The following is a 57,549-nucleotide window of genomic DNA, read 5'->3' as shown; positions in this document are numbered from 1 at the left end:
CAGGACCGGGGCGGATGCCGATCAGGCCGACCAGTGCCTGCCGGACCAGCAGCAGTGCCCGGACGGCGGCGGGCGGGCGGAGGAACGCCCCGGCCCAGGTGTCCGGGTCGTCGGGCATGGCCGGGTGGCGCCGCATCTGCCAGGCGTCGGCGAAGTCGACGCGGTCCAGGGCGGCCTGGGCGAGCTCCGCCTCGGGCGGCGGGGCGGGCACCGCACGCGGACGGTCCCAGAGCACCCGGTTGAGCAGCCGCACCCAGGGGGACCAGCGGGCCGGGCGGCCGACGGTGTCCCCGGCGGCCCGCTGGAGGTTGTCCAGCGCCTCCTCCACCACCGCGTCGTGCATCCAGCGCACCGCCACCGGCCAGGTCAGGAGGTCCCGGCCGGGCGTGCCGATGAGCATGTCGTGGCGCACCCGGCAGCGGTCAGGGCCCACCGGTTCGACGCTGAACTCGTGAAAGCCGCTGCGGGGCGGCGCGAAGCGGAACCGGACCCGTACGCCCGGCTCGTACTCGGCCACGGTGTAGCGGATGGGGCCGTGACCGCCGTCGGCGCCGGCGCCGAGCGGGCGGTCGAACCGCATGGCGGGCCAGGCGGGGGCGGGCCAGACGGGGTCGTCCTCGGAGGCCAGCCGGTCGAGCAGGGCGCCGACCCGTCCGGCGGGGGCGTTGACAAGGCGTTCATGAACGTTGCGGACTTCTCGCACCGGTTCCTCCCCGAGTACGCGCGGGGGCGGCGTCAGCACGACCGGCGCCCATACGCTGCCGTACGGTTTTCCATACGGTAGCGTACGGTCATGGCTGACCGGAAGCGCGCCCGTGCCTCGCGGCTGTCGGCCCGGGACTGGGCGGACGCCGCCCTCGCCGCGATCCGGGACGGCGGTCTCGCCGCGGTCGCCGTGGAGCCGCTGGCCGCCCGGCTGGGCACCACCAAGGGGAGCTTCTACTGGCACTTCTCCGGCCGCGACGCCCTGGTGACGGCGGCGCTGGAGCGCTGGGAGGAGCGGGAGACCGAGGCGGTGATCGCCGAGATCGGGCAGGCCGGCACGCCCGAGGAGCGGCTGCGGCGGCTGTTCCGGATCACCACGGCCGCGGCCGCGCGGGAGCCCGATCCCCTTGAGCTGGCCCTGCTCGCCGACGCGGGTCACCCGGCGGTCGCCGCCGCGTTCCGCAGGGTCACGCACCGGCGGATCGCCTACCTCGTCGACCTGTTCGCCGAGCACGGCTGCCCGCCGGCCGAGGCACGGCAGCGGGCGCTCCTGGCATACACCGGCTACCTGGGCCACGCCCAGCTCGCGCGTTCCGTCCCCGGCACGCTGCCCGAGGGGGAGGAGGCCCGGAGCTACCTGGAGTCGGTCCTCCAGGCGCTGCTGCGCGGCGGGCGGCAGGCGCGGTGAGCCGCCGGGGCCGCGGGGGCCCGGCGGCTCAGTCGCCGGAGCCGGCGGTGCCGTAGGCGTCGGCCAGCGCGCGCAGGGCGCGGGCGTCGGCCAGGGCCCGGCGGCTGTCCACGCCGGGCTGGATGGCCATCACCGCCAGGGTGGTCCCGTCGTGCAGGTCGAGCGAGACCCAGGGGTCGCCGGGGCGCAGGCTGACCTTGATGATCTGCGCCCACGCCAGGCGCCGCCGGGTGGTCAGGTTGACCACGGTCAGCCCGTCCCGGTCGGCGACCGCCCGGGGACGGGCGAGCAGGCCCAGCACCGCCCACACCAGCAGCCCGCTGGCCACGAAGGCGATCCGGTCGCCGGTGCCCCAGGGGGCGCCGCCGGTGGCCGGGAGCAGCACGGCGACCACGGTGAGTACGGTGAACACGCAGGCCCCCAGCGCCATCAGCACGATGCGGGTGCGGATCGGGCGGAAGGTGACCGGGAGCCGCGGGAGCCCGCCGGGCTCGGCACGGCCGTCGGACGCTGGCACGGATTCCTCCTGGCCGGGTGGGAAGGGCACGGCCACGGGTCAGATCCGGCAGGCGTGGATGGTCGTGGTGAGGATGGCCCGCGCGCCCAGGTCGTAGAGATCGTCCATGATCCGCTGGGCGTCCTCGGCGGGCACCATGGAGCGGACGGCCACCCAGCCGCGGTCGTGCAGCGGGGAGACGGTGGGCGACTCCAGTCCCGGGGTGAGCGCCACCGCGCGCTCCACCGCCTCGGCGCGGATGTCGTAGTCCATCATCACGTAGCGGCGGGCCACCAGCACGCCCTGCATGCGGCGCAGGAACTGGCGCACCTTGGGATCGTCCTGGGGGGCGCCGTGGCGGCGGATGACCACCGCCTCGGAGCGCAGGACGGGCTCGCCGATGATCTCCAGCCCGGCCTGGCGCAGGGTGGTGCCGGTCTCCACCACATCGGCGATCACATCGGCCACGCCGAGCTGGATGGCGGTCTCCACGGCGCCGTCCAGGCTGACCACGGAGGCGTTGACGCCGTGGTCGGCCAGGTGCTTGCCGACCACCCCGGCGAAGGAGGTGGCCACGGTGAGACCGCTGAACTCGGTGACCTCCCGCACCCCGCCCGGCCGGGTGGCGTAGCGCAGGGTGGAGGCTCCGAAGCCGAGCTGCATGATCTCCTCGGCCTCGGAGCCGGAGTCCAGCAGCAGGTCCCGGCCGGTGATGCCGATGTCCAGCTTGCCGGAGCCGACGTAGACCGCGATGTCCCGGGGGCGGAGGAAGAAGAACTCCACCTGGTTGTCGCCGTCCATCAGCACCAGCTCGCGGCGGTCCTTGCGCTGCCGGTAGCCGGCCTCTTGGAGCATCGCCGACGCCGGCTCGGCGAGAGCGCCTTTGTTGGGGACAGCGATGCGCAGCATGGGGGGAGGTTCCTTACTTCCGGGGGACTGCCGACGGGTGGACGAGCGGGGCGGCGGGAAGGACGACGCGGTGCGGCCGGCCCGCGGGCCGGCCGCCGGGCCCGCTCACAGGTGGGCGTAGACGTCTTCCAGTGTGATGCCGCGCGCCACCATCATCACCTGAAGGTGGTAGAGGAGCTGGGAGATCTCCTCGGCGGTGCGGCCGGCATCCTCGTGTTCGGCCGCCATCCAGACCTCGGCGGCCTCCTCCACGACCTTCTTGCCGATGGTATGGACGCCGGCGGCGACCAGTTCCGCGGTGCGGGAGGTGGCGGGGTCGCCGGTGGCGGCCTTCTGCTGGAGCTCGGCGTAGAGCTCGTCGAATGTCTTGAGCGCCATGGTGTGCCAAGCCTACGGGTTCCGGCCGGGGGTCCGCGCTCAGTCCCGGGGTTCGGACAGTCCGCGCAGCACCGCGGCGGTGGCCACGGCGGCGGTGGCGGCCTCGTGCCCCTTGTCCTCCACGGAGCCGGGCAGCCCGGCACGGTCCAGCGCCTGCTGCTCGGTGTCGCAGGTGAGCACGCCGAAGCCGACCGGGACGCCGCTGTCCGTGGCGACCCGGGTCAGGCCTTCGGTGACGCCCTGGCACACGTAGTCGAAGTGCGGGGTGCCGCCGCGGATCACGACGCCCAGCGCCACCACGGCGTCGTAGCCGAGCCCGGCCAGCCGGCGGGCGGCCACCGGCAGTTCGAAGCTGCCGGGCACCCGGACCAGCAGCGGGTCCTCGATGCCGCACTCGGCCAGCGCGCGCCGGGCGCCGTCGATGAGCCCGTCCGTCACCGTGGTGTGCCACCGGGCGGCGACGATCGCCACCCGCAGGTCCTTGGCATCGGTGATGGTCAGTTCGGGTGCGCCCTTGCCGCTCACGGTGTTCTCTCCTCGCGGGTGCTGGTCGGTGTGCAGGGGTGGGTACGGAGGCCGGTACGGGATGGTCCGGGGTGGTACGGGCGGTCTGCGGACGGCTGTGCAGGGCTCACCGGCCGCAGGCGGAGACGGGCTCGGCGTCCAGCCACGGCAGGTCATGGCCCATCCGGTCCCGCTTGGTGCGCAGGTAGCGCAGATTGTGCTCGCCGGCCGGGGCGGGCATGGCCTCGCGGCGCAGCACGCGCAGCCCGTGCCGGCGCAGGGCCTCGCTCTTGTCGGGGTTGTTGGTGAGCAGCCGGACGGAGCGCACGCCCAGGTCGGCCAGGATGCGGGCGGCGGCCGCGTAGTCGCGGGCGTCCGCGGGCAGGCCGAGTTCCAGGTTGGCGTCCAGGGTGTCCCGGCCGAGTTCCTGGAGCTGGTAGGCGCGGAGCTTGGGCAGCAGCCCGATGCCGCGGCCCTCGTGGCCGCGCAGGTAGAGCAGCACCCCGCGGCCCTCGGCGCCGATCCGGTCCATGGCGGTGCGCAGCTGGGGGCCGCAGTCGCAGCGCAGCGAGCCGAGCACGTCGCCGGTGAGGCATTCGGAGTGCACCCGGACCAGGAGGTCCTCGCCGTCCCGGATGTCCCCGGCGACCAGGGCGATGTGCTCGACCCCGTCGGCGGCCCGGTAGCCGTGGGCACGGAACGTGCCGTGCGCGGTGGGCAGGGCGGTCTCGGCCTCACGCCGCACCACGGGGTCGGCCGGGGCGGCCGGGGCCGGGGCGGCGGGGGCGGCCGGGGCGGGTGTCTCCCGGGCGGTGCGGTAGGCGATCAGGTCCTCGATGGAGATGACGGCCAGCCCGTGCCGGCGGGCGAACGGGACGAGTTCGGGCAGCCGCAGCATGGTGCCGTCCGGTCCGGCGATCTCCACGATGGCGGCGGCGGGGCGGAGTCCGGCCAGCCGGGCCAGGTCGACCCCGGCCTCCGTGTGGCCGTCGCGGGTCAGCACCCCGCCCTTCCGGGCGCGCAGCGGGAAGACGTGTCCGGGCCGGGAGAAGTCGCCGGGCCCGGCCGCCGGTTCGGCGAGCAGCCGGATGGTGGCGGCCCGGTCGGCGGCGGAGATGCCGGTGGAGACGCCGTGCCGGGCGGTGGCGTCCACCGAGACGGTGAAGGCGGTGCGCATGGACTCGGTGTTGTCGTCCACCATCTGCGGCAGCCGCAGCCGGTCCAGGTCGGCCGCCTCCATGGGGACGCAGATCAGGCCGCGGCACTCGGACATCATGAACGCCACGGTCTCGGCGGTGATCTTCTCGGCGGCGACGATCAGGTCGCCCTCGTTCTCGCGGTCGGCGTCGTCGACCACCACCACCGGGCGTCCGGCGGCGATGTCGGCCACGGCGCGCTCCACGGGGTCCAGCGCGAGGTCCGGCTCCGGGCCGGGGGCGGCGGTGCCGGGCGAGGCGAGGGAGGCGGGCGTGACGGTCATGCCGAGGTTCCTTCCAGGACGGGGCGCGGCGCGCGGGAGCGCAGCCACCAGTCGCGCAGTCCCCACAGGACGAGGACGAAGTAGACGAGATAGACCAGGGCCGAGAAGGTCAGGCCGCTGTGCAGCGCGAGCGGCACGCCGACCAGGTCGACCAGCAGCCAGGCGAGCCAGAACTCCACCAGGCCGCGGGCCTGGGCGATCATGGCGACCAGGGTGCCGACGAAGATGTAGGCGTCCGGCCAGGGATTCCAGGACAGCTGGGGCCAGGCGGTGAACAGGCCGCCGACGGCGAGGGTGCCGCCGGCCGCGCCGGTGAGCAGCAGCAGCCGTTCCCGGGCGGTGGCGAAGCGCACGGCGATGTGGCCGTCGCCGGCGGAGCGGCTGCCGTGCCGCCACTGCCGCCAGCCCCACACGGCCACAGTGATCACCAGCAGTTGCTTGCCGACACCGCCCGAGAGCTGGGCGGAGGCGTAGGCCGCGACCAGGACCAGGCCGGAGGCGAGCTGGGCGGGCCAGGTCCACAGCGAGCGGCGCCAGCCGAGCGCGAGCGCGGCCAGGCCCAGCAGGTTGCCCGCCATGTCCGACCAGATGACGGGCTGGCCCAGCACCGTGAACGCGGTGGCGTTGAGCCCGTCGAAGGCGTCGGGGAGGTTCACCGGGCCGGTCCCCCGGCGGGCTGGGCGGGCCGCCCGGCCGCCTCCCGTCCCCCCGCCCGGGTGCCGGTGGCGTCCGTGCCGGAGGCGTCCGGACGGGAGGCGGCGCCGTGGGCGAGGAGCCGCTCGGTGTACTTGGCGAGCACGTCGGTCTCCAGGTTGACCGGCTCGCCCGGGCCCTTCAGACCCAGCGTGGTCAGGGCCAGGGTGGCGGGGATCAGGCTGACGGTGAAGGAGTCGTCCGCGGCCTCGACCACGGTGAGGCTGACCCCGTCCACGGTGATCGAGCCCTTCTCCACCACATAGCGGGCCAGGCGGGCGGGGAGCGAGACGCGGACCACCTCCCAGCGTTCGCCGGGGGTGCGTTCGAGGATGGTGCCGGTGCCGTCGACATGGCCCTGGACCAGGTGGCCGCCGAGCCGTCCGCCGAGTGCCATGGGGCGTTCCAGGTTGACCCGGGAGCCGGGGACCAGGGCCCCCAGGCTGGTGCGGTGCAGGGTCTCGGCCATCACATCGGCGGTGAAGGTGCCGCCGGCGGTCTCCACCACGGTGAGGCAGACCCCGTTGACCGCGATGGAGTCGCCGTGCCGGGCGTCCCCGGTGACCAGCGGCCCGTGCAGGGTGAGCCGGCAGGAGTCGCCGAGCTGCTCGACGGCGGTGACCCGGCCCAGTTCTTCGACGATTCCGGTGAACACTCAGCTCTCCTCGGGTGCGGCGGGTGCGGCGGAGGCCGCTCGGGGGCGGGGGACGGCGGTGATGCGCAGGTCGGGCCCGGTGCGGGTGACATCGGTGAGGTGAAGCCGCAGGGCCTGGGCGATGGTGGTGACGCCCGCGTCGCCGAGCGCCTGCGGTCCGGCGCCGAGCAGTGCCGGGGCCAGATAGCCGGTGACCCGGTCGATCAGCCCGGCGGCGGCGAAGGCCCCGGCGAGCACCGGGCCGCCCTCCAGCAGGACGGAGCGGATCTCCCGGCGGTGCAGTTCGGCCAGCAGTGCCGGCAGGGACAGGCCGCGCCCGGCGGCGGCGCGCGGCAGCCGGACGACCTCGGCGCGGGTGCCGGAAACGGCCGCGGCCAGCGGTGCGGTGCGTTCCGCGGGCAGGTCGTCGGCGACCGCGACCAGGGTGGGCGCGGTGCCGTCCAGCACCCGGGCGCCGGGCTTGACCACGGCGGCCTCGGTGTCCAGGGCGACGCGCAGCGGCTGGACGGCGCCGGGGACGCCGCGCACCGCGAGGTGCGGGTCGTCGGCGCGCAGCGTGCCGGAGCCGACCAGCACGGCGTCGCTCCCGGCGCGCAGCCGGTGCACGTCGGCACGGGACTCGGCGGAGGTGATCCAGCGGCTGGTGCCGTCGGCGGCGGAGGTGCGGCCGTCCAGGGTGGCGGCGTACTTCCAGTGCACCAGGGGGCGGCCGAGCCGTGCGGCGGTGAGCCAGGCGGCGTTGCCGGCCTCGGCCTCGGCGCGCAGCAGACCCCCGGAGACCTCGGCCCCGGCGGCGGCCAGGGCCGCGGCGCCGCCGCGGGCGGCGGCGGTGGGATCGGGCACGGCGTAGACGACGCGGGCGATGCCGGCGGCCAGCAGGGCCCGGGTGCAGGGGCCGGTGCGCCCGGTGTGGTTGCACGGTTCCAGGGTGACCACCGCGGTGCCGCCGCGGGCGGCCTGCCCCGCCTCGGCCAGAGCGTGCACCTCGGCGTGCGGGCCGCCGGCCCGCCGGTGCCAGCCCTCGCCGGCCACCTCGCCGTCCGGGCCGAGGATCACGCAGCCGACCACGGGGTTGGGGCGGGTGCGGCCGAGGCCGCGGGCGGCCAGCGCGATGGCGCGGCGCATGGCCGCGGTCTCCCGCTCGCGCGGTGCCTGGGGAGCCACTCCGGGTCCTCCTGCCTCCTCGGGCAAGGACTCCGGGGCTCATGAACGTACGGAAAAACGGCACCGGGTGAGCCCGTGGCCGGGCGGCCTGCCCGTGGGGACGGGCGGGCTCCGCCGGGGCCGGCGGCACACCGGTACCGCTCCGCCGCGCACTGCCTCCCATCCGGACTTTAACCGTCGGTCCAGGAGTTTCACCTGGTCAACCGGCCGCTGGCAGCGGCCGGGTCGCGGACTTTAACCGCCGGTTCGGACTTTCACCGACCCCGGAGTGCGCTTGCGTCACTGGTACGCGTCCCAGTCTGCCACGGGCACGGGCCGCGCACTCCCGGCGGTGCTGTGCGATCACTCACACCCTGTGCACCACCCGGGCACGCCCCCGGGCCGGTCGGCCGCCGGAGAACAGCGGACATGGCCGGAGAATTGGTCCAGACCTATTGACGCTCTGGTCTAGTCCACTTAATGTCGGGTCCACTTCAAACTCCCCAGGGGCGGCGGTCCGTTGACCGCCGCCGGTACCAACCCCCAGGCGGCTCCGCCTTCTTCCCCCACAGGAGGACGCTCATGCTGTCCCGTGCCCGAAGACGCCTCGCCGCGGGCGTGCTTGCCGCCGCTGCCGGCGGCCTGCTGCTGGCCGGCGGCCTGACCGCACCGCCCGCAGCCCAGGCCGAGGACCACGCGGCCTGCCGCCCCGACGGTCTGTGGACCACCCCCGGCGTGGACGTCCCCTACTGCTCGGTCTACGACACCGCCGGCCGGGAGCGGCTCGGCGCAGATCACCAGCGCCGGGTGATCGGCTACTTCACCGGCTGGCGCACCGGGGCCGGCGGCCAGGACGCGTATCTGGCCTCCGACATCCCCTGGGACAAGGTCACCCACATCAACTACGCCTTCGCCCACGTGGGCGGCGACAACCGGATCTCGGTGGGGGCCGACTCCCCCGCGAACCCGGCCACCGGGATGACCTGGCCCGGCGTACCGGGCGCCGAGATGGACCCGGACTTCGGCTACCGGGGCCACTTCAACCTGCTCAGCAAGTTCAAGAAGCAGTACCCGGACGTCAGGACGCTGGTGTCGGTCGGCGGCTGGGCCGAGACCGGCGGCTACTTCGACGAGAACGGCGACCGGGTGGCCTCCGGCGGCTTCTACACCATGGCCACCCACGCCGACGGTTCGGTCAACCGGGCGGGCATCGACACCTTCGCCGACTCGGCGGTGGCCTTCCTCCGCCAGTACGGCTTCGACGGCCTCGACATCGACTACGAGTACGCCACCTCGATGAAGGACGCGGGCAATCCGCTGGACTGGCACCTCTCCAATCCGCGCCGCGCGGGCCTGATGAAGGGCTACACGGTGCTGATGAAGACGCTGCGCGAGAAGCTGGACCGGGCCGGCGCCGAGGACGGCCGGCACTACCTGCTGACCGTGGCCGCGCCGTCCTCCGGCTACCTGCTGCGCGGCATGGAGACGCACCAGGTGTCGCAGTACCTGGACTACGTCAACATCATGTCCTACGACCTGCACGGCGCCTGGAACGAGTACGTCGGCCCGAACGCCGCACTGTTCGACGACGGCAAGGACGCGGAACTGGCCGCCGCCGGGGTGTACACCACCTCCCAGTACGGCGGCATCGGCTACCTCAACGCCGACTGGGCCTACCACTACTACCGCACCTCGCTGCCGCCCGGCCGGATCAACATCGGTCTGCCCTACTACACCCGCGGCTGGCAGAACGTCACCGGCGGCACGGACGGGCTGTGGGGCCGGGCGGCCACCACGGACTGCCCCGCGGGCTCCGGCCTCACCCGGTGCGGGGACGGCGCCACCGGCATCGACAATCTCTGGCACGACCTGGACACCGCGGGCGAGGAGTCGCCGGCCGGTTCCAACCCGATGTGGCACGCCAAGAACCTGGAGGCGGGCATCACCGGGGACTACGTCACGCAGTACGGCTTCCCCGCCGACCTGCCGCTGACCGGCGACTACGTGCGCAGGTACGACTCCACCCTGGCCGCGCCCTGGCTGTGGAACGCGGAGAAGAAGGTCTTCCTCTCCACCGAGGACGAGCAGTCGGTGCAGGCCAAGGCCGACTGGATCGTGGACCAGGGCATCGGCGGCGCGATGATCTGGGAACTGGCCGGCGACTACGGCTGGAACGCCGCCAAGGGCCAGTACGAGCAGGGCGACACCCTGACCACCACCCTCTACGACACCTTCCGTACCGCCTCGCCCTACGGCGCCACCCGGGCCACGGTCCCGATGCCCGGGCAGACGCTGGACATCGACGTGGCGTTCACCGACTTCGCGCTGGGCGACAACAACTACCCGATCAACCCCAAGCTGCGGATCACCAACAACTCGGACGTCACCCTGCCCGGCGGCACCGAGTTCCGCTTCGACTACGGCACCTCGGCACCCGGCAACGCCCGGGACCAGTCGGGCTTCGGCTCGGCGATCGTGCGCAGTGACCACACCCGGAGCAACAACGTCGGCGGGCTGGACGGCCCCTACCACCGGGTCTCGCTCAAGCTGCCGGGCTGGCAGTCGCTGGCACCGGGCCAGACGGTCGCCCTGGACTTCGTCTACTACCTGCCGACCGCCACGCCCTCCAACTGGACGGTGACGGTGAACGGCACGGAGTACGGCATCCCGGGCGATCTGGCCCGCGGTACCACGCCGGGCGACCCCGGCGGCAGCTCCGGAGGCACCGACACCGGAGGCACCGACACCGGGGGTACGGACACCGGGGGTACGGACACCGGGGGTACGGACACCGGCGGCACCTCGGGAACCGGCGGGCCGGGCGAGTGCTCCGCACCGGCCTGGGACGCCACCACCGTCTACACCGCCGGTGACCTGGTGAGCCACCAGGGCCGGAACTGGCACGCCAAGTGGTGGACGCGGGGCGAGGAGCCCGGCACCACCGGACAGTGGGGCGTGTGGGAGGACCGGGGCCCCTGCTGAGGCCCGCCGCATCCCGCTGATCTCTCGCCCCCACCGGCGCGGCGGGAGCCGTTCCCCGGCTCACTGCTGGGAGAACAGCTCCCGCCGCGCCGCGTCCAGGGCGGTCAGCAGCGCTCCGCCGAGCACCGGGGAGCCCGCCACCGTGCTCGCCCGCACCTCGGTGGGCAGCGGGGACAGTCCGGCCAGCCGGTGCCGCACCCGCCCGGCGAGCACCTCGCCGCCCGCCCGGCCCACCTCCCCGCCCAGCACCACGCAGCCGGGGTCCAGCACCGAGACGGCGCCCGCCGCACCCAGCGCGATCCGCCGGGCGTACTCGTCGAGGAAGGCCCTTGCCGCCGGGCTGCCGGGCTCCGCCCCGCCGGCTGCGGCCGCCACGGCCGCAGCCCGGCGCATCACCGCCTCCGCCGCCGCCACCCCGTCCCCCGGTGCGTCCAGCCCGTGCTCCCGGGCCAGGGCGCACACCCCGGCACTGCCGGCGAACACATGGAAGCCGCCGCCGCAGTCCGTGGCGGCGGGCATCCCGCCGGTGCCCGGCACGGGCAGGAAGCCGATCTCCCCGGCACCGCCCGAGGCGCCGCGGCGCAGCCGTCCGTCCAGCACCACCGCGGCCCCGCTGCCGGCACCCAGCCAGAACAGCACGAAGGTGTCCCGGTCGGTCACCGCGCCCCGCCGGTGCTCGGCGATCCCGGCCAGATTGACCTCGTTCTCCACCTGAACCCGGCCGCTCATCCGGCGGCGCAGCGCCTCGTGCAGCGCCCGGTGCCAGCCGGGCAGGTCGCCGAATTTGCGCAGCGCGCCGGTGGCCGGGTCCACCAGGCCGGGCGCGCCCATCACCACCGTGTGCAGCTCCGTGACGCCGGCCCGGCGCACGGTCTCGTCGAAGGTGCGCAGCACCGCGTCGACCGTGGCGCGGTCCGCCGCGTCCACTGCATCCGCCGCCCCGCCGTCCGCGGAGGCCCGGGCCGGGTCCGGGTGGCCGCCCGGTCCGGGGCCGCCGACCGCGAGTTCGGTGCGGGCGAGCTGCCGGCCGGCCAGATCGGCGAACGCCAGCGCGACGCCGTCGGTGCGCACGTCGAGGGCGGCGACCTGGGCCCGCGCCCCGACCAGGCCGTAGAGCCGGGCGTTGGGTCCGCGCCGGGCGGCGCCGCTCTCCCCCACCACGTCCACCAGGCCGCCGCGGCGCAGCCGGCCGAGCAGATCGGAGACGCTGGGCCGGGACAGCCCGGTGGCCTCCTTCAGCTGAGTCGCTGTCAGCGGGCCGCGTTCCACCAGGAGTTCCAGGGCGATCCGGTCGTTGATCGCCCGCGCGGTGCGGGGGGTGGCGGTTCGCGGGGTGGTCATGGCACGCGATCCTCGCAGATGGTCGGGGCGGTCCGGACCCGGATCCGGTTCCGCACTTTCTATCAGGCAACCTTCCTGATACTTTACTCGCATGCCGTCACCGCAACCCTCCGCGGACGTCCGCCGGGCACGCCGCGCCGTGTCCGCCGTCTTCGCCGTACACGGCGCCGTGGCCGGAAGCTTCGTCACCCGCATCCCGTGGATCAAGGAGCACCTGGACGTCAGCACCGGCCAGCTCGGGCTGGCACTGGCCTGCCCGGCCCTGGGCGCCTCCGTCGCCATGCCGCTGGCCAGCCGGATCATGCACCAGTACGGCGCCCGTGCGGCCGTGCGCGCCCTGCTCACCCTGTGGTGCGCGGCACTCGCCCTGCCCGCCGCCGCACCGGGCATCCTGGGGCTGGCCGGCCTGCTCTTCGTCTTCGGCGCCACCGCCGGCATGGCCGATGTGGTGATGAACGCCCAGGGCGTGGAGGTGGAGCGGCGCTACGCCAAGTCGATCATGTCCGGGCTGCACGGGCTGTGGAGCACGGGCGCGCTGCTGGGCTCCGCGGCCGGGGTGGCCGCGGTGCACTGGCAGCTGGACGCCCGGGTGCATCTGGCGCTCACCGCCGCGCTGCTGGCCCTGCTCTCCCAGCCCTCCGTCCGGGGCCTGCTCGACGTGCGGCCGGAACCGGACCAGGAGGCACCGCCGCGGTTCGCCCTGCCGCCCCGCTCCGCACTGCTGATCGGCGCGGTCGGCATGTGCGCGATCCTCGCCGAGGGCGCCAGCATGGACTGGTCCGGCATCTACCTGCGGGACGTGACCGGTGGTTCGGAGACCCTGGCCGCGGCCAGCTACACGGCCTTCGCCTGCACCATGGCGGCGGCCCGGCTGGCGGGCGACACGGTGGTCCGCCGGATCGGGCCGGTGCACACGGTACGGGCCAGCGGGCTGCTGGCCCTGGCGGGCGGAATCCTGGTGGTCATCGCACCGGTGCCGGCCACCGGGATCGCCGGGTTCGCGCTGCTCGGCGTGGGCATCGCGGTGGTGGTGCCGCTGGCCTTCACCGCCGCCGGGCACAGCGGCCCGGAGCCCAGCCAGGCCATCGCGGGCGTGGCGACCATCACGTACACCACCGGACTTGCCGCGCCCACCCTGGTCGGCGTGGTCGGCGAACTCTCCTCCCTGCGGGTGTCGTTCGCCATCGTGGCCGCGGCCATGGCCGCCATGGTGGCCGCCGCGGGGGTGCTCGGCACCCGCCGGACCACCGCGGTGGCCTCCGGCAGCGGCTCCGGCGAAGCCGTCCACGCCAGGACTCCCCCGGTTCCGCCCCAGTCGTCCCGGCCCGGTGAGGGCGGGACGCGCTGAAGCGGCCGGCGCGCTCCCGCCCGGGACACCGGGCCGGGGGCGGAGCCGGGGGTGCCCCCGACCGGGGGCGTGCGGGCCGGGACGGCACCTGCCCCGGGGGCGCCGCGGGTGCCGTCCCCCTCCGCCCGCACCGAACGGTGCCGCCACCGCCGCGTGCCGCCACCGCCGCGTGCCGCCTCCGTCCGGGCTTGCCCGGGAGGCTCCGGCCTTGCCCGGGAGGCCACGGGCTTCCCCGGGCGCGCCCGAGGGCCCGGCCCGTGCGGGCGAGCGCCCGTTCCCCCGCCCGGCGCGGTGACCGGCCGCCGCCGGGGCCGGGTCACGGCGCGCGCGTGACACCGGGCCCGGTACCTGGCCTCGGGCGATCATGACGTGCTACCAAGCTGCACATGGCAGCCATCGCGCACCCCCCGTCCCCCGCCCCCTCCTCGCCGGCCGCGCCACGGGCGGACCGCTACGACGCGGTGATCATCGGAGGCGGTCACAACGGCCTGGTCGCCGCGGGCTATCTGGCACGGGCCGGGCGGCGGGTACTGGTCCTGGAGCGGCTGGACCGCACCGGCGGGGCGGCCGTCTCCGCCCAGGCGTTCCCCGGGGTGCCGGCCCGGCTGTCCCGCTACTCCTATCTGGTGAGCCTGCTGCCGCAGAAAATCGTGCGGGACCTCGGACTGCGGGTGACGCTGCGCAGGCGCCAGGTCTCCTCCTACACCCCGGCGCTGCGGGACGGCCGGGCCACCGGGCTGCTGGTGGGCGGCGGGCTCTCCCGCACCCGGGAGGCGTTCGCCCGGCTCACCGGCTCCGACCGGGAGTTCGACGCCTGGCAGGGCTTCTACGCCATGACCGGCCGGGTGGCGGCCCGGGTCTTCCCCTCGCTGACCGAACCGCTGCCCGCCCGGGCCGAGCTGCGCCGGCGGATCGACGACGAGAGCGCCTGGCAGGCGCTGTTCGAGCGCCCGCTGGGCGAGACGGTCGAGCGGACCTTCGCGGACGACCTGGTGCGCGGCGTGGTGCTGACCGACGGGCTGATCGGCACCTTCGCCCCGGCGCACGACCCGTCGCTGCGGCAGAACCGCTGCTTCCTCTACCACGTGATCGGCGGCGGCACCGGCGACTGGGACGTGCCGGTGGGCGGCATGGGGGCGGTGACCGACGCCCTGGCCGGGGCCGCCCGGTCGGCGGGCGCGGAACTGGTCACCGGCCACGAGGCCGTCGCGGTGGCCACCGACGGCCGGGCCGCCGAGGTGACCTACCGGACGGCGCACGGCGAGGGCGTGGTGGCGGCCGGCCAGGTGCTGGTGGGGGCCTCCCGCGCGGAGCTGGCCCGGCTGCTGGACGGCGCCCTGCCGCCGGAGACGCCGCCCGAGGGCGCCCAGCTCAAGGTGAACATGGTGCTGCGGCGGCTGCCCCGGCTGCGCGACGCCTCGGTCGATCCGCGCGAGGCCTTCGCCGGGACCTTCCACATCGCCGAGGGCTACCGCGAGCTGGAGACCGCCTACCGCCGGGCGGTGGCCGGGGAACTCCCGGACCCGGCGCCCTCGGAGATCTACTGCCATTCGCTGACCGATCCCACGATCCTCTCCCCCGAACTGGCCGCCCGGGGCTGGCAGACGCTCACGCTGTTCGGCCTGCACGCTCCGGCACGGCTGTTCCGCGCCGGCAACGCGGCGGCCCGGCAGACGCTGCTGGACCTGGTGCTGGCGCAGCTGGACGCGCATCTGGCGGAGCCGCTGCGGGACTGCCTGGCCGAGGACGCCGGGGGACGGCCGTGCATCGAGGCGAAGTCGCCGCTGGACCTGGAGCGTGAGCTGCGGCTGCCGGGCGGCAACATCTTCCACCGGGAACTGGCCTTCCCCTGGGCCGAGGAGGCGGCCGTGGAGGGGGTGTGGGGCACGGAGACCCGGCATGCCAATGTGTTCCTGTGCGGTGCGGGCGCGGTGCGCGGCGGCGGGGTGAGCGGCATTCCGGGGCACAACGCCGCCATGGCCGCCCTGGGACGGCGCTGAACCACGGCACACGAGACGCGCAACACACGAGACACGGCACACGAGACGCGGCACGCGAGACACGGCACGCAAGACCGGGAGACCGGGAGACCGCGCGGGCGGGCGGCGGCGCGGCCGCGGCCCGGCTCCGCTGCCCGCACCGGTGCCCGAGGGCGCGGGGCCGAGGCGTGCGGGCGGAAGCGGGCCGCCCGTCCCGCGGGGAACGGGCGGCCCGCGCCCTGGGGTCGCGGGACCCTCAGTGCGGTTCGGTGCCCCCGACGAGCTCACCGTCCAGATAGACCGTGATCCGGGGATTGTCCTGCCAGGACGTCAGGGCGCCGGCATAGGACCAGTGCCCGCTCTGGTCGAAGGACTGCCAGTCGAGCCGGTTCATCCGCAGCTGGATCTGGCCGGTCGACTGGCCCGGGGCCAGCGTACCGGTGCCGCTGAAGCCGATCTCCAGGTAGGCGTCCGAGCCCGGGGCGCCGCCGCTCACCGGCGTGATGGTGCGGCTGAGCGAGGAGCAGCCGGGCACCGCCCAGTCGCAGTGCGACTGCCAGTCCGCGGCGGGCCGGCCGTCCAGGCCGAACCAGTAACGGACGGTCAGCCGGTTCAGCGCCACCGTCTCGGAGCCGGTGTTGGCGATGTCCAGGTGGGTGCGCATGGAGTTGCTCACCGCCGCCGATCCGGAGCCGACCCGTGCCGTGAAGTCACCCGTCACCGGGTCGGGATCGGGGTCCGGGTCGGGATCGGGGTCCGGGTCGGGATCGGGGTCCGGGTCGGGATCGGGATCGGGGTCCGGCTCCGGGTCGGGGTCCGGGGCGCCGTCCGGCTCGGTGCCCCAGATCAGTTCCCCGTCGTCGTAGAGCGTGATGCGCGGGGTCTGTTCCAAGGCGTTGCCGGTGCCCAGCCCGGAGTAGGACCAGTCGTTGGACGGGTCCCAGCCGGCGCCGCCGTCGATCCGGAACTGGACCTCGGCCCGGTGCGCGGACTGCCCGCCCGGATAGATCTGCGTGCCGCGGCAGTCCAGTTCGACGTAGTGGAGCGCGCCGTCCGCCTGGAACGGGCCGCGCGGTGCCGAGCACTGGTTGTACGCCGAGGTGACCGTGATGTCCTGCGCAGCGGTCCCGGCGTCCAGGGTGAACCAGTAGCGGAAGGTGCCGCCGTCCAGCATCCGGGCGGGGAAGGCGGACCGGTTGCGCACCATCGACTTGATCTCGGTGAAGGTCGCCCCGCTCTGGTTGAGCGACGCCTCCACATAGATCTGCGGGCCGTCCGGCTCCTCCTCGGGCGGGAAGTCGGCCAGCGGGGTGCCGCCGTGGCGGGCGGTCAGGTAGGCCAGCGCACCGGAGAAGCCCGAGTTGTAGTCCGTGGCCACCTCATTGGCCACATAGTCACCGCGGTCGTCGGTGTACTGGTCGTTGGGCGAGGAGGGCCCGCCGACCAGTGCCCCGTACAACACATGACGGTTCGCCTCCGGCTCCCGGATGTTGTCGGTCCAGGAGCCGTGCGCGGTGCGGTGGTGCGGGTCGCGCGGCGGATTGTTGCCGAAGCCCACCACATAGCTGGAGTTGCGCGGGTTGTCCCCGAGCGCGTAGTCGATCTGCCGCTTGCCGAAGGCGCGGTAGGTGCCGGCCCGGGTGGCGTCCCGGCTCTCCAGCCAGTCGGAATAGACCAGCGCCACGAAGGCGGTGTTGGCGGCGTAGCGCAGCGAGCCCCAGGTGTCCAGCACGGCCTGGCCGCCGGGCGAGTAGGGCACCCGCTGGTCGCCCACCCCGGTGGTCCAGTAGTCCAGCCAGCGGTTGGCGTCGGCCACGTACTCGGCGTCGCCGGTCTCCATGGCCAGCAGCGCATAGGCGGCGTAGGACTTGTCGTCCCAGGCCACGGTCCAGCGGTAGCTGCGGGTGGTGGTCTGCTGCTCGGTCGACAGGTGCCGGTACTCGGAGCGCGCCTTGTCCAGATAGCCGGTGTCGCCGGTGGCCTTGTACAGCCAGTAGGCGCCCCAGACGAGTTCGTCCTGGTATCCGGACCAGGAGTTGTAGTAGCTGCCGACCGGGACGCAGTCCGAGTACTTGCCGCGGTAGCGGTCGGCGAAGGAGTAGAGCTCCTCGGCGTGCCGCACCAGGGTGGCGGCGTAGGCCGGGTCGTCGGGGGCGAAGAGCATCGAGGAGGCGGCCATGGCGGCGGCCGTCTCCCCGGCGATGTCGCTGCCCGGGCAGGCGGTGTCCACCTTGTACGCCGGCCGCTCCATCGGCATCACCTCGGCCGGGCCCCACCACTTGTGGTCGGCCTCGCCGTCCCCGACCTGGGCATAGAGCACATTGGGCGCGGGGTGCGCCTTGATGAAGTAGTCGTTGACCCAGCGGAGGCTGGACTTGAGCTCGTCCATCTGGCCGGCGGCCCGGTAGCCGTCCCCGGCGGCCAGGCCGCCCCAGGCGAGCAGAGTCGTGGTGGCGGCCATCGGAAAGCCGAACTTGACGTGGTCACCGGCGTCGTACCAGCCTCCGGTGAGGTCCAGGCCGACGTCCGAGCCGTCGTCGAGGGCGGAATCACCGCGCCAGGAGACCCGGTTGTCCTCGGGCAGATCGCCGGAGCGCTGCGCCTCGTAGAAGAACATCGACTTCTGGAGCGCCTCGGCGTAGTTGAACGCCGGTTCCTGCGCCTGTGCGGTGCCGCCGGCGGTCAGCGGCACCAGCAGCGCGGAGGCCAGCGCCGCCGCCGCGGCCGCTCCGGCGAGCGGCCGCAGCCGGCGGCGCCGGCGTCTCCGGCCGGGCGCCTGCCCGGCGGGGGCGTGGGGGGTGGGACGTGACATGGTGCGGCCCTTCTCGATCCTGCGGTCCGGGTACGAGAGCCGCCGCCGGAGGGTTGCCACGGGCGTCGGAAGGACCCCGCGGCCTGCTTGGGAGCGCTCCCATCCGACGGCGGCCCTTTTATGTTGCGAACATGTCATCGCCGCGTCAATGGGGCGTGCGTTTATTTCTGAGACGCAACCGCCCCGCCCCTGGTCCCCGCGCCGGGCCTAGAAGTTGAACACTTGATCCGTACCCGCCACGGCCTCGCAGACATTGCCGAACACCTCGCGGTAGCCGACCTCCTGGCCCCGCCAGGTCCCGGTGGCGGTGGCCGCGACCGGTTCCCAGACATCGGGACAGGGCTGGTTGCGGGCGGGCAGCTTCTCGAAGTGGCCCTCCACCTCCAGCAGGCTGCGGCAGGCCTGCTCCGGGGCGGGATGGCCGCCGCCCGCCGGCTCGCACTCCAGCGTCACCGTCCTGGGCAGATTCCCGCCGGGGAAACCGGGCTCGTCGAGCCAGTCCAGACTCAGCGTCATGGCCGAGGCGGGCCCGTGCTCCGGAGCGGCGGTGGCCGAGGGGGCCGCGATTCCGCCGAGGGCTAACGCCCCCGCCACCGCGGCCACAAGCCGCGTGCGCGTTCCTTTCCGCATACTTCCTCCCGGTGAGGGTGGGGTACTGGAACGGCCCGACGCTAACAGGGACTCCGCGGCCGTCGGCAGACCCCGGACGCAGCCGGTCCCGCGGCCACGGGCTCACCGCGCCACGACGGCGTCCCGTGGTGCCGCGGTGAGCGGGCGGCCACGCGGTGCGGCCCGGCCGTGCACCGCCAGGGCCCGCAGCAGGCAGGCCAGAGCCGCGGTCGCGGCGAGGGTGCGCACGGTGTTCCAGGCCACCGGCGGTCCTCGAAGGCGGCCCGGACCGCGGCCGGATCGCCGAGGGCCGCCGGGTCCCCGGCCGCGGCCAGGTCCTCGTTGAGCGGCACATGGACCCCCATGGTCACCGAGAAGGCGGCGCCGTACAGCACCAGGGCGGCGGCGGCCCACGCGAGCACCGCCCGGGCATCGCGCCCGAGGTGCAGCAGCACGGCCAGGGCGGTCAGCAGCAGGGCACCGAGGAAGGAGGGCGCGAACCACTGGTTGCGCACCGTGGCGTTGATCCCCTGCATGACGTCGATGAACGTGCGGTCGTCCACCCGTGCCAGCCCGGTCATCACCGAGCAGGCGTAGGCGTGGAAGAACCCCGCGATCAGTCCCATGGCCACGGCGGCCGGGCCCAGGGCCCGGCCGCGGGCCCGGCCGCGGGCAGGGGCGGGGAACTTCCTCGCCCTCACGGCCCGCTGAGCCCGGCACACCGCGGCCCGTGCGGGGCACCGGGGACCGGTGGCCGACCGCGGTGCGCCCGGGGGTTTTCCCCACCCGGGATCGACCGGGCGGCACCAGTGAGCCGCGGCCCTGCAGGAACCAGACTCGGTACCGCCGGCCGCCGCCCGGCGGCCCGGCTCCGCTACCCACCACCGAGGGTTCACCATGCTTCCCAGAGCCCGGTTCCGGGGCTTCACCCCCGCCCGCGTCGTCGCCCTGGCGCTGATCGCCCTCGCCGCGTCCGGCCTGGCCGTCCTGGCGCAGCAGGACGAGTCGCGCCCGGCCGTCCCCGCGGGCGCGCGGGCCGGAGACCTCACGCTCGAACCGTGCGCCTACGGCACCGAGGACGGAGAACTCCCGGCCGACTGCGGCACGCTGGTGGTCCCCGAGAACCGGCGGGACGCGGACTCCAGCCTGATCGCGCTCCCGGTGGTCCGCGTCCACGCCACCGGCGAGGGCGAACCGGCCGAGCCGGTCTTCCGGCTGGAGGGCGGCCCCGGCCTGACCAACATGGCCTTTCCCGCCGCCAGCCGCCTGACCGGCCGTCACGACGTGGTGCTGGTCGGCTACCGCGGCGTCGACGGGTCCACCGTCCTGGACTGTCCCGAGGTGGTGTCGGCGATGCAGGGCAGGTCCGACCTGGTGGCCGAGGAGTCGCTGCGCGGATACGGCGAGGCGTTCGCCGACTGCGCCGGGCGGCTCACCGCGGAGGGCGTCGATCTCGACGGCTACTCGCTGCCGCAGCGTGCCGACGATCTGGAGGCCGCACGCCGGGCACTGGGCTACGGCCGGATCAATCTGGTCAGCGAGAGCGCCGGGACCCGTACCGCGATGATCTACGCCTGGCGGTATCCGGGGTCCGTCCACCGCTCGGCGATGATCGGCGTGAACCCGCCCGGCCGCTTCGTGTGGGACCCGGAGATCACCGACGAACAGCTCGCCGAGTACGCGGAGCTGTGCCGCGCGGACCGGACGTGCGCCGCACGCACCGACGACCTCGCCGCCACCCTGCGCGCCACCGCACAGGACGTGCCCGGGCGGTGGGGCCCCCTGGCCATCAAGGAGGGCAACGTCCTGGCCGCCGCCCTGTGGGGCCTGTTCCACACCAGCGAGGCGGCCGCCCCGCTGAACGCGCCGGCCACCCTGGACGCCTGGCTCGCTGCCGCGGACGGGGACGCCGCCGGGCTCTGGGCCGTCTCCCTGCTGGCGGACCTGGTCTTCCCGGAGTCCTTCGTCTGGGGCGAGTTCGCCGCGTCGGGCGCCATCGACGCGGAGGCGGCGGAGGCCTACTACGCGGGCGGCGGCGATCCCGGCTCGATCCTGGGCAACGCCGCCACCGACTTCCTCTGGGGCGGCGGGCGGCTGGCCGAGGCATGGCCGGCCAGCCCCGACTACGCGGAGTACCAGCAGGTGCGGACCTCCGAGACGGAGACCCTGCTGATCGGCGGCACGCTGGACTTCTCCACCCCGGCCCGGCTCGCCGCCGACGAACTGCTGCCCGCGCTGCCCAACGGCCGCCAGGTGCTCCTGGACGGGCTCGGGCACTCCACCGATTTCTGGCACCACCGGCCGGAGGCGGCCGAGCGCCTGCTGACCGCCTTCTTCGGCCACGGCGGGATCGACGACTCCCTGTTCGGCGCCCACCGGGTCCGCTTCACCGCCGACGCCACCGCCCTGCCCACCCTCGCCAGGGCGCTGCTGGGCACGCTGGCCGGCCTGGCCCTGGCCGCTGCGGCGCTGCACGGCTGGATGGCCCTGAGGGTACGGCGCCGGGGCGGCTTCGGGCCGCGGGCCGGCGTCTGGCTGCGCACCCTGGCCCCGGTCCTCACCGGCCTGGGCGGCTGGTGCCTGGCCGTGCTGGTGGTGTCCGTGCTCCGGCCGGAGGTGTTCCTCGGCAGCCGCACCCTGGCCGTGGTGTCCGTGGGCGCCGCGGTCGGGGTGACCGTCCACTGGGCCGCGGCGCGCCGCGGACGCCCGGACCGCGGCCGGTACCCGGTCCTGCCGGCCGCGTGCTGCGGCTCCTTCTCCGGGGCCTGGCTCGGCTTCGCCGCCGGACAGGGCCTGGGCGCCCTGCTCACCACCCTGGCCGGCGCCGGCCTCGCCGCCAACCTCGCCGTCCTGGTCCTGGACATTCTCCGCGACCGCCGGGCCGGCGCCGCGGTGGCCTGACCCGTGGGCCGCCCCGTCGGCCGGCCGCGCCGGGCACGGGGCCCCGGCCACCACAGCGGCCTGCGCCACTCTGTGGAATCGCGTTGAGTTCTGGTGAGGCGGCCGGGAAAACCTGTTGAGAAGCGGGGCCCGCAGGCGGACGCTGGACAGGTTGCCCACTCGCTCCCACACCGACTTGGGACGTCATGCAGATTCGTGATCTCCCGCATCCGGACCCCGGAGACCCCGACGTACGGTCCGGGATGCGGTTTCTCGTCTGGCTCTTCCGCCGCCAGCTCGGCGGCCAGGCCAAGGCCCTCGGCTGGGGCACCCTGCACATGGCCACCGTGGCGATGATCCCGGTGGCCATGGGTCTGGCGGTGCAGGCGGTGGTGGACGGCTCCGGCCGCAGACTGGCCGCCACCGGAGCCCTGCTGCTGGTCATGACCGTGGTCATGACCGCCGCCGACACCATGCTGCACCGCACCGCGGTCACCAACTGGATCACCGCCGCCGCCCGGGTCCAGCAGCTGCTGGCCCGCCGCACCGCCCACCTCGGCTCGGTGCTCACCCGCCGGGTGGCGGCGGGCGAGGTGGTCAAGGTCTCCACCGGCGACGTCGAGAAGATCGGCTGGTTCGTGGAGTCCTTCTCCCGGTTCGCCGCCGCCGTGGTCGTCTCCACCGCCGTGTGCACCGGGCTGATCGTCTATCAGCCGCAGCTCGGCCTGCTGGTGCTGGCCGGGGTGGCCGCCGTGGTGCTCACCGTCTTCCCGCTGCTGCCCGCCGCCGAGCGCCGCGCCGACGCGGTGCGCGCCAAGGGCGGCCGGGCCACCGAGCTCGCCTCCGACACCGTGGCCGGGCTGCGCGTGCTGCGCGGCATCGGCGGCGAGGAACTCTTCCTGGACCGCTACCGCCGCGCCTCCCAGGAGATGCGGACCGCGTCCGTGCACAGTGCCCGGATGTGGGCGCTCATCGACGCCGTGCAGGTCGTCATGCCGGGCGTGCTGCTGACCGCGGTGGTCTGGCAGGGCGCCCGGATGGCCCTGGACGGCCGGATCACCCCCGGCGAGCTGGTCGCCGTGTACGGCGCGGCGACCTTCCTGCTCTTCCCGCTCCGGCTGTTCCAGGAGGCGGCCAGCGCCTTCGTGTTCTCCCGGCCCTCGGCCCGCCGCGCCGTGCGGGTTCTGGGCCTGGAGCGCCCGGCCCCGGCAGACGCCCCCGGCCGCCGGCCGGAGACCGGCGCCGCGCCCACCGGTGATCTGCACGACCCGGTCAGCGGGCTCACCGCCCCGCAGGCCACGCTGACCTGCGTGGTGTGCGGCAACCCGGACGCCGCGGAGCGGCTGGCCGCCCGGCTCGGCGGGCACCCCGCGGAGCCGGACGGGCAGCCCCCGGCCCGGCTCGGCGGAGTCCCGCTGGACGACCTGCCGCTGGCCACCGCCCGCGCCGCCGTACTGGTGCAGGACAAGGACCCGGTGCTGCTCTCCGGCACCCTGGCCGAGCTGCTCGACGTGCCGTCCTCCGGCGCGGTCGGGCCGGCCGAGGCGCTGGCCGCCGCGCAGTGCGACGACGTCCTCGCCGCGCTCGCCCTGAGCGGCCCGGAAGGGGACGGCGACCCGATGCGGTCCCGGATCACCGAGCGCGGGCGCTCCCTCTCCGGCGGCCAGCGGCAGCGCCTGGCACTGGCCCGCTCGCTGCTCACCGACCCGGAGGTGCTGGTGCTGGACGAGCCCACCTCGGCCGTGGACTCGCACACCGAGGCCCGGATCGCCGAGGGGCTGCGGGCGCTGCGCTCCGGCCGCACCACCGTGGTGTTCACCTCCAGTCCGCTGCTGCTGGACCGGGCCGACCGGGTGGTGTTCGTCCCCGAGGGGCGGGTGGCGGCCACCGGCGGCCACCGCGACCTGCTGCGCACCGACCCCGCCTACCGCGCGGTGGTCACCCGGGAGCCGGAGCCGGACGGCCCGCCGGACCCGCACGACCGTCCCGGCGGCCCCGGCCGGGCCCGCCGCACACCGGCCGAGTACGCCGAGGAGACCGCGTGAAACCCACTGTGGGAGTGGCCCCGCCCGCATTCGATCCGGCCACCCATGAACACATCACCACCCTGCCCGTCGGCCGCCCGGCCACCGTGCGCGCCTACACCGGGGAGCTGCTGCGCCGTCACCGCCGAGCCTTCCTGGTGCTGATCGGGGTCAACGCGCTGGCCGTGCTGGCCTCCATGGCCGGCCCCTTCCTGCTGGGCGGGGTGGTGGACGACCTGGCGGCCGGGGTCCGCGACCTGGACCTGGGCCGGACGCTCGCCCTGTTCGGCCTGGCCCTGGCACTCCAGGCGTTCTTCGTCCGCATGGTCCGGCTGCGCGGCGCGGTGCTGGGCGAACGGATGCTGGCCGACCTGCGGGAGGACTTCCTGGTCCGCTCGGTCGCCCTGCCGCCGGGCGTGCTGGAGCGGGCCGGCACGGGCGACCTGCTGGCCCGTATCAACACCGACATCGACCGGCTGTCCCAGGCCATGCGGGAGGCGGTGCCGCAGCTCGCCATCGCCGTGGTCTGGGCCGGGCTGCTGCTGGCCGGCATCCTGGTCACCGCACCCCCGCTGGGGCTGGGCATCCTGCTGGCGCTGCCGCTGCTGCTGGCGGTCTGCCGCTGGTACTACTGCCGCGCGCCCGCCGCCTACCACTCGGAGTCCGCCGGCTACGCGGCGGTGGCCGCGGCCCTGGCCGAAACCGTGGACGCCGGCCGCACCATCGAGGCGCACCGGCTGGAGCGGCGGCGGATCGAGCTGTCCGACCGCCGGGTCAAGGAGTGGACCGCCTGGGAGCGGTACACCCTGTGGCTGCGCTCGGTGCTGATCCCGGCCGTCAACGTCTACCACGCGCTGGTGATCAGCGGGGTGCTGCTGTTCGGCGGCTTCGCGGTGCTGCAGGGCTGGCTGACGGCCGGTGAGCTGACCACCGGGGCGCTGCTGGCGCAGATGCTGATCGAGCCGGTCGGCATGCTGCTGCGCTGGTTCGACGAGCTCCAGTCGGCGCAGGTCTCGCTGGCCCGTCTGGTGGGCGTGCGCGAGGTGGAGACCGGCACGGGCGACGGCACCGAGCGGCCCGCGGGCCGGGAACTGGCCGCCGACCGGGTCCGGTTCGGCTACCTGGACGGGATCGATGTGCTGCACGAGGTCTCGCTGCTGATCCGGCCCGGCACCCGGCTGGCCCTGGTGGGGCCGTCCGGCGCCGGCAAGTCGACCCTGGGCCGGCTGCTGGCCGGCATCTACGGGCCGCGGGCCGGCGAGATAACCCTGGGCGGCGCCCGGCTGGCCGGCATGCCGCCCGAGCGGGTGCGCGAGCACGTCACCCTGGTCAACCAGGAACACCACGTGTTCGTCGGGCCGCTGCGGGACAATCTGCTGCTCGCCCGGGGGGACGCCTCGGACGAGGAGATCTGGGCGGCCCTGCGCTCGGTCGGCGCCGAGGGCTGGGCCGCGGCGCTGCCGGAGGGCCTGGACAGCGAGGTCGGCTCCGGCGGGCTCGCCGTCACCCCGGCCCAGGCCCAGCAGATCGCCCTGGCCCGGCTGGTGCTGGCCGATCCGCACACCCTGGTGCTGGACGAGGCGACCTCGCTGCTCGACCCGCGGGCCGCCCGGGACCTGGAACGCTCGCTGGCCCGGGTGCTCCGGGGCCGCACGGTGATCGCCATCGCGCACCGGCTGCACACCGCGCACGACGCCGATCTGATCGCGGTGGTGGAGGACGGCCGGATCACCGAGTACGGCAGCCACGACGAGCTGGTCGCGGCGGACGGCGCCTACGCCGGCCTGTGGCGCTCCTGGCACGGCTGATCCCCCCGCTGCTGCCGCCGCCGGTCTGCCGGCCGGCGGCGGCCCCGGTGGCCCTGCGCCGCGGCCCGGCCCGGCACGGCACGGCACGGCACGGCACGGCACGAACGGGTCGCCCGCGGCCGGCCGCCCCGGTCACGCATCCGGCCCGGTGCCGGGCCGGATGCGTGACCGAGCGCGGTCCTCCGGCACGGAAAGGGCAGCAGCTGCTCAGGCGGCCAGGTAGAGGGCGCCCGCCGCGCAGCCGGCGCCGACCACCATGAAGGCCGGCATCAGCACGGTGTTCTCCACCCAGGCCCCGGCGTTGAACCGCATGAACTGCGGGGTGCCCACCGGGTACCAGCGGCGCCCGCGGATGGGCAGCGGCCAGAACATCGGGCAGCCGGAGACGGTGAGGGAGTCCCCGATGGTGTGCACGACGGCGCCGAGCACGATGGGCACCCCGATCCACAGGTAGGGCTGGCCGGCGAACAGCCAGTCCGCGCCGTTGCCCGGCTGGTCCAGGACGCCGGCCATGATCCAGGCCGCGGCCGCGCCGAGCAGCCACACCAGCACATCGCTGGAGACCCGGGCGGCCCGCCACAGCAGCCCCTCCACGGCCAGCACCATGTGCACGAAGAGGATGATCAGCACCGCCCAGCGGTCCCAGTACACCGCGGCGGCGGAGAAGCCGGCTCCGATGGCCACGGCCCACACCCAGGTGTGGGTCAGGGTGCGGTGACCGCCGGTGCGCCTGCGGTCGCCCCTGCCCCGGCTGGCGTTGTAGACCGTCACCGACAGTTTGTCGATCAGGCCGGCCAGCCAGCGCGAGGGCGGGCCGAAGGCCCGGGATATGGTGGCCGACTTCTGGTCCAGGTCGGGCGCGAGCGCGGCACCCGCACAGATCAGCGTGCCCGCCACCAGTACCGGCCAGGGCATCGGATGCTCGGCGGCCGCCGTCGCCAGTCCGACGGCCAGCCAGGCCATCGCCCCGGACAGTGAGTGCGCCGGTCCCATCATGGCCCACGCCCCTTCGTCGCTGCTTCGTGCCCCCGGTTGCCGCTGCCCGCCCCGTGTCCGCTGCCACGTCGATGAAGGCCCCGGTGGTTCCCGGGGGTTCCGGCGGCGGCCGGCCGCGGTGACCGGCCCGTGCGGCGACAGCGTAGCGTCCCGTGATCTTCGGCAGAACGCCCGGTTCCCGTTCCGACCGGTCCGGCGGGCAAGATGGGGTGGTGACCCTTATCGATCGCCTCCCCGCCGACAGCGACCCCGACGCCCTCTTCGACGCCTTCTCCTCATGGGCCGAGGAGCGCGGCATCGCCCTCTATCCGGCCCAGGAGGAGGCCCTGATCGAAGTCGTCTCGGGGGCGAACGTCATCCTGTCCACCCCCACCGGCTCGGGAAAGTCGCTGGTGGCGGCCGGAGCCCATTTCGCCGCGCTCTCCGCCGACCAGGTCACCTTCTACACCGCCCCGATCAAGGCGCTGGTGTCGGAGAAGTTCTTCGAGCTGTGCAAGCTCTTCGGCACCGAGAACGTCGGCATGCTCACCGGCGACGCCTCGGTCAACGCCGACGCCCCGGTGATCTGCTGCACCGCCGAGGTGCTGGCCTCGATCGCGCTGCGCGACGGCTCACGGGCCGACATCGGCCAGGTGGTGATGGACGAGTTCCACTTCTATGCCGAGCCGGACCGCGGCTGGGCCTGGCAGGTTCCGCTGCTGGAGCTGCCGCAGGCGCAGTTCCTGCTGATGTCCGCCACGCTGGGCGATGTCACCCGGTTCGAGCAGGACCTCACCCGCCGCACCGGGCGGCCCACCGCCGTGGTGCGGTCGGCCACCCGCCCGGTGCCGCTGAGTTACGAGTACCGCTCCACACCGCTCACCGAGACGCTGACCGAGCTGCTGGCCGCCGATCAGGCCCCCGTCTACATCGTGCACTTCACCCAGGCCCAGGCGGTGGAGCGGGCCCAGGCGCTGATGAGCATCAACATGTGCACCAAGGCGGAGAAGGCGGCGATCGCCGAGCTGATCGGGGATTTCCGCTTCACCACCCGCTTCGGCCGCAATCTCTCGCGCTATGTGCGGCACGGCATCGGGGTGCACCACGCGGGCATGCTGCCCAAGTACCGGCGGCTGGTGGAGAAGCTGGCCCAGCACGGCCTGCTGAAGGTGATCTGCGGCACCGACACGCTGGGCGTGGGGGTCAACGTGCCGATCCGCACGGTGCTGTTCACCGCGCTGACCAAGTACGACGGCAGCCGGGTGCGGGTGCTGCGGGCGCGCGAGTTCCACCAGATCGCAGGGCGGGCCGGGCGGGCCGGCTTCGACACCGCCGGGCTGGTGGTGGCGCAGGCCCCGGAGCATGTGATCGAGAACGAGAAGGCGCTGGCCAAGGCCGGGGACGACCCGAAGAAGCGGCGCAAGGTGGTGCGCAAGAAGGCGCCGGAGGGCTTCGTCAACTGGGGCGAGGCCACCTTCAACAAGCTGATCGATGCCGAGCCCGAGCCGCTGACCTCCCGGTTCCGGGTCACCCACGCCATGCTGCTGTCGGTCATCGCCCGGCCGGGAAACCCGTTCGCGGCCATGCGCCGGCTGCTGGAGGACAACCACGAGCCGCGCCGCCAGCAGCTGCGGCACATCCGGCGGGCGATCGCCATCTACCGCTCGCTGCTGGACGGCGGGGTCGTCGAGCAGCTTCCGGAGCCGGACGCGCAGGGCCGGACGGTGCGGCTGACCGTGGACCTCCAGGAGGACTTCGCGCTGCACCAGCCGCTGTCCACGTTCGCGCTGGCCGCCTTCGAGCTGCTGGACCCGGCCTCACCGTCCTACGCCCTGGACATGCTGACGGTGATCGAGTCCACCCTGGACGACCCCCGGCAGATCCTGGCCGCCCAGCAGAACAAGGCCCGCGGCGAGGCCATCGCCCGGATGAAGGCGGACGGCATCGAGTACGAGGAGCGGATGGAGCGGCTGATGGACATCACCTATCCGCAGCCGCTGGCCGATCTCCTCTTCCACGCCTACGGCGTCTACCGCAGGAGCCATCCCTGGGTGGGTGACCACCCCCTCTCGCCGAAGTCCGTGGTGCGCGACATGTACGAGCGCTCCATGACCTTCTCGGAGTTCGTCTCGCACTACGAACTGGCCCGCACCGAGGGCATGGTGCTGCGCTATCTGGCCAGCGCCTACAAGGCGCTGGAGCACACCGTGCCGGAGGACCTGAAGTCCGAGGATCTGCAGGACATCGCGGCCTGGCTGGGCGAGATGGTGCGGCAGGTGGACTCCAGCCTGCTGGACGAGTGGGAGCGGCTGGCCAATCCGGAGGAGGAGGACGCGGACGAGGCCCAGGACCGGGCCGACCACCAGGTCAAGCCGGTCACCGCCAATGCCCGGGCCTTCCGGGTGCTGGTGCGCAACGCGCTGTTCCGGCGGGTGGAGCTGGCCGCGCTGGGCCGGACCCGGGAGCTGGGCGAGCTGGACGCGGAGTCCGGCTGGGACGCCGACGCCTGGGCGGCGGCCCTGGACGGCTACTGGGCGGAGTACGACGAGCTGGGCACCGGCCCGGACGCCCGCGGCCCGAAGCTGCTGCACATCGAGGAGGTGCCCGAGGACCGGCTGTGGCGGGTGCGGCAGACTTTCGCCGACCCGCGCGGGGACCACGACTGGGGCATCTCCGGTGAGGTGGATCTGACCGCCTCGGACGCGGAGGGCCGGGCGGTGATCCGGATCACGGATGTCGGCCCGTTCTGACCGGGGCCGGGGGCGCGGCGGCGGGCGCGGGGCGCACCGGGCCCCGACGGCCGCGCCCCGGCACGGGGGCGTCCACGGCGGCGGCGTCTGCGGCGCCTCAGAGCGCCTCGCGCGCGGCCACCCCCATGTGCTCGCCGACCTTGCTGACCAGCAGCGCCATCTCGTAACCGACCTGCCCGATGTCGGCCTCGGCACCGGCCAGCACGCACAGGCAGCTGCCGTCACCGGCCGCCGTCACCAGCAGCAGGCCGTCGTCGAACTCCACCATGGTCTGGCGCACACCGCCGCACTGGAAGTGCTGGCCCACCCCGCCGGCCAGACTGTGCAGCCCGGACGCGACCGCGGCCAGCCGTTCGGAGTTGCCCCGGTCGAGCTGGCGGCTGGCCGAGGTGACCAGACCGTCGCTGGACAGCAACAGCACATGGCGCACCTGCGGCATACGCTGCGTGAGATCCTCCAGCAGCCAGTCGAGTCTGGCGCTCCGTGCCATCCTGTTCCCCGTTCTCGTAGATGACTGCGATCTCAGCCTTCCCCACAGCGCGTCGCTGAGCAACCACCGGAGCGCCTTGTCATGCGGAAGGCACGGTACCGCTTCGGACCGGGCCGGGTTCCACCGGGGCGGCCACCAGGCCGGCGGGCAGCAGCACCAGGGCGGCCACCCCGCTGCCCGGGGCCGGACGCAGTTCGACGCGCACCCCGTGGCGGGCGGCCAGCCGGCCCACCACGAACAGCCCCAGCCGGTCGGTCTCCAGCAGGTCCAGGCAGTCCGGACGGCGGATTCTGCGGTTGGCCCGCTCCAGCTCGGCGGGCGGCATGCCGAGACCGGAGTCCTCGATCCGCAGGGCGTAGCCGAAGGTGTCCGAGCCGGTGCGCTCGCCCGACACCCGGACCCAGGTGTGCGGGGGCGAGAAGCGGGTCGCGTTCTCCAGCAGTTCGGCCAGCAGATGTGTGAGATCCGCCACGACATGCCCGGCCAGGGCCGCGTCGGGCAGCACCGGCACCGCGACCCGGCGGTAGTCCTCGATCTCGCCGACCGCCGCCTGCACCACGCTGGTCATCACCACCGGATGGCTCCAGCTCCGGCCGGAGGCGGCGCCGGAGAGGATGATCAGTGACTCGGCCTGGCGGCGCATCCGGGTGGTGAGGTGGTCGAGCCGGAAGAGTTCGTCCAGTGCGGCCGGTTCCGCGGTGTGGCGTTCCATCTCGTCGATCAGCGCGAGCTGCCGGTTGACCAGCGCCTGGCTGCGGCGGGCCAGGCTGACGTAGGCGCGGGCGATGCCGCCGGCCAGCTCGGCCCGCTCGGCGGTGGCGCGGAGCGCGGCCCGGTGCAGGGTGGCCAGGGCATCGTGCACCTGGCCGATCTCGTCGGGGGCGGGGGGCAGCTCGGGGGCCTCGGCGGACACGTCCACCGGCTGTCCTGCCCGCAGTGCCCGCATGGCTCCGGGCAGCTTGCGCCGGGCGATGTCCAGCGCTGCGGTGCGCAGCCCGGCCAGGTCGCGCACCAGGGAGCGGCCGGCCCGGACGGTGAGCGCCAGGGTGACCCCGATCAGGGCGAGGCCGAGCAGCGCGGCGGCGCCGGCCGGGCGGGTGAGTGCGGCCAGCGGGCCGCCGGGGCCGGACCTGCGGACGGATTCGCGCAGGGCCTGCTCCACCTCGGCCAGGCCCTGCCGGACGGGTGCGGCGGCCTGCTCCCACTCGCCGCCGGTCACCTCGCCGGTGTCCGGTTCGCGCCTGCCGCGGGCACCCGTCCCGCCGTCCTCGCCGGGTTCCTCCGCCGCGGTCACGCCGGATGCGGCGGCCCGGCGCTCGGCTCCGGCCAGGGCGGCCAGGGCCCCGCCCCCGGCCAGCTCGCGCCAGGCGTCCCGGGGCGGGCCGGTGAGGTCGGCGGTGGCGGTGAGCTGGAGCGCCTGGCGGGCGGCTGCGGCGGCGGCGAACTGCTCCCGCTGGTCCGGGGCGAATTCGCCGGACCAGGCGGCGGCGGTCAGCAGGGCGTCCTGCCGGGCCAGGTGTTCCCCGGCCCAGGCCAGTTCCACGGCCAGCCGGAGCTGCGGGCCGCCGTCCAGGGCGCTCTCGGTGCGCAGTGCCGCCTCGATGGCCGAGGTGTAGCCGCGGTAGGCGGCGGGCCAGGGGGCGCCGCCGCTGGTGACCCGGTCGCGCAGGGCGGCCAGGTTGTCCAGGGCGGCGGTCAGGGCGTTCATCCGGGAGGTGGCCAGCGCGGGCAGGCCGGCGGTGTCGGCCACCGTCCGGCCGCCCGGCAGCAGCAGCCGGGCGGCCGCGGTGCGGCTGGCCGTCACGGCGTCGCCGAGGGCCCGGGTGTGCGTCTCGTCGGGTTCGGCGAGGAAGGCGGCGGCGGCCCGCCGCTCGGACTGCAGGGCGTCCACCACGGCCGTGACCGGGGTCCGCACGCCCGCGTCCGCGGCCTGCTCCTGCCGGGCGTCGCCGACCTGCTCGGCGGCGCCGACCACGGCGTACACCCAGAGCGCGAGCAGTCCGGCGAGCGGGACGAGGACCAGGCCGGTGATCCGCAGCCGCACGGTCGGCGGCTTCCTGAGCAGCGCGGAAACCTTCATGCTCACCCTCCGGCCCGGATCTCCCCGCGGCGGGCCGCGGCGGCTGCGCACGGGCCGGCACCGGGCCGCCGGGGTGCGGGCACGGGGAGCGGCGCGGATGTCCGAAGGGCACGGACATGTCCGTGATGCATATGGTTGAGGTCTGCCATATTTCCGGGACGCTACGGTGCGCCCGGGGGCCGTCGCCGTGAGTGGCGGAAGGTGCCCGCACATGTCCGGTCGGTCGATCAGTCGTGTCTGCGGCACGCCGGACACCGACCGGTTCCGTCCGCTCGCGCATCGCGACCGGACACCCGGCGGCCGGGCCGCCGCCCCGGGAGCAGGACGGCAGCCCAGGTGGCGCCGGGGTCCCGGAGCGCCGCACGGACGGGGAACGTCACCTCCCGATGCCCTCGACTGCGCGATGCCGGGTGGCTAATGTGCGGCCACCGGAGGAGCGAGGAGGGCGGCCGGTGGACAGAACCGAACCGGAGGATGCGGGGGAGGACGAGCTCTACGTCCTCACCGCGGCGCTGCTCACCCCCGCGGCCTTCCCCGCGGTGCTCGGCGACGACTTCCCCGAGGCCTGCGAGGCGCTGGGGCTGGAGCCCTTCGAGGACGGCTACGGCCTGCTCTTCGGCCAGGACGGGCAGGGCGCCCGCTGGACGGTGGCCACCGAGGACGTGGCGCTCACCGCCTGCGCCATCGCCGCCTGGGACTGCGGCATGTCCTACGACCTCTCGCCCGACGAGCGCACCGTCGCCGGAGTGCTGCCCGGCTGGCCGGTGCCGGTGGGGATCGCGGTGCGCGGGCTGCCCGCTCCGCACGACCCGGAACCGCTGCCGGACGAGGAGGCCTTCACCCCGCTGGCGCCGCCGGACCCGGAGTCCTGGGGTCCGGCCCAGCGCCGGATGGGGGCGGACGAGATCGCCCTGCACTGGTTCCAGTGGCGGCGCCAGGTGGACCCGGAGGACTTCGCGGGGCCGGGCGCGCCGGTGCACGAGGGGGTGCAGGAGGTGCTCCGGCAGCTGCACGGCTATCTGGACGACCCGCCGCCGGCCGGCCGGGTCCGCTCGGCCTTCGCCGGGCAGGACGTGCGCACCCTGCGGGCGGACGGCCCCGGCTGGAGCATGGTGGCGCACACCGACGACATCGCCTTCGTGCTGCTGGACGACGAGCCCGGCGAGGTGTTCCCGGTGGGCCGCGGTCCGGAGCTGCCCGGCCTGCTGAAGCGTTTGGACGCCCTGGCCGTCCGGCCCGAACCGGCCGCCTGAGACCGCCGCCGGGCAGGCACTCGCCCGCTCCGGCGGCGGCCCGCCCGGACTAGCGGTTCAGCTGCTTGCGGGTGACCCGGCGCAGCCGCCGGCGCTGGGAGGGGTCGAGCGCCAGATAGGCGACGGCCGGCACCCCCACCATGACCAGCAGCGTGAGCAGCAGACTCTTGGTGAGGACGAGCAGCAGCAGGCCGGCGGCCACACCGCCGACGGCAATCTTCCCGGCTGTGGACATCTCGGGCTCCCTTCCGGCCGCCGCGGTCCGGACGGCCCGGTCGGTCCGGTCCGGTTCCGCGGAGAGGTGTCTGGTACTGAAGACGCCATTCCCCGTCCGCGGGTTGCCTACCGCGCCGGGCCGGGCCGGGCCGGCGGACCGCCCGGCGGCCCGGCGGCCCGGCGGGACGTCAGGTCAGCCCGTTCAGAACGGGGTAGTAGCCACCGGAGTGGCCGGACGCCTTGGGGTGGTAGGAGTCGTTGACCGGCCAGGTGACGCTGTGCAGCCAGGAGTCGCCGGAGCAGATCTCGTGTCCGCTGAAGGCGGGCCGGACGTCGCCGTAGCTGAAGCCGTGGTCGGCGGCCCGCTTGGCCGTCTCCTCGCTCAGATTGTCGGCGGCGCCGTTGATCGCGGCCCGGGACTGCTCGCTGATGCCCAGCCAGCAGCTCCCGTTGAGCTGGTACATGCGGGGATAGCCCAGCACCACCACATGGGCGTTGGGCGCCTTCTGGCGGATCGCGCGGTAGACCGCGTCCAGCCGGCCGGGCAGGGTGCTGTCGATGTACTCGTTGGCCTGGGCCACGCGGGCCAGGCAGGCGCTGGTGCCCTGCAGCACGCAGGTCATCATGGTGTCGGCGAAGCCCGCGTCGTTGCCGCCGATGCTGATGGTGACCAGCGTGGTCTGCGCGTCCAGCGGCCCGAGCTGACTGTTGATCACATCCGTGGTGCGGGCGCCGGAGCAAGCGGTGAAGGAGAACGAGTCCGGGGAGTGGGCCGTCGCCCACAGCTCCGGATAGGCGCGGGTGCTGCGGCGGCAGTCACCGCTGGCCGGGTCATAGCTCCCCGCCCCGACGCCCGAGGAGTACGAATCGCCGAGGGCAACGTAGTGCTCCGCGGCCTGGGTTCCGGCGGCATGTGCGGAACCGGACAGGGTGCCGCCCAGAGTGATGCCGAGGGCGAGCGCTGCGGTGGCAGCGGCCTTCGTGAAGCGGCGCAGCCTCATTGAGCCTCCTGGCTGGCTGAAGTGGAAGGTGGTGCAGTGGTGTTACCCGCGCGTAACACTCTTAAGTCGCGTCCATGTCAACGAATGCACGCTTTCACCAGGACGAACGACACAAGCCGCCATAAGTGACGCACTGATACTCCGCATTCGAACCCGCCACCGACACCACCTTGCCGGGCAGGCCGACGACGATCTAACGTGATCGAACATCGCCGCACATATCTCAACAAGGGACGACCGCCCGAGGAGCCGCCCCATGCCGCACTCCCCCCGCCCCGGCCGCTACTGGGAGGACCCGGCTCCCGGCCGCGGTCCGCTCCCGCCGCGCGCCTGGTACCCCGGATCCGACGCCGCCCGGCTCTCCCTGAACGGCACCTGGCAGTTCCGCCTCTCCCCCGCCGCCGGGGGCACGGGCACCGGCTTCACCGCCGACGGCGCCGACACCGCCGGCTGGCACCCGCTCACCGTGCCCGGGCACTGGGTCCTCCAGGGCCACGGAGCCCCGGCCTACACCAACGTCCGCTATCCCTTCCCGGTCGATCCGCCGCGGGTGCCCGACGAGAACCCGACCGGCGACCACCGCCTGGTCTTCGACCTGCCCGGGGACTGGCCGGACGGCGGCACGGCGCTGCTCCGCTTCGACGGCGTCGAGTCCTGCGCCCGGGTCTGGCTCAACGGCGAGGAGCTGGGCACCTTCCAGGGCAGCCGGCTCCCGCACGAGTTCGCGGTCGGCCCGCTGCTCCGGGCCCGCGGCAACGTGCTGGCGGTCCGGGTCCACCAGTGGTCGGCCGGCAGCTACCTGGAGGACCAGGACATGTGGTGGCTGCCCGGCATCTTCCGGGACGTGACGCTGCTGCACCGGCCGCCCGGCGCGGTCGCCGACCACTTCGTGCACGCCGGGTACGACCACACCACCGGCCTGGGCACGCTGCGGGTGGAGTGTGACCCGGCAGGCCGGGTCACCGTGCCGGAGCTCGGCCTGGACCTGGCCACCGGCGAGACCGTCACCGTGCCGGTGGAGCCCTGGACCGCCGAGACGCCCCGGCTCTACGACGCCGAACTCGCCGTCCCCGGCGAGCGCGTCCCGCTGCGCCTCGGTTTCCGCACCGCGGTGGTCGAGAACGGGCTGTTCACGGTGAACGGCCGCCGGGTGCTGTTCCGGGGCGTCAACCGCCACGAGTTCCACCCGGAGACCGGCCGGGCCCTGGACACGCGGACCATGCGCCGGGACATCCTGCTGATGAAGCGCCACAACATCAACGCCGTGCGCACCAGCCACTACCCGCCCCACCCGGAGTTCCTCCGGCTCTGCGACGAGCTGGGCCTGTGGGTGATCGACGAGTGCGACCTGGAGACCCACGGCTTCTGCGAGGTGGGCTGGAGACGCAACCCGGTGGACGACGAGCGCTGGACCCCGGCCCTGCTGGACCGGGCCCGGCGGATGGTCGAGCGCGACAAGAACCATCCCTCGGTGGTGATCTGGTCCCTGGGCAACGAGTGCGGCGCGGGCCTCGGCCTGTCCGCCATGGCGGACTGGATCCGGAAGCGCGACCCCTCCCGCCCGCTGCACTACGAGAACGACCACGGCTATCCCGACAGCGACTTCTTCTCCCGGATGTACGCGCCGCACGAGGAGGTGGAGCTGATCGGACGGCGACAGGAGCCGCCGCTGCCCGACCCGGAGCGGGACGCCCGCCGCCGCTCGCTGCCGTTCCTGCTGGTGGAGTACGCCCACGCCATGGGCAACGGGCCCGGCGGGCTCGCCGAGTACCAGCGGCTGTTCGAGCGCTACGAGCGCTGCCAGGGCGGCTTCGTCTGGGAGTGGACCGACCACGGCATCCCCCTGCGCACCGAGGACGGAGACACCTGCTACGGCTACGGCGGGGACTTCGGCGAAGAACTGCACGACGGGAACTTCGTCTGCGACGGGCTGGTGTTCCCCGACCGCGCCCCCTCCCCCGGCCTGACCGAGTACAAGAAGGTGATCGAACCGGTCCGGATCGACGGCGGCGACGGCGGCGCCGGGGGCGGGGGCGGCACCGTCACCGTCACCAACGGCCACGACTTCCGCTCCCTGGACCACCTGGTCTTCGAGTGGTCCTTCCAGGCGGAGGGCGAGACCGTGGCCGGCGGTCCACTGGCCGTGCCCGCCCTGGCCCCCGGCGAGTCGGCCACCGTGCCACTGCCCCCCGCCCCGCGCACGGCGGGCGGCGGCGAACGGCACTGGACGGTGCGCGCCCTGCTGGCCGCGGACACCCCCTGGGCACCGCGCGGCCATGAGGTGGCCTGGGGCCAGTTCCCGGCCGCGCCCGCCGCCGGGCCGCCGCCGCTCGCCGCCCTGCCCCGGGCCGGCTCCGGGCCGCGCCACGAGAACGGGCGCCTGCTGCTCGGCCCGGCGGTCTTCGACCCGGCCGGCGGTGCGCTGCGCCGGCTCGGCCCGCTGGACCTGGCCGCCCCGCCCCGGCTGGACGTCTGGCGGGCCCCGACCGACAACGACCTGGGGGCGTCCTGGCAGCCGGACTCCCGCTGGGGTCTGGTCTGGCGGGAGCTCGGCCTGCACCGGATGCGGCACCGCACGGACGCGGTCGAGGAGCAGGACGGCGCACTGCTGGTGCGCACCCGGGTGGCGCCGGCCGCCACCGACCTGGGACTGCGCGCCGACTACCGCTGGACCGCCGACGGCGGACGGCTGGGCCTGACGGTCACCGTCACGCCCGAGGGCGACTGGCCCTGCCCGCTGCCGCGGCTGGGCCTGCGGTTCGGGCTGCCCGCGCAGTACGGCGAGGTGTGCTGGTTCGGCGGTGGCCCGGGCGAGGGCTATCCGGACACCGCGACGGCCGCCCGGCTGGGCCGCTGGCGGGCCACGGTGGACGATCTCCAGACGCCGTACGTGCGCCCGCAGGAGAACGGCGCCCGGCCGCACGTGCGCTGGGCCGAACTGGGCGGCGGGCCCGCGGTGCTGCGGCTGGAGGCGGTGGCCGCGCCGTTCTACCTCACCGCACGCCGCTGGACCGGCGAGCAGCTGGACGCCGCCCGGCACACCACCGATCTGCGTGCCGGGGACACGGTGTGGGTGAACGCGGACCACGCGCTGCACGGCATCGGCAGCCAGTCCTGCGGCCCGGGAGTCCTGCCGGCCCACCGGCTGGACGCGGCTCCGGCGGCGTTCGCCCTGACCTTCACCGCCCGGCCGGCCGGCTGAGCCCCCGGGCACCGGGCGCGGGAACAGCAAGGGAAGCAAGGGAAGCAAGGGAGAGGAGGGCGGGAAGGAGGAAGGAGGGGGAGGGGGGAACCGGAGGGCCGCACTCCGGTTCCCTCGCCCTCCCCCGGGACCGGCCCTTCCGGCGCCGCAGCGCGTTCGGCTCTCCGGAAGGGCCCCGTGGTCCGCCGCGGGGTCAGCGCTTGACGCCCACCCCGGCGTAGGACGCGACCCCCTTGAGCTCCTGGCCGACCGGGCCGTCCGGCCGCCAGAGCGGGGTCTGCACCAGGCCCGGCTCCTCCAGCTCGAAGCCGTCGAAGCAGCGCAGGATCGCGGCGTGCGGGCGCAGGGTGAGCTGCGCGGTGGCGTTCTTGTAGACCGCCTGCCCCGCCTTGGTCATCTCCGGTGGGTGGAAGTCACCGGTGGCGTGGCTGAGCAGCAGCCGGCTGCCGGGCGCCAGCACGCCGGTGAGCGCGCGCAGGATGCCCGCCGGGTCCTCCTCGTCGGTGATGAAGTGCAGCACCGACACCAGCATCAGCGCCACCGGCCGGGAGAAGTCGACGAACTGGCCCAGGGTGGGGTGCTCCAGGACGGCCTCGGGGTCCCGCAGGTCGGCCAGGAAGAAGCCGGTGTTGGCGGTGTTGAGCAGCTTGGCGTCGGCGTAGACGCCCACGATGGGGTCGTTGTCGACATAGGCCACCCGGGCCCCCGGGTCCACGGCGTGCGCCACCTCGTGGGTGTTGGGCGAGGTGGGGATGCCGGTGCCGATGTCGACGAACTGCCGGATGCCCTCCCGGGCCGCGTGGCGCACGGCCCGGGCCAGGAAGTCCCGGTTGGCGCGGGCGCTGATCCGCACATCGGGGGTGAGCGCCAGCAGACGGTCGCCGGCTATGCGGTCGGCCTCGTAGTTGTCCTGGCCGCCCAGGTAGTAGTCGTACATCCGGGCCGGGTGGGGCCGGGTGGTGTCGATCTGATCGGGGCTGAAGCCCTGGTCGGTCACGAGGCTGCTCCGTCTCTGGGAGGTCGGTGGGTGCTGGGGAGCGGGCTCGGTGGCCGGGCGGCGGCCGCCGGGTTCGGCGGCCGCCGCTCCGTGGCGCTCACACCAGGAGGAAATCGGCGTCGCCGGACTTGACGCCCGCGATGAACCGGGCGATCTCGTGGTGGGTGTAGATGAGAGCCGGCCCGTCGGGGTCGTTGGACTGCCGGAACGCCACCCGGCCGTCGGCCAGTCGCATCGCTTCCACGCAGCTCCCGCCGTTGCCCCCGCTCCATGGCTTGTGCCATCCCTCCGTGCCGAGATGACGGGCGGGCATGCCGTTGTATATGCGATCCATCGTTCAGATCTCCTTGCGAAGAGCACTGAGGAGGGCCTCAGTGCGGTGCACCGGCGCGGCTTGCGCGCACATCCGGTCCAGTGCCTCCCGGAATGCCGACACGTCGTCGCGCTGGTCGAAGTACGCGGCGCCCACCAGGTTCTCCGCGCACGCGACGTCGGAGAGCTCGGGGACGGGGAACCGGAAGAGGTGGAACGGCCCGTACATCGCGGGATGCAGACCCGCGGCGAAGGGCATGATCTGGAGCCGGACATGGGGGGACTGGCTGGCCTCGATGAGCCTGGTCACCTGGGCGCGCATGACGTTGGGCCGGCCGATGCCGCGGCGCAGCACCGTCTCGTCCATCACGACCCACAGCAGCGGGGGTTCCTTGCGCTCCAGCAGCTCCTGGCGGGCCAGCCGCAGGGCGACCAACCGGTCGATCTCCTCGCGGGGCACGTGCGGCTGGCCGGCGCGGAGCACGGCCGCGGCATACGCCTCGGTCTGGAGCAGTCCGGGTATGTAGTGGGGTTCATAGGCCCGGATCTGACTGGCCTCGGCCTCCAGGCTGACGAAGGCGCTGAACCACTCCGGGAGGACGTCCCGGTAGCGGTGCCACCAGCCCGGCCGGTTGGCCTCGCGGGCGAGTCCGAGGAAGGCGTCCAGCTCATGCTGGTCCGTGATGCCGTAGACCCGCAGGAGCTTCTCGACATAGGGGCCCTTGAGGCCGACCTGGGCCTTCTCCATGCGGCGGATGGTGGCGTGGGTGACGTCCAGGGCCCGGGCCGCCTCCTCGTAGGAGAGGCCGGCCTGCTCCCGCAGGTCCCGCAGACGTCTGCCGAGCACCACCCGCAACACCGTGGGCGCGCCGACTCCCTGACCACCAGCCATGCCGCCACTTCCTCAACTCTCCGCTCCGGCCTGAAGTCTGCCATGCGCAGGCAGCAGATCCAACAGACTGCGAGCGACGATTCTGCAAAATACAGATTGCCTCTTGCCGGATGTGAGTAACGCACTCCACAGTATGACCGTGCCTACCTCCTCCGACGCGCGCCCCGTTGAACGACCCGCCGAACCCGTAGCCCGCGGTGGGCGTTTGAGCTTCCGGCTTGCCGCCGTGCAGACCTCCGCGGCCGAGGCACGCCGTCGCACAGTGGAGCAGCTCACGGACTGGCGCGCGCCCGGAGCCGTCCGCGACAACGCCCAGTTGGTGATGTCGGAACTGGTCACCAACGCGCTGCGGCACACCTGCAGCGAATGGGTGGGATGCGAACTGCGCTGCGACGGAAGCGTGGTGCGGGTCGCGGTGTCCAGCGACGGTCCGGGCCCGCAGGGCCCTCCGGAGCCGGCCGGTGACGAGGAGGAGAGCGGGCGGGGCCTGCTGCTGGTGGTCGCGCTCTCCATCGGCTGGGGGGTACGGCGGTCGGAGTCCGGTCGGGGACACACCGTGTGGGCGGACCTCGATCTGGGACCTGCCGTACCCTGAGCGCGCCCGCCGAGCGGGGCCCGCCGTGACCGGCCGGGGGCGGTCAGCCGCCCCCGGCCGGGTCGTGCTGCCGGCCGCGCCGCCGGATGGGAGGCAGCCGGACAAGCCCCTCTGGAGCCTGCGCCCGCGCCATGGCAGGATTCCCCACGCAACCCAACGGACTCGAACATCGTCCGCCACTTCCGCACACCTGCCGGGAGGCCGCCCGCCATGGCACCGTCCGCGTCCGCCGCCGAGCCCGCCGCCGAGTCCGCCGCCGAGTCCGCCGCGCCCGCGGCCCGCCCGGTGCTCTGGTACCCCGAGCCGGCCGCCGAATGGCTGGCGGCCCTCCCGCTGGGCAACGGCCGGCTCGGCGCCATGGTGCACGGCGGCACCGGAACCGAGGAACTCCAGCTCAACGAGGACACGCTGTGGGCGGGCAGCCCGCACGACTTCGTCAATCCGCGCGCGGCCGGCTCGCTGGCCGAGGCCCGGCGCCTGGTGCTGGCCGGCGAATGGGACGCGGCCCAGCGGCTGGTGGACGCCGACCTGATGGGCGTCCCGGTGCGGCAGCCCCCGTACCAGACGGTGGGCAGCCTGCTGCTGGACTTCCCCGCCGACGGCCCCGGAGAGGTGTCCGGATACCGCCGCGAGCTGGACCTGGACTCCGGCGTGCACACCGTGAGCCACCTGCGTGACGGGGTGCGCCACCACCGGGAGACCTTCGCCAGCGCGCCCGACCAGGTGATCGTGGTGCGGCTGACCGCCGATGCCCCGGGCGCGGTGTCCTGCACCGCCCGGCTGGCCGGCCCGCTGGCGGAGGAGGTCTCCGCCAGCGGGCCGGACTCGGTCTCGATGACCGGCCGGGGCGGCGACTGGGAGGGGGTGCCGGGCGGCATCCGGTTCCACGCGGTGGTGCAGGCCGTCACCGAGGGCGGCAGCGCGGTCTCCTCCCCGGACGGCCTGCTGCGGATCACCGGGGCGGACGCGGCCACCCTGCTGATCGCGGTGCGCACCGACCACCGCGCCTGGAACCTGGCACCGGGCGGGGACACCCTCGGGGCCTGCCTCGGGGACCTGCTGGGCGCCGCCGGAGTGCCCTACCCCGAGCTGAGGGACCGCCATGTGCGGGACCACCGGGACCTGTTCCGCCGTGCCGCACTGGAGCTGCCCCTCACCCCGGCCTCTGCGCTGCCCACCGACCGGCGGGTGGCCGCCTTCGGGGACGGCGGCGCGGACCCGGCACTGGTGGCGCTGTATTTCGCCTACGGCCGCTACCTGCTGATGGCCTGCTCCCGGCCCGGCACCCAGCCGGCCAATCTCCAGGGGCTGTGGAACGACCTCACCGACCCGCCCTGGGGATGCAAGTACACCATCAACATCAACACCGAGATGAACTACTGGCCGGCCGCCCCGGCCAATCTGCTGGACTGCTGGGAGCCGCTGTTCACGCTGCTGGAGGAGCTCTCGGAGGCCGGTGCCCGCACCGCCCGAGAGATGTACGGGGCGCAGGGCTGGGTGGCGCACCACAATGTCGACGCCTGGCGCGGCACCGCCCCGGTGGACGGCGCCTTCTGGGGCATGTGGCCGACCGGCGGCGCCTGGCTGTCCCTGGCCGTGTGGGAGCACTACCGCTTCACCGGCGATCTGGCCGCGCTGCGCCGCCGCTTCCCGGTGCTGGCCGGGGCCGCCCGCTTCTTCCTGGACAGCCTGGTCACCGACCCCGGCACCGGCGAGCTGGTGACCTGCCCCTCCCTCTCCCCGGAGAACGCCCACCACGAGGGCCCCGGCGGCTCGCTGTGCGCCGGCCCCACCATGGACAACCAGATACTGCGCGACCTGTTCGACGCGGTCGCCGGGAGCTGCGAACTCCTCGGCACGGAGCCGGAGCTGGCCCAGCGGGTGCGCGCCGCCCGGGCGCGGCTGGCCCCGATGCGGATCGGCGCGCAGGGCCAGCTCCAGGAGTGGCGCGAGGACTGGGACTCCGGTGCGCCCGAGCCGCACCACCGGCACGTCTCGCACCTGTACGGGCTGCACCCGGGCGCCCAGATCACCCGGGCGGTGCCCGAGCTGATGGAGGCCGCCCGGGTCACCCTGGAGCAGCGCGGGGACGCGGGCACCGGCTGGTCGCTGGCCTGGAAGATCAACTTCTGGGCACGGCTGGCCGCCGGCGACCGCTCGTTCAAGCTGCTCGCCGACCAGCTCACCCCCCGTCACACCGCGCCGAACCTCTTCGACCTGCACCCGCCGTTCCAGATCGACGGCAACTTCGGCGCGGTCGCGGGCATCGCCGAGTGGCTGGTGCAGAGCCATGCCGGGGAGCTGGAGCTGCTGCCCGCGCTGCCCGGCGCGCTGCCCGCCGGACGGGTCCGGGGGCTGCTTGCCCGGGACGGCTTCGAGGTGGCGCTGGAGTGGGCGGACGGCCGGCTGACCGGGGCCCGGCTGCTCTCCCGGCTGGGCCGTCCGGCCCGGGTGCGGTACACCGGTGCCGCCGGCCTGGCGGTGGTCCGGGACGGCGGGGCGGTGGAGACGGCCCGGCCGGAGCCGGGGCTCACCGTCTTCCCGACCGAGCCCGGTGGGGTGTACCTGCTCACCGTCGCGCGGTGAACACCGTGTGATCTCCGTGATCTCCGGGGCCTTAAGGTCCCGGCGGCCGGTCGGTTACGGTGGCAGGGACACGGCAGCGTGCGGGAGTTGCGGGGCGTGCGCCGGGCCGGGCGCGGGCCGGCGGAACCGGCGCTGCGCGGCTGCCGTTCGACCAGTTGAGGCAGCATGGCGAGGCATTCCCCGACCACCCGAGGAATCCGGGGAACCTTCGTGGACTTCGAGGAGGCTCCGAGGAGGCTCCGAGGACCACGAGGACTCCGAGGAAGGCGTGCTGCGGGACCGAGGGCGACGGGAGGCAGCCATGGGGAGCGAGAACCAGGGCCACGGGGAACCCCACCCGGACGAATGGGACGAGGTGGTGCTGGACGAGAACTTCGTGCGTGACGCGGAGGTGAGCGAACCGACCGCGCGCACCCGGATGCTCACCGAGCGCTGGAAGCGGGAGGCACCCGCCCCGCAGCCGTGGCGTGCGGACACCCCGCCGGCCGGCTGGGTGCACGGCGGCCAGTCCGGCCGCAAGCGCCAGAAGGCGAAGAAGCCCAGGAAGCCCCGCAGAGGGCTGGGCGGCTGGTTCCGCCGCAAGGACTCCCCCGACGACGGCCAGGACTGAGCGGCGCGCCGCGGGCTCCGGCCGCCGCTGGCGGCGGCGCCACGGACCCTGAGGCGGCCAGGCGGAGCGGCACACCCCTCGGCGGCCCCCGGCCGGTACGGACGGGCCCCGGGCGCAGAGCGCGCCCGGGGCCTTTCGCATGCCTGCACTGGGCCGTCCGGGTGAGATGTCCCGGAACGGAGCAGGATTCCTCCCCCTCTGGGTCAATACGTATGACTATCTGTTCATCGGTCTGCTGGTTCTGCCCTGGGCAGTCCCTGCGGATGGTCCTGCGGAGGAGACCCGTGCCCCAGCACCCGCACCCGTTCACCGTGCGCCGGGCCCGGCGCACCCCGGCCCTGGCCGCCGCGCTGCTGACCGCCGCGGCCCTGACCGCATCCTGCAGCGGCACACCCGCCGGCCCGCCGGAGACCGGCCGGGCCGCGCCCCCGGCGTCCGGCTCCGCCGACGCCCCCCGCGGCTTCACCCTGGTCGCCACAGGGGACCTGCTGATCCACGACTCCGTCATCCGGCAGGCCCGGGCCGACGCGGACGGCCGGGGCCACGACTTCGGCCCGATGCTGGCCGGGGCGCGGGAGACGGTCGCCGCGGCCGATCTCGCGATCTGCCACATGGAGACCGTCTACGGCCCCGAGGGCGGCCCGTTCACCGGCTATCCCGCCTTCCGGACCCCGCCGCAGCTGGCCGAGGCGGTCCGGGAGACCGGCTACGACAGCTGTTCCACCGCCTCCAACCACACCCTGGACGCCGGCGCCGAGGGGGTGGTCCGCACCCTGGACGCCATGGACCGGGCCGGACTGGCCCACGCCGGCTCGGCCCGCTCCGCCGAGGAACGCGACACCCCGGTGCTGCTCACCGCGGGCGGCGCGCGGGTGGCCCAGCTCGCCTACACCTACGGCACCAACGGCATCCCGGTGCCCGAGGACCGGCCCTGGCTGGTCAACCTCATCGACGCCGAGCGCATCCTCGCCGACGCCCGCGCCGCCCGCGCCGCCGGTGCGGATGTGGTCGTGGTCAGCCTGCACTGGGGCACCGAGTGGCAGGAGGAGCCCGACGAACTCCAGCTCTCGCTGGCCCGGGAGCTGACCGCCGCGTCCACCGGCGGCCGGCGGGACATCGACCTGATCATCGGCACCCACGCCCACGTCCCCCAGGCGTACGAGAAGGTCAACGGCACCTGGGTGGTCTACGGGATGGGCGACCAGCTCGCCGGGGTGATGAACGACCCGCGCGGCCAGATGGGGTCCGCGGCCCGCTTCACCTTCGTCCCGCCCGCCGCGGAGGGCGGTCCGTGGACCGTGGAACGCGCCGAGTTCATCCCCTTCGCGGTCGACAACGACCCCATCCGGGTGGTGTCCCTGCCGCAGGCGCTGGCGGAGGAGCCGGACCGCGCCGACCACGCCACCGCCCTGGAGCGGATCCGCGCCGCGGTGCTCGGCCGCGGGGCCGATGCGGACGGCCTGGCCATGGGGCACTGATCCGCTGAGCCACTGAGCCACTGAGCCGCGGCCCGCGGTGCGGTGCGCGGGGCGGTGCGCTCCCGCCGGCCGCGGTGGCCGGCCGGGCGCACCGCCCCGTGCTCCGTGCCCGGTCCGCCCGTCCGGGCTCAGCCCCGGGCGCCCAGCAGGTGGTCCATGGCGAGCTGGTCCAGCCTCTCGAAGGCCATGCCCCGGGCGGCGGCGGCGTCCACGTCGAAGTCCTCGAACGCCGACCGGTCGGCCAGCAGGTCCGAGGCGCTCTCGCCCTCGTCCAGGGTCGGCCGGGCCAGCTCGTCCAGCCGGGCGGCGCGCAGCGCCTCCTGCACCTCCGGGTCGGCCCGGAAGGCTGCGGCCCGCTCCTTGAGGATCAGGTAGTTGCGCATGCAGCCGGCCGCCGAGGCCCACACCCCGGAGAAGTCCTCGGTGCGCGGCGGCTTGAAGTCGAAGTGCCGCGGACCGGCGTACCCGGCCGTCTCCAGCAGGTCCACCAGCCAGAACGCGGACCGCAGGTCGCCCGCGCCGAACCGCAGGTCCTGGTCGTACTTGATGCCGGACTGGCCGTTCAGGTCGATGTGGAACAGCTTGTCCGCCCACAGCGCCTGGGCGATGCCGTGCGGGAAGTTCAGCCCGGCCATCTGCTCGTGGCCGACCTCCGGGTTGAGGCCGAACATCTCCGGGTGCTCCAGCTTCTCGATGAACGCCAGCGCATGGCCGACGGTCGGCAGCAGGATGTCGCCGCGCGGCTCGTTGGGCTTGGGCTCCAGGGCGAACCGCAGGGTGTAGCCGCGCTCCAGCACGTAGGAGGCGAGCAGGTCGAAGGCCTCCTTGAAGCGGTCCAGGGCGGCCCGCACGTCCTTGGCCGCGCCGGACTCGGCGCCCTCCCGGCCGCCCCAGGCCACGTAGACCTCGGCGCCCAGCTCGGCGGCCAGGTCGATGTTGCGCATGGTCTTGCGCAGGGCGTAGCGGCGCACCTCCCGGTCGTTGGCGGTGAAGGCGCCGTCCTTGAAGACGGGGTGGGTGAAGAGGTTGGTGGTGGCCATCGGCACCTTGAGCCCGGTGGCCTCCAGGGCCTCGCGGAAGCGCTTGATGTGCGCCTCGCGCTCGGCGGGGGACGAACCGAAGGGGATCAGGTCGTCGTCGTGGAAGGTGACACCGTAGGCGCCCAGCTCGGCGAGGCGGTGGACCGTCTCCACCGGGTCCAGGGCCGCGCGGGTGGCGTCGCCGAACGGGTCGCGGCCTTGCCAGCCGACGGTCCACAGACCGAAGGTGAACTTGTCCGCGGGGGATGGCTGGTACGACATGGCGGCTCCTTGGTTGTGCCCGACTATTTCGTCATCGCCGTTGACAAATTAGTATGCCAGGGCCCGGTACGGAAGACCCGGCGCGGAACGAGATGGACCCGGCCGCCCGGGCGCCCCCGGCAGCGGCGCCCATCCGTCCCGGCCGGGCCGCAGCAGAGAGGACACCGCTATGACCGCCGCCCCGGAAGGCCCCCTGGTCATCGGCGTGGACAGTTCCACGCAGTCCACCAAGGTCCTGGTCGTCGACAGCGCCACCGGCACTGTGGTGGCGCGCGGCCAGGCCCCCCATGCGGTCACCGCCGAGGGGGACAGCGATCCCGAGCAGTGGTGGGACGCCCTGTGCCGGGCGGTCGCCCAGTGCGGCCCGGCCGCCCAGCAGGCCGCCGCCGTCTCGGTGGCCGGGCAGCAGCACGGGCTGGTGGCCCTGGACGCCGGCGGCCGCCCCGTGCGCAACGCCCTGCTCTGGAACGACACCCGCTCCGCGCCCCAGCGCGACCGCCTGCTGGAGTCGCTGGGCGGCCCGGCCGCCTGGGCGGAGCGCACCGGCAGCGTGCCGGCCGCCTCCTTCACCGTCACCAAATGGGCCTGGCTGCGGGAGAACGAGCCGGAGCGGGCCGCGGCCGTGCGGGCCGTCCGGCTGCCGCACGACTACCTGACCGGCCGGCTGGCCGGTCACGGCATCGGCGAGGGCACCACCGACCGGGGCGACGCCTCCGGCACCGGCTGGTGGTCCTCGGCGACCGAGAGCTACGACCAGGAGATCCTTGAGCTGGCCGGCCTCGATGCGGAACTGCTCCCCCGGGTGGTGGCCGGCGGCGAGCAGGCCGGCACGGTGCGCGCCGGCGGTCCGCTGCCCGAGGGCATCGCGGTCGCGGCCGGCACCGGCGACAACATGGCGGGCGCGCTGGGCCTGGGCCTGACCGCCGGACAGCCGGCCATGAGCCTGGGCACCTCGGGCACCGTCTACGCGGTCTCCGGCCGCCGCCCGGCCGACCCGTCCGGCATCGTGGCCGGCTTCGCCGACGCCCGGCACGGCTGGCTGCCGCTGGCCTGCACGCTCAACTGCACCCAGGCGGTGGACCGGATCGCCGCCCTGCTCGGCCGGGAGCGGGAGCAGGTGGAGCCCGGCGGGAGCGCCGTGGTGCTGCCCTTCCTGGACGGTGAGCGGACCCCGGACCTGCCCTGGGCCACCGGCCTGGTGCACGGGCTGCGCGCGGAAACCACCGGCGGCCAGGTCCTCCAGGCCGCCTACGACGGCGCGGTCTTCGCCCTGCTCCAGGCGCTGGACCTGGTGCTCGGCGAGGACGCGGGCGGCGAGGAGCCGATCCTGCTGATCGGCGGCGGGGCCAGGGGCACCGCCTGGCGGGAGACCGTGCGCCGGCTGTCCGGGCGGGCGGTGCGCATCCCGGCGGCCCAGGAGCTGGTCGCGCTGGGTGCCGCCGCGCAGGCGGCCGGCCTGCTGCTGGGCCAGGACCCGGCCGAGGTGGCCCGCGGCTGGAACACCACCGAGGGACCGTCCTACGAGCCGGTCGAGCGCGACCGGGCGGCGCTGGAGCGGCTGGCCGCCACCCTGGACCGCGCCACCCCCCTGCTGCGCGGCTGACCGCCGCCGTCCCGGCCGGGCCGGTCCGTCCATCCGACGGGCGGACCGGCCCGGCCGGGTGTCTGCGCAGGCCAGTAGCCTGCTGCCGGAGGAAGCCGCCGCCGGCGGCCGCCCGTCCCAGGGCAGCAGGCAGTCCGACCCGCCGCCCCCGGTCCGTCCCGGACCGGGCCGAGAAGCCAGAGGATCACCAGTGGCCCAGCCCGCACCCGCCTCGCAGTCCGAGATGCGCCGGCAGAACCTCTCCCGGGTCCTGCACGCCCTGGCCGACCACGGCCCGCAGAGCCGTGCCGAGGCCGCCTCCCGGATCGGCCTCACCCGGGCCGCGGTCTCCACCCTGGTGGACGAGCTGATGCGGGCCGGCCTGCTGGTGGAGCAGGGTCCCGGCCGGTCCGGCACGGTGGGCCGCCCCGGCACCGTGCTGCAGCTCGCCGACCGCGGTCCGTGCGGCCTGGCCGCCGAGATCGGCGTGGACCACCTGGCCGCCTGCGCCATGGACCTGCGCGGCGCCATACGGGTGCGCGGGCGCTGCGACGTCAACGGCCGCGGCGGCGGGCCCGGCCCGGTGCTGGACCGGCTCACCGCCCTGCTGGAGGAGGTCGCCGGACAGGCGGCGGAGCAGGGCCTGACGCCGGAGCGGCTGACCGTCGCCGTGCCCGGCCTGGTCGTCCGGGGCGGCACCACCGTGGTCCGGGCGCCCAACCTGGGCTGGCGGGACACCGACCTGGCGCCCCGGCTGCCCGCCTCGCTGGGCACGCTGGCCGTGGACAACGAGGCCAATCTGGGCGCCCTGGCCGAGCTGTGGGCCGACCGCCCCGACCTGCCCGGAACCGATCTGGACGACGGCCCGGCCGGCCAGGCCGCCGCCGGCGGGGGCGGCGGGGGCGGCGGGGGCGGCGGGGGCGTGGCCGTGGGCGCCGCCGATCCGGCCGATCCCGCGGGCACCGGGCCGGCCGTACCGCACTCGCCGAACGGCGACAGCTTCATCCACGTCTCCGCCGAGATCGGCATCGGTGCCGCGGTGGTGATCGACGGGCAGCTGCTGCGCGGCGGCCACGGCTTCGCCGGTGAACTCGGCCATGTCCCGGTGCGCCCGGACGGCCGCCCGTGCACCTGCGGCGGCCGGGGATGCCTGGAGACCTATGCCGGGGAGGAGGCGGTGCTGCGCGAGGCCGGCCTGGAGCCCGGCCCTGGCGTGCGGATCGACGACCTCGCCTCCCGGTGCGCGGCCGGCGACCAGCGCACCCTGCGCGCGGTGCGCCGGGCGGGCACCGCCCTGGGGATCGCGCTCTCCGGTGCGGTCAACCTGCTGGACCCCGGCCGGGTGGTGGTGGGCGGGGCGCTCGCCCGGCTGGGCCCCTGGCTGCTGCCGCCGCTCGACCGCGAACTGGCCCGCCGCACCGCGGTCGCGGCCGGGGGGCGGCCCACCCCGGTGCCGGTGCGGATCTCACGGCTGGGCCCGGACGGGCCGCTGCTGGGCGCGGCCCGTACCTCGGTGCGCGCCCTGCTGGACATGCCGGTCCGTCCGGCGGCCGCCTGAGCAGTCCGCGCGGCGGCCGGCCCTCCGGCCCACCGCGCCCCGAGCAACCTTCTTTCAACACATTTTCATCCGATCCGGCGAACCCTCGGGCGCTCACCGCCGCGGCCCCGCCGCGCCGCGCACAATCACCCCCGTGACAGCCCGGCAGCGTGCCCGCAGGGCGGGCCTCTCACTGGCCTCCGCCGCACTGATCGCCACCGTTCTCCCCGCCTTCCCGGCCCGTGCCGGGGAGTCCGGCAGGCCCTCGGCGGAACCGGAGCCGTGGGCCGGCGCCACCGCCTGGCCCGGCGGCCCTCCACCGGGGTGGGCCATGGCCGGCGGCACGTCCGGGGACGGCTCCGGCGGGGCCGGCGCCTCCGTGGAGCTGCGCCACGGGGACCTCTGTCTGAACGCCGAGGCCGTCGCCTCGGGGGACACCGCCCGGGCCGGCGTGCGGCTGGGCTGCCCCCCGTCCGAACCGCCGCCCGCGCCCGCCCCGGAGGAACCCGAGCCCGGTCCCGCCCCCACCTCCCCGGCCGCTCCGCCACCCTCCTCCCCCTCGCCGACGGCCTCGCCGTCCCCCTCCCCCGCTCCGTCCTCCCCCTCGCCCTCCTCCGGTCCGGCACCGGCACCCCGACCGGCGTCGTCGTCCACGCCCTCTCCGTCGTCCGCGCCCTCGCCGTCCGCTTCTCCTTCGCCCTCACCGTCCGGACCACCGGAGCCCGCCCCCACCCCCACCGAGGCCGTGTCCCTGACCGTGCCGCCCCGGCCGGCGCCCGGCAGCGATCCCCCGGACACCGGGCCCACCCTGGTCGGCCGCATGCTCATGCTGCTCGCCCCCGCCGTGCTGGCCGCCGCCGCGATGCGGCCCCGGGGCGGCGCAGCGGGCCGCGGCAACGGCGCAACCCCCCGCTCTGCCTGAGGAGTTCCGGTGCCGAACTGGCTCGTACTGACCCTCGTCACCGTCGCCACCTGCGGCATCGTGCTGCTGCTGGCCGTGCTGCGCAGCCGCCGTGCCGGGACCGAGGACGATCCCTCCGAGACCCCGGACGTCATCGAGTACATGACCATGATGATCGGAGTGGTCTACGCCATCATGCTGGGCCTGGCCATCGCCGGAGTCTGGGAGGAACGCGGCGCCGCGGACGAATGGGTGCGGCGCGAGGCGCAGGCGCTGCACGAGATCAGCGCCCGCGCCGGCATCTATCCGCAGGACGTGCGGGAGCAGATCCGCGACCAGACCGAGGACTATGCCGTGCACACCGTGGAACGGGAGTGGCCGCACATGCTGGAGCACGGCGAACTCACCGACCGCGGCGACGAACTGCTGGTGCGGCTGCGCACCACGGTCACCGGCCACGAGCCGGAGACGGTCGCCGAGACCCATGCCTACCAGGGCATGCTGGACCAGCTGGCCGCGGTGGACGAGGCACGCGCGGCCCGGGGCCTGTCCGCCGGGCCCACCATGCCCACCGTGGTCTGGTTCGGCCTGGTGGTCTGCGGCGCGGTGGCGGTCGGCATGGTCTTCGCCCTCCAGATCCAGCGCTCCGGCCGGGAGCTGGTGCTGGCCGGTCTGTTCAGCGCGCTGATCGCCTTCCTGCTCTACCTCATCTGGTACTTCGACGAACCGCTCGCCCGGGGCATCGGAGAACCCACGGAGGCGTTCACCGTGTTCTTCCCCGAAGCCTCCCCCGGCGGCTGACCCGGCGCCGGCGGGCCCCTGACGGGGCCACGGAACTGACCGAGCGTGTACGAATCGGGCGACTCGTACACGCGGAGTAGCCCGAAGGGGGGACCTCCCCGCGCCGGAGCGGCTACCATCCGGCACTCTTGCTGAGGGAGGTTCTGACATGAGCACCATCGCGATGAAACTGACCAGGCTCGTCAACGGGCTGACACTTCCCTATGCCGAAGCCGGTTATCCCGGTGGGGTTCCGGTGGTGTTCGTGCACGGACTCGGCGAATCGTGGGCGTCGTTCGAGCCGGTGCTGCGGCGGCTGCCGGCCACGCTGCACGGCTGGGCGCCCACCCAGCGCGGCCACCGCGACGCGGGCCGTCCGGACGGGGGCTACCGGCCGGAGGACTTCGCCGCCGACCTGGTGTCGTTCCTGGACGCGGCGGGCATCGGCCGCGCGGTGCTGGTCGGTTCCTCGACCGGCGGCGTGACCGCCCGGATGGTCGCGGGCAGCCACCCGGACCGGGTGGCCGGCCTGGTGCTGTGCGGGGTGCCGGCCACCCTGGAGGGCAAGCCGCACCTTGCGGCGCTGGGCGAGCGCATCGCCCTGCTGCGCGACCCGCTGGACCAGGAGGCCGTGGAGCCGTTCGTGTCGGGCCTGACGGTCCGGCCGGTGGACCTCGCGTTCCTGGACAGGCTGCGCGAGGACGCGGTGCACACCCCCGCCGAGGTGTGGCAGGAAAGCTTCCGCGGGCTGCTGGAGACCGACCTGCAAGCCACCATGGCCGGGATTCTCGTGCCGACCATGGTGATCTGGGGCGACCAGGACCCGGTGCTGCCCCGTGCCGACCAGGACCAGCAGGTGAAGGCCGTGCACGGGTCCCGGCTGGTCGTGTACGAGGGCACGGGGCACTGCGTGCACTGGGAGGAGCCGGGCCGGGTGACGGCGGACGTGGCACGGTTCGCCGCCGACCTGGGCCTCATCCCGACCTGAGCGGGCCCGCCCCCTCCGCCCCCTCCGCCCCCTCCACCGCGTCAGCCGCGTCGGTTTCCCCGTCCTCCGGGCCGGCGACGGTGTCCGCCCCGTCGCCGCGGGCGGCGGCCCGGGCGAACCGCTGCGACCACTCGCGCACCCGCACGGCCAGCTCCGGCGGCCCCAGCACCTCGAACTCCGCGTCCAGCGAACCGGCCGCCAGCAGCGGCCAGTCCAGCGACTGCACGGTCATCCGCAGCAGGCAGGACCCCGGCCCGTCACCGGTCACCTCCGCCCACTGGCCCACCTGCTCGCGCACCCGGCCGGCCTCCGCCCGCACCCGCATCTCCACGGTGTACTCGGCCGGGATCGCGCCGATGCTGCGGCGGACGAACTCCCCGGCGTCGGCGTCGGGCAGCGTGCGCGGCCGGAACCGCTCCCGGGTGGCCTGCGGCTCCCGCACCCGGTCCAGCCGGAAGTTCCGCCAGTCCTGCCGGACCAGGTCGTAGGCGACCAGATACCAGCGCCGGCCCAGGGAGACCAGCCGGTGCGGCTCCACGTACCGGCGGCTCTCCTGCCCGTCACGGGCCAGATAGCCGAACCGCAGCCGCTCCTCGTCCCGGCAGGCCTGCGCGAGGGCGGTCAGCACGCCGGCCTCCACCCCGGGCCCGGTGCCGTTCCAGCCGCCCGGCACCGTGACCTGGCGCAGCGCGTCCACCCGCCGCCGCAGCCGCTGCGGCATCACCTGGACGACCTTGGCCAGCGCCCGGACCGCGGCCTCCTCGATGCCGGTGACCCCGCCCTGTGCGGCGGCGCGCAGCCCGATGGCCAGGGCGACCGCCTCCTCGTCGTCCACCACCAGCGGGGGCAGGGCGGCACCGGGCGCGAGCTGGTATCCGCCGTCCACGCCGCGGTGGGCATTGACCGGGTAGCCGAGCTCGCGCAGCCGGTCCACGTCCCGGCGCAGGGTGCGGGGAGAGACGCCGAGCCGGTCGGCAAGCTGCCGCCCGGGCCAGTAGCGGTGGGTCTGGAGCAGGGAGAGCAGCCGCAGGGTGCGGGAGCTGGTGTTGGCCATGGCACCAGCATGCCCGGCATTGCGGCCGGTTTCCGTCCGCATTCTCCTTCCGCCGGTCCGCCCCGGAGGTCTCCGCAACCGGACGGCCGCCTCCACGTCTCCATCGTGTTACGCCCAGGATTTGCTCTTGACCCCCACATAGGTCTACGCCAATTTATGAGGTCTACGCCACTTTGTGGGGCGCCACCGCGCCCCCGCTCAACCGTTCCCAAAGGACCCTCACTTGACGTACCCGTCCCGCATCATCAGAGCCACCGCCCTGACCTGCGCCACCGCGCTGCTCACCGGCTGCTCCCTGCTGGGTTCCGACGAGGACGAGACCACCGTGCTGGAGGTCTGGATGATGAACCACAGCGCCGGGGAGGACTTTGTCCAGCAGGTGGTCGACGACTTCGAGGCCCGGCACCGGGATGTCGAGGTCCGCGTCACCTTCCAGGAGTGGGTCGGCATCGGCGACAAGGTCAACGAGGCACTCACCACCGGCGAAGGCCCGGACGTCATCGAGGTCGGCAACACCCAGGTCGCCCAGTACGTGAACACCGGAGGGGTCAAGGACCTCACCAACCAGGTGGTCGACCTGGACGGCGACTACTGGGTGCCCGGCCTGGCCGAACCGGGCAAGGTCTACGGCCACCAGTTCGGCATACCCTTCTACGCCGCCAACCGCGTGGTCATCTACCGCAAGGACCTGTTCCAGGAGGCCGGCATCGAGGAGCCGCCCGAAGACCGCGAGGAGTGGCTGGAGATCACCCGGCGGCTGGACGAGGTCCCCGGCCGGCAGGGCATCTATCTGCCCGGCCAGAACTGGTACGTGCTGGCCGGGTTCATCTGGGACGAGGGCGGCGACCTGGCGGTGGAGAGCGGCGGCCGGTGGACCGGCGCGCTGCACACCCCCGAGGCGGCAGCCGGCATGGCCTTCTACGCCGAACTCCAGGCGCTGGGCGACGGCCCGGTCGACACCGACGAGGCCAATCCGCCGCACGAGGAGGTCTTCGCCTCCGGCGAGGTGGCGCAGATCATCTCCACCCCCGGCTCGGCGCAGGCCATCACCGACCTCAACCCGGAACTCGAGGACAAGCTCGGCTTCTTCCCGGTTCCGGGCAAGGAGGCGGGCGAGCCGGGCGCGGTGTTCACCGGCGGCTCCAACCTGATCATCACCGAGGAGTCCGCCGAGCCGCTGCTCGCCTACGAGTTCGTCAAGCTGATCACCGGCGACACATGGCAGACCGAACTCGCCCGCAGCCGCAGCTTCGTGCCCAACCGCACCACGCTCGCCGACGCGGTGCGGGACGACCCGGGCACCGCCGCCATGGTGGCGGGCGCGGTCAACGGCCGGGCCACCCCGCAGTCGCCGCGCTGGGGCCAGGTGGAGTCCGACAACCCGATCAAGACGTACCAGACCGCCGTGCTGACCGGCGCCGACCCCCTGGCGGCCGGCGAGGAGGCGTCCGAGGTCATCACCCGCCTCCTCGCCTACACGCCCTCCGGCTGACGGCTGACGGCTGACGGCTGATGCCTGACACCTGACGGCCGGCCCGGCCGCCGGCCGGCCGTGAGCCGGCCGGCCCTCCCCTCAGCCGGCGCGGGCGCCGCCCAGCGAGCGGTCCGCCAGCCAGCGCAGCTGCTCCTCCTGCTGCGAGGCACGCCCGCCGCCGTGATCGCCGAACGGCCACACCGTGATCCCGGCCTCCCCGGCATACCGGTTGCGGGCGGCGAAGACCGTGGACGGCGGGCATACCGGGTCCATCAGCGCCACGCTGAACAGCGCGGGCGCGGTGGCCCGCGGCGCGAAGTGCAGCCCGTCGAAGTAGTCGAGGGTGGAGAAGGCCCGCTCCGGATCGATCCGCCGGTGCACGCCCAGATACTCGGCCAGCTCCGGGTAGGGGCCTTCGGTGGCGATCTCGGCGGCGCGCCGGTAGTGGCACAGGAACGGCACGTCGATCAGGGCCGCGGCCACCGCGTCGCCGCTCAGTCCGGCGGTGGCCAGGGCCAGGCCGCCGCCCTGGCTGGCGCCCGACACCACGATCCGGGACGGGTCCACGGCCGGGTGGGCGCGCAGGGCGTCCACCGCCCGCACGCAGTCGGCCATCAGCCGCCGGTAGTAGTACGTCTCCGGCCGGTCGATGCCGCGGGTCATCACCCCCCGCCAGAGCTGCGGCTGCGGCATGGGGTCGGGGTCCGGGGTGTCGTGGCCCTGGCCGCGGCTGTCCACCACCAGATGCGCGTAGCCGGCGGAGCTCCAGAGCAGATGCTCCAGGTGCAGCCCCCGCCCCCCGCCGTAGCCGATGTAGGTGATCACCGCGGGCAGCGGACGCTCCGCGCCGCGCGGCAGCAGCAGCCAGCCCGCCACCGGCTGGCCGCCCCAGCCCGGGAACCGGACGTCGAAAACCTCCACCGTGGCCAGCGGGGATTCCGCCACCGGCCGGTACTCGGGGTCGCCGCCGGCCCGCCGTGCCGCGGCCAGCGTCCCGGCCCAGAAGCCGTCGAAGTCCGGCGGCTCGGGAACCTCCGGCCGGTACCGCCGCAGTTCCTCCAGCGGCAGATCGGTCAGTGCCATGCACGTCCTCCCGGGGAGCGGGGCAGTCACAGAGGGGAAAGCGCTTTCTTCCGGACCCTACGGTTCCGCCTGACCCCGGTCAACCCGCCTCCTGCGCCGGCTCCGCTGGTCACGCCGCGGGCCCCGGACACACCAGCGGACCCCGCCCCTCCCGGGCCGCGCAGTGGTACAGATGCAGGCATGGAGTGGTTCGACCTCCCCGACGCCTGGCTCAGCAGGCTGCTGCTGCAACGCGGGCTGGCCGCCGTCTACCTGATGGGCTTCCTCGGAGCCGCACTGCAGTTCCGCCCGCTGGCCGGCGAACGAGGGCTGACCCCCGCACCCGGCTACCTGCGCCGGGTGCCCTTCCGCCGGGCCCCCAGCCTCTTCCACCTGCACTACTCGGACCGCTTCTTCGGCGCGGTCGCCTGGACCGGCACCGCCGGCTCGGCCGGCCTCCTGCTCGGCCTGGGCGACCTGCTCCCGCTGCCGGCCGCCATGGCCGCCTGGGCCGTGCTGTGGGCGCTCTACCTCTCCATCGTCAACATCGGCCAGGTCTGGTACTCCTTCGGCTGGGAATCCCTCCTCCTCGAAGCGGGCTTCCTGGCCATCTTCCTCGGCAACGACGACATCTCCCCGCCCCGGGTCACCCTGCTGCTCCTGATCTGGCTGCTGTTCCGGCTGGAATTCGGCGCGGGCCTGATCAAATGGCGCGGCGACACCTGCTGGCGCAAGCTGACCTGCCTCCGCTACCACCACGAGACCCAGCCCATGCCCGGACCGCTGAGCTGGTACTTCCACCGGCTGCCCGAGCCGCTGCACCGGGCCGAGGCCGCCGCCAACCACGTCACCCAGCTGCTGGTGCCCTTCCTGCTCTTCTTCCCGCAGCCCGTCGCCACCGTGGCGGCCGCGATCGTCGTGATCACCCAGCTCTGGCTGGTCGCCTCCGGGAACTTCGCCTGGCTGAACTGGCTCACCATCGTCCTCGCCCTGGCCGCCGCCGACCTCTCCTTCCTGCTCGCCCCGCCCTCCCCGCCGCCCGGGACTCCCGTCTGGTTCACCGCCGCCACACTCGTGCTGGCCGCTCTGGTCGCCGTCCTCAGCTACCGCCCGGTCCGGAACCTGCTCTCCCCCCGCCAGCAGATGAACCGCTCCTACGACTCCCTGCACCTGGTCAACACCTACGGCGCCTTCGGCACCGTCACCCGCCGGCGCCACGAGGTCGTCCTGGAGGGCACCACCGACGAGGTGATCACCCCCGCCACCCGCTGGCAGGAGTACGAATTCCGCGGCAAGCCCGGCGACCCCGCCCGCATGCCCCGGCAGTTCGCCCCCTACCACCTGCGCCTGGACTGGCTGATGTGGTTCGCCGCCCTCTCCCCCGCCTACGCCCGGGCCTGGCTGCGCCCGCTGGCCCGCCGCCTGCTCGCGAACCACCGCCCCACCCTCCGCCTGCTGCGCACGAACCCCTTCCCCGACCGCCCCCCGGCCCACGTCCGGGCCCGGCTGTACCACTACCGCTTCACCACCCGGGCCGAACGCCGCGCCACCGGCGACTGGTGGCACCGCACCCCGGTCCGTGAGTACCTCCCCCCACTCCCCCGCTGACCCCGCTGACCCGGCCCACAGGCGTTAACGATCATCCCCCCACATGCTGTATGGTTCTGTCTGTCGGCACCCGGGGGCGCCAAACCCCAGGTCACACCGGCGCCGGGACGTGGCGCAGTTTGGTAGCGCACTTGACTGGGGGTCAAGGGGTCGTGGGTTCAAATCCCGCCGTCCCGACCAGCGAAACCGCAGGTCACAAGGCCATTCCCGCCGCACGGCGGGGATGGCCTTCGCCGTCTTCCACCCCTGGTGGTCGCATGGTGGTCGCATCCGCCGACCAGGCCGCCGCGCCGTCGCCGAATGGCCGTACCTGACCGCTGTCTTCACTCCATGCGGTTCCCGGCTGTGGTCGCGTGGTGGTCGCATCCGCCCCGGGCCGCGGCACCCCGGG

At 74.5% G+C, this 57,549-nt stretch carries 45 protein-coding genes, 1 tRNA gene and 1 riboswitch (1 of these 47 only partly in view); of the genes, 22 read left to right on the top strand and 24 right to left on the bottom strand.

The window, feature by feature from the left end; genetic code table 11:
- Window positions 1-703, bottom strand: the 5' portion of a protein-coding gene (locus GQS09_RS03655; RefSeq protein ID WP_165984497.1) for a DUF2867 domain-containing protein. It extends 278 nt beyond the left edge of the window; the window shows 703 of its 981 coding nt (coding positions 1-703); the start codon lies at window positions 701-703; its stop codon lies beyond the left edge, outside the window.
- Window positions 704-793: 90 nt separating this feature from the next.
- Here GQS09_RS03655 and GQS09_RS03650 point away from each other — a divergent pair, with 90 nt between their 5' ends.
- A complete protein-coding gene (locus tag GQS09_RS03650; protein ID WP_165984496.1) occupies window positions 794-1,393 on the top strand; it encodes a TetR/AcrR family transcriptional regulator in 600 nt (199 codons plus the stop codon).
- A 28-nt stretch (window positions 1,394-1,421) separates the two neighbouring features.
- Here the strand turns inward: GQS09_RS03650 and GQS09_RS03645 are convergent, their stop codons facing one another.
- The 8 genes from GQS09_RS03645 to ribD form a co-directional block, all read right to left on the bottom strand.
- Window positions 1,422-1,910, bottom strand: a complete 489-nt coding sequence (locus tag GQS09_RS03645; RefSeq protein ID WP_313895972.1) for a PH domain-containing protein — start codon at window positions 1,908-1,910, stop codon at window positions 1,422-1,424.
- A 39-nt stretch (window positions 1,911-1,949) separates the two neighbouring features.
- A complete protein-coding gene (gene hisG / locus GQS09_RS03640; RefSeq protein WP_165984495.1) occupies window positions 1,950-2,798 on the bottom strand; it encodes an ATP phosphoribosyltransferase in 849 nt (282 codons plus the stop codon).
- Between the two features lie 105 nt (window positions 2,799-2,903).
- Window positions 2,904-3,176, bottom strand: a complete 273-nt coding sequence (locus tag GQS09_RS03635; RefSeq protein WP_165984494.1) for a phosphoribosyl-ATP diphosphatase — start codon at window positions 3,174-3,176, stop codon at window positions 2,904-2,906.
- A 39-nt stretch (window positions 3,177-3,215) separates the two neighbouring features.
- On the bottom strand, window positions 3,216-3,701 hold the full coding sequence (ribH, locus tag GQS09_RS03630) for a 6,7-dimethyl-8-ribityllumazine synthase (RefSeq protein ID WP_165984493.1): 486 nt from the start codon (window positions 3,699-3,701) through the stop codon (window positions 3,216-3,218).
- Between the two features lie 106 nt (window positions 3,702-3,807).
- Window positions 3,808-5,160 carry a bifunctional 3,4-dihydroxy-2-butanone-4-phosphate synthase/GTP cyclohydrolase II gene (locus GQS09_RS03625; RefSeq protein ID WP_165984492.1) on the bottom strand — a complete coding sequence of 451 codons (1,353 nt, stop codon included), beginning with the start codon at window positions 5,158-5,160 and terminating at the stop codon, window positions 3,808-3,810.
- The gene (locus GQS09_RS03620) at window positions 5,157-5,816 is read right to left on the bottom strand and encodes a nicotinamide mononucleotide transporter family protein (protein ID WP_313895971.1); all 660 of its coding nucleotides are present in this window, start codon (window positions 5,814-5,816) and stop codon (window positions 5,157-5,159) included. The genes GQS09_RS03625 and GQS09_RS03620 overlap by 4 nt, the downstream gene beginning before the upstream one ends.
- Window positions 5,813-6,508: a riboflavin synthase gene (locus GQS09_RS03615; RefSeq protein WP_165984491.1), complete on the bottom strand. Its 696-nt coding sequence runs from the start codon at window positions 6,506-6,508 to the stop codon at window positions 5,813-5,815. Before GQS09_RS03615 ends, GQS09_RS03620 begins: the two co-directional genes overlap by 4 nt.
- The gene (gene ribD, locus GQS09_RS03610; protein ID WP_399552390.1) at window positions 6,509-7,672 is read right to left on the bottom strand and encodes a bifunctional diaminohydroxyphosphoribosylaminopyrimidine deaminase/5-amino-6-(5-phosphoribosylamino)uracil reductase RibD; all 1,164 of its coding nucleotides are present in this window, start codon (window positions 7,670-7,672) and stop codon (window positions 6,509-6,511) included.
- Window positions 7,673-7,817: 145 nt separating this feature from the next.
- Window positions 7,818-7,948: riboswitch (FMN riboswitch) on the bottom strand.
- 285 nt (window positions 7,949-8,233) lie between these two features.
- Here ribD and GQS09_RS03605 point away from each other — a divergent pair.
- Window positions 8,234-10,633, top strand: coding sequence for a chitinase C-terminal domain-containing protein (locus tag GQS09_RS03605; RefSeq protein ID WP_165984490.1), 2,400 nt, complete (start codon window positions 8,234-8,236; stop codon window positions 10,631-10,633).
- Window positions 10,634-10,693: 60 nt separating this feature from the next.
- Here GQS09_RS03605 and GQS09_RS03600 read toward each other — a convergent pair whose 3' ends face one another.
- On the bottom strand, window positions 10,694-11,974 hold the full coding sequence (locus GQS09_RS03600; RefSeq protein ID WP_165984489.1) for an ROK family protein: 1,281 nt from the start codon (window positions 11,972-11,974) through the stop codon (window positions 10,694-10,696).
- 91 nt (window positions 11,975-12,065) lie between these two features.
- Here GQS09_RS03600 and GQS09_RS03595 point away from each other — a divergent pair, with 91 nt between their 5' ends.
- Window positions 12,066-13,322 (top strand): MFS transporter, encoded by a 1,257-nt coding sequence (locus GQS09_RS03595; protein ID WP_165984488.1) that lies wholly within the window; start codon window positions 12,066-12,068, stop codon window positions 13,320-13,322.
- 386 nt (window positions 13,323-13,708) lie between these two features.
- Window positions 13,709-15,322 carry an NAD(P)/FAD-dependent oxidoreductase gene (locus tag GQS09_RS03590; RefSeq protein ID WP_165984487.1) on the top strand — a complete coding sequence of 538 codons (1,614 nt, stop codon included), beginning with the start codon at window positions 13,709-13,711 and terminating at the stop codon, window positions 15,320-15,322.
- Window positions 15,323-15,557: 235 nt separating this feature from the next.
- Here GQS09_RS03590 and GQS09_RS03585 read toward each other — a convergent pair whose 3' ends face one another.
- The 3 genes from GQS09_RS03585 to GQS09_RS03575 all read right to left on the bottom strand — a co-directional run bounded on the left by GQS09_RS03585 (window position 15,558) and on the right by GQS09_RS03575 (window position 19,423).
- The gene (locus GQS09_RS03585) at window positions 15,558-18,113 is read right to left on the bottom strand and encodes a glycoside hydrolase family 9 protein (RefSeq protein ID WP_165984486.1); all 2,556 of its coding nucleotides are present in this window, start codon (window positions 18,111-18,113) and stop codon (window positions 15,558-15,560) included.
- Between the two features lie 207 nt (window positions 18,114-18,320).
- On the bottom strand, window positions 18,321-18,629 hold the full coding sequence (locus GQS09_RS03580; RefSeq protein ID WP_207957417.1) for an SSI family serine proteinase inhibitor: 309 nt from the start codon (window positions 18,627-18,629) through the stop codon (window positions 18,321-18,323).
- A 155-nt stretch (window positions 18,630-18,784) separates the two neighbouring features.
- Window positions 18,785-19,423 (bottom strand): anthrone oxygenase family protein, encoded by a 639-nt coding sequence (locus tag GQS09_RS03575; protein ID WP_313895970.1) that lies wholly within the window; start codon window positions 19,421-19,423, stop codon window positions 18,785-18,787.
- 196 nt (window positions 19,424-19,619) lie between these two features.
- Here GQS09_RS03575 and GQS09_RS03570 point away from each other — a divergent pair, with 196 nt between their 5' ends.
- The 3 genes from GQS09_RS03570 to GQS09_RS03560 all read left to right on the top strand — a co-directional run bounded on the left by GQS09_RS03570 (window position 19,620) and on the right by GQS09_RS03560 (window position 25,434).
- Entirely contained in the window at window positions 19,620-21,623 is a 2,004-nt protein-coding gene (locus GQS09_RS03570) for an alpha/beta fold hydrolase (protein WP_165984484.1), read from the top strand.
- A gap of 185 nt (window positions 21,624-21,808) precedes the next feature.
- The gene (locus tag GQS09_RS03565) at window positions 21,809-23,647 is read left to right on the top strand and encodes an ABC transporter ATP-binding protein (protein WP_165984483.1); all 1,839 of its coding nucleotides are present in this window, start codon (window positions 21,809-21,811) and stop codon (window positions 23,645-23,647) included.
- The gene (locus tag GQS09_RS03560) at window positions 23,644-25,434 is read left to right on the top strand and encodes an ABC transporter ATP-binding protein (protein WP_313895969.1); all 1,791 of its coding nucleotides are present in this window, start codon (window positions 23,644-23,646) and stop codon (window positions 25,432-25,434) included. The genes GQS09_RS03565 and GQS09_RS03560 overlap by 4 nt, the downstream gene beginning before the upstream one ends.
- Window positions 25,435-25,641: 207 nt before the next feature.
- On the opposite strand, the gene GQS09_RS03555 is transcribed toward GQS09_RS03560, so the two are convergent.
- A complete protein-coding gene (locus GQS09_RS03555) occupies window positions 25,642-26,430 on the bottom strand; it encodes a metal-dependent hydrolase (protein WP_165984482.1) in 789 nt (262 codons plus the stop codon).
- Between the two features lie 212 nt (window positions 26,431-26,642).
- Between GQS09_RS03555 and GQS09_RS03550 the strand changes: the two genes are divergently transcribed.
- Window positions 26,643-29,159: an RNA helicase gene (locus GQS09_RS03550; protein ID WP_165984481.1), complete on the top strand. Its 2,517-nt coding sequence runs from the start codon at window positions 26,643-26,645 to the stop codon at window positions 29,157-29,159.
- Window positions 29,160-29,256: 97 nt separating this feature from the next.
- On the opposite strand, the gene GQS09_RS03545 is transcribed toward GQS09_RS03550, so the two are convergent.
- Entirely contained in the window at window positions 29,257-29,649 is a 393-nt protein-coding gene (locus GQS09_RS03545) for a roadblock/LC7 domain-containing protein (RefSeq protein WP_165984480.1), read from the bottom strand.
- Window positions 29,650-29,728: 79 nt separating this feature from the next.
- Complete coding sequence (locus GQS09_RS03540; RefSeq protein ID WP_165984479.1) at window positions 29,729-31,729, bottom strand: nitrate- and nitrite sensing domain-containing protein; 2,001 nt, start codon at window positions 31,727-31,729, stop codon at window positions 29,729-29,731.
- 452 nt (window positions 31,730-32,181) lie between these two features.
- On the opposite strand from GQS09_RS03540, the gene GQS09_RS03535 reads away from it, so the two are divergent.
- The gene (locus GQS09_RS03535) at window positions 32,182-32,982 is read left to right on the top strand and encodes a hypothetical protein (RefSeq protein ID WP_165984478.1); all 801 of its coding nucleotides are present in this window, start codon (window positions 32,182-32,184) and stop codon (window positions 32,980-32,982) included.
- A gap of 49 nt (window positions 32,983-33,031) precedes the next feature.
- Here the strand turns inward: GQS09_RS03535 and GQS09_RS03530 are convergent, their stop codons facing one another.
- A complete protein-coding gene (locus GQS09_RS03530; RefSeq protein WP_165984477.1) occupies window positions 33,032-33,217 on the bottom strand; it encodes a hypothetical protein in 186 nt (61 codons plus the stop codon).
- Window positions 33,218-33,386: 169 nt separating this feature from the next.
- A complete protein-coding gene (locus GQS09_RS03525; protein WP_165984476.1) occupies window positions 33,387-34,199 on the bottom strand; it encodes an SGNH/GDSL hydrolase family protein in 813 nt (270 codons plus the stop codon).
- Between the two features lie 256 nt (window positions 34,200-34,455).
- On the opposite strand from GQS09_RS03525, the gene GQS09_RS03520 reads away from it, so the two are divergent.
- Window positions 34,456-37,401, top strand: a complete 2,946-nt coding sequence (locus tag GQS09_RS03520) for a glycoside hydrolase family 2 TIM barrel-domain containing protein (protein WP_165984475.1) — start codon at window positions 34,456-34,458, stop codon at window positions 37,399-37,401.
- A gap of 193 nt (window positions 37,402-37,594) precedes the next feature.
- Here GQS09_RS03520 and GQS09_RS03515 read toward each other — a convergent pair whose 3' ends face one another.
- The 3 genes from GQS09_RS03515 to GQS09_RS03505 all read right to left on the bottom strand — a co-directional run bounded on the left by GQS09_RS03515 (window position 37,595) and on the right by GQS09_RS03505 (window position 39,602).
- A complete protein-coding gene (locus GQS09_RS03515; protein ID WP_165984474.1) occupies window positions 37,595-38,398 on the bottom strand; it encodes an SAM-dependent methyltransferase in 804 nt (267 codons plus the stop codon).
- Between the two features lie 97 nt (window positions 38,399-38,495).
- Entirely contained in the window at window positions 38,496-38,732 is a 237-nt protein-coding gene (locus tag GQS09_RS03510) for a DUF397 domain-containing protein (protein WP_165984473.1), read from the bottom strand.
- 3 nt (window positions 38,733-38,735) lie between these two features.
- A complete protein-coding gene (locus GQS09_RS03505) occupies window positions 38,736-39,602 on the bottom strand; it encodes a helix-turn-helix transcriptional regulator (RefSeq protein WP_165984472.1) in 867 nt (288 codons plus the stop codon).
- 133 nt (window positions 39,603-39,735) lie between these two features.
- Here GQS09_RS03505 and GQS09_RS03500 point away from each other — a divergent pair, with 133 nt between their 5' ends.
- The 4 genes from GQS09_RS03500 (at window position 39,736) to GQS09_RS03485 (ending at window position 44,871) form a co-directional block, all read left to right on the top strand.
- Complete coding sequence (locus GQS09_RS03500) at window positions 39,736-40,197, top strand: ATP-binding protein (RefSeq protein ID WP_243761081.1); 462 nt, start codon at window positions 39,736-39,738, stop codon at window positions 40,195-40,197.
- A gap of 210 nt (window positions 40,198-40,407) precedes the next feature.
- Complete coding sequence (locus GQS09_RS03495) at window positions 40,408-42,783, top strand: glycosyl hydrolase family 95 catalytic domain-containing protein (RefSeq protein WP_165984470.1); 2,376 nt, start codon at window positions 40,408-40,410, stop codon at window positions 42,781-42,783.
- Window positions 42,784-43,084: 301 nt separating this feature from the next.
- On the top strand, window positions 43,085-43,393 hold the full coding sequence (locus GQS09_RS03490; RefSeq protein WP_165984469.1) for a hypothetical protein: 309 nt from the start codon (window positions 43,085-43,087) through the stop codon (window positions 43,391-43,393).
- 263 nt (window positions 43,394-43,656) lie between these two features.
- Window positions 43,657-44,871, top strand: a complete 1,215-nt coding sequence (locus GQS09_RS03485; RefSeq protein ID WP_165984505.1) for a CapA family protein — start codon at window positions 43,657-43,659, stop codon at window positions 44,869-44,871.
- Window positions 44,872-44,999: 128 nt separating this feature from the next.
- Here GQS09_RS03485 and xylA read toward each other — a convergent pair whose 3' ends face one another.
- Window positions 45,000-46,172 (bottom strand): xylose isomerase, encoded by a 1,173-nt coding sequence (xylA, locus tag GQS09_RS03480; RefSeq protein WP_165984468.1) that lies wholly within the window; start codon window positions 46,170-46,172, stop codon window positions 45,000-45,002.
- A 169-nt stretch (window positions 46,173-46,341) separates the two neighbouring features.
- Here xylA and xylB point away from each other — a divergent pair, with 169 nt between their 5' ends.
- The 5 genes from xylB (at window position 46,342) to GQS09_RS03455 (ending at window position 51,960) form a co-directional block, all read left to right on the top strand.
- Window positions 46,342-47,775 (top strand): xylulokinase, encoded by a 1,434-nt coding sequence (gene xylB, locus GQS09_RS03475; RefSeq protein WP_165984467.1) that lies wholly within the window; start codon window positions 46,342-46,344, stop codon window positions 47,773-47,775.
- A gap of 190 nt (window positions 47,776-47,965) precedes the next feature.
- On the top strand, window positions 47,966-49,312 hold the full coding sequence (locus tag GQS09_RS03470) for an ROK family transcriptional regulator (protein ID WP_313895967.1): 1,347 nt from the start codon (window positions 47,966-47,968) through the stop codon (window positions 49,310-49,312).
- Window positions 49,313-49,445: 133 nt separating this feature from the next.
- Entirely contained in the window at window positions 49,446-50,213 is a 768-nt protein-coding gene (locus GQS09_RS03465) for a hypothetical protein (protein WP_165984466.1), read from the top strand.
- A gap of 9 nt (window positions 50,214-50,222) precedes the next feature.
- Window positions 50,223-50,993, top strand: a complete 771-nt coding sequence (locus tag GQS09_RS03460; protein WP_165984465.1) for a DUF4239 domain-containing protein — start codon at window positions 50,223-50,225, stop codon at window positions 50,991-50,993.
- A gap of 148 nt (window positions 50,994-51,141) precedes the next feature.
- Window positions 51,142-51,960, top strand: coding sequence for an alpha/beta fold hydrolase (locus GQS09_RS03455; protein WP_165984464.1), 819 nt, complete (start codon window positions 51,142-51,144; stop codon window positions 51,958-51,960).
- On the opposite strand, the gene GQS09_RS03450 is transcribed toward GQS09_RS03455, so the two are convergent.
- Window positions 51,947-53,014, bottom strand: coding sequence for a YafY family protein (locus tag GQS09_RS03450; RefSeq protein WP_165984463.1), 1,068 nt, complete (start codon window positions 53,012-53,014; stop codon window positions 51,947-51,949). The two genes, GQS09_RS03455 and GQS09_RS03450, sit on opposite strands and share 14 nt — an antisense overlap.
- Before the next feature lie 223 nt (window positions 53,015-53,237).
- Here GQS09_RS03450 and GQS09_RS03445 point away from each other — a divergent pair, with 223 nt between their 5' ends.
- On the top strand, window positions 53,238-54,506 hold the full coding sequence (locus tag GQS09_RS03445) for an extracellular solute-binding protein (protein WP_243761080.1): 1,269 nt from the start codon (window positions 53,238-53,240) through the stop codon (window positions 54,504-54,506).
- 81 nt (window positions 54,507-54,587) lie between these two features.
- Here GQS09_RS03445 and GQS09_RS03440 read toward each other — a convergent pair whose 3' ends face one another.
- Entirely contained in the window at window positions 54,588-55,571 is a 984-nt protein-coding gene (locus GQS09_RS03440; RefSeq protein WP_165984462.1) for an acetylxylan esterase, read from the bottom strand.
- 180 nt (window positions 55,572-55,751) lie between these two features.
- Here GQS09_RS03440 and GQS09_RS03435 point away from each other — a divergent pair, with 180 nt between their 5' ends.
- Together GQS09_RS03435 and GQS09_RS03430 are read left to right on the top strand one after the other, a co-directional pair.
- Window positions 55,752-57,158: a lipase maturation factor family protein gene (locus GQS09_RS03435; RefSeq protein WP_165984461.1), complete on the top strand. Its 1,407-nt coding sequence runs from the start codon at window positions 55,752-55,754 to the stop codon at window positions 57,156-57,158.
- Between the two features lie 103 nt (window positions 57,159-57,261).
- Window positions 57,262-57,338: transfer RNA gene (locus tag GQS09_RS03430), tRNA-Pro, on the top strand.
- Window positions 57,339-57,549: the final 211 nt, after the last annotated feature.

Origin of the sequence: Streptomyces sp. YIM 98790, assembly GCF_011421595.1 — a bacterium.
Classification (GTDB): Bacteria; Actinomycetota; Actinomycetes; order Streptomycetales; family Streptomycetaceae; genus Streptomyces.
This window is presented reverse-complemented; position numbering and strand designations above follow the sequence as displayed.

Excerpts from the sequence above, each read along its gene's own strand:
- GQS09_RS03565 (WP_165984483.1), top strand. The coding sequence starts at position 21,809 with ATGCAGATTCGTGATCTCCCGCATCCGGACCCCGGAGACCCCGACGTA.
- GQS09_RS03455 (WP_165984464.1), top strand. The coding sequence starts at position 51,142 with ATGAGCACCATCGCGATGAAACTGACCAGGCTCGTCAACGGGCTGACA.
- GQS09_RS03595 (WP_165984488.1), top strand. The coding sequence starts at position 12,066 with ATGCCGTCACCGCAACCCTCCGCGGACGTCCGCCGGGCACGCCGCGCC.
- GQS09_RS03635 (WP_165984494.1), bottom strand. The coding sequence starts at position 3,176 with ATGGCGCTCAAGACATTCGACGAGCTCTACGCCGAGCTCCAGCAGAAG.
- GQS09_RS03440 (WP_165984462.1), bottom strand. The coding sequence starts at position 55,571 with ATGGCACTGACCGATCTGCCGCTGGAGGAACTGCGGCGGTACCGGCCG.
- GQS09_RS03585 (WP_165984486.1), bottom strand. The coding sequence starts at position 18,113 with ATGTCACGTCCCACCCCCCACGCCCCCGCCGGGCAGGCGCCCGGCCGG.
- GQS09_RS03530 (WP_165984477.1), bottom strand. The coding sequence starts at position 33,217 with ATGTCCACAGCCGGGAAGATTGCCGTCGGCGGTGTGGCCGCCGGCCTG.
- GQS09_RS03525 (WP_165984476.1), bottom strand. The coding sequence starts at position 34,199 with ATGAGGCTGCGCCGCTTCACGAAGGCCGCTGCCACCGCAGCGCTCGCC.
- GQS09_RS03540 (WP_165984479.1), bottom strand. The coding sequence starts at position 31,729 with ATGAAGGTTTCCGCGCTGCTCAGGAAGCCGCCGACCGTGCGGCTGCGG.
- GQS09_RS03590 (WP_165984487.1), top strand. The coding sequence starts at position 13,709 with ATGGCAGCCATCGCGCACCCCCCGTCCCCCGCCCCCTCCTCGCCGGCC.
- GQS09_RS03495 (WP_165984470.1), top strand. The coding sequence starts at position 40,408 with ATGGCACCGTCCGCGTCCGCCGCCGAGCCCGCCGCCGAGTCCGCCGCC.
- GQS09_RS03580 (WP_207957417.1), bottom strand. The coding sequence starts at position 18,629 with ATGACGCTGAGTCTGGACTGGCTCGACGAGCCCGGTTTCCCCGGCGGG.
- GQS09_RS03650 (WP_165984496.1), top strand. The coding sequence starts at position 794 with ATGGCTGACCGGAAGCGCGCCCGTGCCTCGCGGCTGTCGGCCCGGGAC.
- GQS09_RS03490 (WP_165984469.1), top strand. The coding sequence starts at position 43,085 with ATGGGGAGCGAGAACCAGGGCCACGGGGAACCCCACCCGGACGAATGG.
- GQS09_RS03520 (WP_165984475.1), top strand. The coding sequence starts at position 34,456 with ATGCCGCACTCCCCCCGCCCCGGCCGCTACTGGGAGGACCCGGCTCCC.
- GQS09_RS03450 (WP_165984463.1), bottom strand. The coding sequence starts at position 53,014 with ATGGCCAACACCAGCTCCCGCACCCTGCGGCTGCTCTCCCTGCTCCAG.
- xylA (WP_165984468.1), bottom strand. The coding sequence starts at position 46,172 with ATGTCGTACCAGCCATCCCCCGCGGACAAGTTCACCTTCGGTCTGTGG.
- xylB (WP_165984467.1), top strand. The coding sequence starts at position 46,342 with ATGACCGCCGCCCCGGAAGGCCCCCTGGTCATCGGCGTGGACAGTTCC.
- GQS09_RS03625 (WP_165984492.1), bottom strand. The coding sequence starts at position 5,160 with ATGACCGTCACGCCCGCCTCCCTCGCCTCGCCCGGCACCGCCGCCCCC.
- GQS09_RS03505 (WP_165984472.1), bottom strand. The coding sequence starts at position 39,602 with ATGGCTGGTGGTCAGGGAGTCGGCGCGCCCACGGTGTTGCGGGTGGTG.
- GQS09_RS03600 (WP_165984489.1), bottom strand. The coding sequence starts at position 11,974 with ATGACCACCCCGCGAACCGCCACCCCCCGCACCGCGCGGGCGATCAAC.
- GQS09_RS03555 (WP_165984482.1), bottom strand. The coding sequence starts at position 26,430 with ATGATGGGACCGGCGCACTCACTGTCCGGGGCGATGGCCTGGCTGGCC.
- GQS09_RS03485 (WP_165984505.1), top strand. The coding sequence starts at position 43,657 with ATGGTCCTGCGGAGGAGACCCGTGCCCCAGCACCCGCACCCGTTCACC.
- GQS09_RS03570 (WP_165984484.1), top strand. The coding sequence starts at position 19,620 with ATGCTTCCCAGAGCCCGGTTCCGGGGCTTCACCCCCGCCCGCGTCGTC.
- GQS09_RS03510 (WP_165984473.1), bottom strand. The coding sequence starts at position 38,732 with ATGGATCGCATATACAACGGCATGCCCGCCCGTCATCTCGGCACGGAG.
- GQS09_RS03500 (WP_243761081.1), top strand. The coding sequence starts at position 39,736 with ATGACCGTGCCTACCTCCTCCGACGCGCGCCCCGTTGAACGACCCGCC.
- hisG (WP_165984495.1), bottom strand. The coding sequence starts at position 2,798 with ATGCTGCGCATCGCTGTCCCCAACAAAGGCGCTCTCGCCGAGCCGGCG.
- GQS09_RS03545 (WP_165984480.1), bottom strand. The coding sequence starts at position 29,649 with ATGGCACGGAGCGCCAGACTCGACTGGCTGCTGGAGGATCTCACGCAG.
- GQS09_RS03605 (WP_165984490.1), top strand. The coding sequence starts at position 8,234 with ATGCTGTCCCGTGCCCGAAGACGCCTCGCCGCGGGCGTGCTTGCCGCC.
- GQS09_RS03435 (WP_165984461.1), top strand. The coding sequence starts at position 55,752 with ATGGAGTGGTTCGACCTCCCCGACGCCTGGCTCAGCAGGCTGCTGCTG.